Origin of the sequence: Shewanella sp. N2AIL (genome assembly GCF_022690845.1) — a bacterium.
In the GTDB taxonomy this organism is placed as follows: domain Bacteria; phylum Pseudomonadota; class Gammaproteobacteria; order Enterobacterales; family Shewanellaceae; genus Shewanella; species Shewanella baltica.
Genome location: NZ_JALBYT010000017.1, coordinates 1 through 57671, shown reverse-complemented (window position 1 = coordinate 57671; position 57671 = coordinate 1). Strand labels below are relative to the sequence as shown.

Here is a 57671-nt window from a genome sequence, read left to right as displayed (position 1 = left end):
TTGCAGCGTTTGTTTTTCTGACAATCCAAGAAAACGGTTAGCGAGCCAGAAGCCTGAGTCATTAACGTGCGAGAGCACAATCGAACCACCGCCAATGGCAATCGTAATCGCCGCCAATTGAGCACCATCTAAGTTCAATGGCTCAAGTATCGGGATGATAAGGCCGCAAGCCGTTAACATAGCCACGGTTGCCGACCCTTGGATCACGCGCACCGACGCCGACAAAATAAATGCCAGTATCACAATCGGTAATCCCGAACCTGCCAGCATATTCCCTAACGCATCGCCGACACCCGAATCAATCAGCACTTGCTTGAACACGCCGCCAGCACCGGTGACGAGAATAATAACCCCCGCAGGTTGGAGCGCACTGCTGCAGATTTCCATGATGCGGTCATTGGGAATATTACGTCTCACGCCCAGCACATAGAATGCGATTAAACAGGCCAGCAAAATGGCGGTGAAGGGATGACCTATCAAGGCGAGCCAATTATGCAGATCGGATTTTTCATCAATAAAGCGCGACACCACCGTCTTCAAACCGATAAGCAGCAGTGGAAAAATCACAATACTGATTGATAGCGCGAATGAGGGGATAGGTCCACCTTCTCGTTCACCTTTTTCTTGCTGCTCGTGGGCTGGTAGCTCAACATGGACTTTTTGCGAGATGAGACTGGCAAAGAGTGGACCGCCTAGAATCATCGCCGGAATCGATGCCAGCAGACCAAAGACTATCATGTAGCCAAAGTCGGCATTGAGCTGTGAAGCGACCAAAATAGGCCCAGGTGCAGGGATAAGAAACGCCTGACAGGTAGCAATACCCGCGAGCAGTGAAATACCAATTTTAACGACGCTGCCGCCCCCTTTACGAACTACGGCAAAGGCGATGCCAATCAGCAGTACCACAGCAACGTCGAAGAAGAGGGGGAGCGCACAGATAAAGCCAGTAAAGGTCATCGCCCAGTGGGCTTTGTCGTTACCAAATTTATTCAGCAGTGTATGGGCTATCTGATCTAGCGCACCAGTCTCTTCCATGACGCGACCAAACATCGCCCCCAAAGCGACCACCACCGCCACAAAGCCCAGTGTTCCCCCCATACCTTGTTGAATAGTATTAGTGATATCGGCTGGGTTCATGCCAGAGAAAAGACCGGCAATGATCGACACCAGTATCAGTGATACCACTGCATGTAATCTCACTTTCATCACTAAGAACAGTAGCAGGGCGATTGAACCCAGCGCTGTCAGAATCAATGACATATCAGACATAAGAGGACTTTTCCTTGTTAGTTAAGTTGTCCACATTTTTGTAGGTTACCGGTAACATGTTACTCGTAATATGATAGAGTGGGAAGTGACTAAATTCGAGAATTGGCATGAGGTTAACAAAGTGACTGAGAGAAAAAAAGGCAATAGCTATGTGTTCATGGGCGTCTCTAGTTGTGGCAAATCTTCGATAGGTGCCGCGGTTGCAAAGGCGTTAGAGACGAAATTTATTGATGGTGATGATCTGCATCCTAGAGCCAATATTATCAAGATGAAATCTGGCTCACCGCTCAATGACAGCGATCGGGCTCCTTGGCTTGAGCGCATCAATGATGCTGTGTATAGCATTGAACAAAAAGGTGAACAGGGGGTGATTGTTTGCTCTGCGCTACGTCGCCAGTATCGTGACTTGATCCGTCAGAACAACAGCAAGCTGGTGTTTATTCATCTATACGGAGATTTTGAATTAGTCAAAGAGCGCATGTTTGCCAGAAAAGCCCACTTCATGCCGATTGAACTACTCAAGAGTCAGTTCGACACGCTGGAGATGCCCGCGACCGATGAAGCTGACGTTATCCAAGTGAGCATAGATGGCTCTTTCGAAGAAGTCGTGCAGCGCTGTATTCAGGCGATAAATGGCGAAGCATAAGCATAAGTCGGTCATGGGATCTTAACGCGAGGCTTGGCTGCTTTATCATGATGTTGCAGATTAGCCTTTAAAGCGAAGGGGGAGCTGAACGACAGTCGTCGGCATTAATAAGTGACGCTGAAGGTCGAAGCAAATCTGGATCTAGCCGCTCGACATTGAAAAAAACCACTCCAGAAACTGACTTGGAGTGGCGTAGAGATAATGGTAAGCCTGCGGTACCATCCAATGAGTGTTACGGCGAGCGTTTGTAGACGAAACGTGCGCCGCACCTCAGCCTCAAATAGGCTCACGCATATGAGCGATGACGCGAGCTGCTTGTCCTGCAAAACATGGTTAATTCAACATGTGACTAAAACAGCCACTGAAGACTGTTACTTAAAATAGTCTCGCTATATATGACCAAGGAATGCCAAAGTTGAATGAGCGCTTTAGCCACCTTGGTTAATATCCCCTTGAGCCTTAAAAGAAGTAATTAATCCCGACTGCGAAGCTGTTGTCTTCCTGCGCTTCAAGCGCGGCATCATCCATATCACTGAAATCTAACTTCATTTCAGCAAACATCACAGTGTCGTTGCTATAGCGATAGTGCAGTCCCAGCATAGCAAATTGGCGGGTCCAATTACCTTGGATGGGCGTAGTTGCATCTGTGTCTAAATCTAAATAACTGAGTACGACCATAGGCACAAAACCGTTGTCGAATTGATAGGCCGTCATCAACTCGGCACCAGTGGCGTCGTAGAGATCACCATTGACCAGTTCATTACTCTTACTTTGGTGAGCGTTAAAACCCACATAAAGACCGCTGGCTTCGCGTCCTTCGGCATAGTGGTAGTAGTCACCATACATGGCACCAATGCCGATGATTTCATTGGTTTCGTCGACTTGAGTATTGCCTAAGTGGCCTTCAAAATCACCGCGGTTAAAGCCTGCAAGCAGCTTGAATTTTTCGGTTGCTGAATAGGTGATACTGGCACCGTAACTGCTGTCGAAACTCAGCTCAGAGTTACTCATTTCGCTGCCGTCATCATTTTTTAAGCTGACATCGCCATTGGTTTTGGCAGCATATTGCAGGGCAATTTGCACTGGGCCGACACTATTGCGGTAAATAAAGGCGGAGTCGGCACGGCCAGTGCCTGTGAGGCCGCCATCGCCAAAGGTGTAAGCGCCAACGCTGTAACCTGCGAAAACGTTGGGTAAATCTGTGGTGCCGGCGACATCATAATAGGCGCCCCATTGTTTACCAAAGCTCAAACTCCCCCAGACATCGTGGGACATGCCAACATAACCTAAGCGGTTATAGAGAAAATCATCGGTCTTTTCGGCGGCGAGCTTGCCCCCTTGCATCACTAAACCATCGTCGCTGGAGACCATATTGATCCCCCACTCCGTGGTAGCAAAGGCAGTCCAGCCATTTCTCTCACTGCGCTCGAAGCTAAATCTTAAGCGTGATGAATCGTCGATAACCGAGGTGTCGTGGCTGTCATTCAAGGCGGCAAACCCCAACCAACCGGTTAAATCTAATGTGTTTTTTTGATCTTTATAAAGCTCAACCGCCTGACTGCTGGTGGCTGTTAATAGCATAGGTAACACTAAAGCAAGACAAGTCTTATTCATAAATCCCCCGATAATGAGCAAGTATTCTCCAGGGGATCATAGGCTTAGCCTATGATCCCTGAGTAACCGTTCTTTTAGATGCTGTTGTTAATCGTTTTGATAGTGCGTTAGCCGGATTTAGGCTGGACGTGTATCGTTAACCGTTGCTTTGTTGGAAATCACACCGAAGATAGTCCAACCGAAGAAGGTGGCCATGGCGCCAAGCATTACTGCAGTTTCGCCTGAGCTATACAGGGCATAGAAGCTATATAAAGCACCGATCACGGCAATTACGTTAGCAATACGGGCCTTATGGGCAGGCACTTTAAGTTGTTTTTGCATTACCCCAAGGGCTGCCATCGACAGTATGTAAGGCACAATATTGGTGACAACGGCGAGGTTCACTAAGGCTTCGAATTGCTTACTTAGCGATGGACTAATAGTCATTAATGAAAGGACGGTTTGGATAGAAACAATAATGGTCATACCCCAAATTGGCGCATCGGCTTTACTGACTTTAGAGAAGATTTTAGGGAAGAATCCTTCATCGGCAGAGGCTTTAAACACTTGGGCAATAGTGAACTGCCAACCTAACAGCGAGCCAGTACAAGAGATAATGGCACAGGCCATCACTATTTTACCGACCACAGGATTAAACATTTGCGCGAAGGCTAAACCGAAGGGCGCATTCGACATGGCAAGTTCAGCGTTTGGTACGATACCTGCAATCACGTTAGTAGAGACGATATAAATCACCGCCGCACCTAAGGTACCGCCCATCACAGCGATAGGGACGTTTTTTTCTGGGTTATCGACGGCTTCTGAGTTAGCACAGGCCGATTCTAGACCGAGGAACGCCCACAAAGTCATGGCGATAGAACCGCCTAACGCTTTGAAGAATGGCATATCATGCGGGTTCCATGCGCCTTTGTAGAGGTCGATGTCGAACCAGAACCAACCAATTAACGACACGCCAATCACAGGCAGAATGATCCCCCATACAGTCACGCTACTCACACGGCCCGTGATGCGAGCACCGCCAAAGTTGGCAACGGTTGCTAGCCAAAGTACGCCAATGGTCGCAAGACAAATTGCCATAGGGCTTAAGTTGACTTCGAGCAATACGGCGGCATAACCCACAGCCGAGATCGCAATCGCGACGTTGGCGATGAGCAGCGAGACGGCATAGGTATAGTTGGCCATAAAGTTGCCTGAGCGGCCGAAAGCATATTCAGCATATCCGCCCATACCGCCGGATTTCTTACTGAACATACCGCACTTGGCAAAAGCAAACGCGAGGGCTGTAGAACCCGCCGCTGTGACTAGCCAAGATAAAATTGAAATGGTACCGACTTGAGCGAGTTGGGTTGGCAGCATAATAATGCCTGAGCCCATCATGTTGACTATGGTGATAATAGTTAATTGGACGACGCCAATTTTATTTGCTGATTTACTCATATTAATAACCTAATTTAGGTGACTTATTATAGGAGGTTTGAAATTGACTGCAGAGCGGGGTTAATTAACTCTGTAGTCAGTTTTCATTATTTATTTAATACATATCCCATAGCTTGAATTTTGCCGTCTGCGGTATTTTCAAGATAAACACCTTGCAGTTCTGGCGAGAATCCAGGTAATAAGTTGATACCTTCTTCGAGAGCTTGGAAATAACGTTGAACAGAGCCACCCCATATTTCACCTGGTACCATACATAGCACACCTGGTGGGTAAGGAAGTGCGCCTTCTGCGGCAATTCTTCCCTCAATTTGTGATAGCGGGACTAATTCGACTTTGCCACGAATAAATTCTAGGTTTGCTTCCTGTGGATCCATGACTTTGGTTGGGAAATGCGCTTTACGGAACATTTCTTTCTGCAGTTGTTTTACGTCATGGCTGACATAAAGATTGTGCATTTCTTGGCAAAGTTGGCGGATGGTATAGTCTTGATAACGTGCTTTATTCGCGTTATAGACGTTAGGTAAAACTTCAGATAATGGCGCATCTTCATCGACTAATTTTTCGAATCGAGATATTTGCGAGACCAGATGTTGCATCTTGGCCATATCTTCCGCAGGCGTCATCAGGAATAAAATCGAATTTAAGTCGCACTTCTCAGGAATAATATTATTTTCCCGTAAGAAGTTAGCCAGAATAGTCGCTGGAATACCAAAGTCGGTATATTTACCGGTTTCTACATCTATGCCTGGTGTTGTTAATAGGAACTTACAAGGGTCAACGAAGTATTGCCCTTTGTCATAACCTTCGAAGGAGTGCCATTTCTGACCGGGTTCGAATTCGAAGAAGCGTAAGTCATCGGCCATTTGCTCTGTTTCATAGTCTTGCCATAGGCGACCATCTATCATGGTTGGCACGAATGGCTTGATATATTTACACTTTTTCAGCAGTAGCTTACGTGCTTCGATGCCGGCTTTTACCGCTTCGCGCCACAGGTAACGACCGCTTGCGCCTTCATGCATTTTCGCGTTCACATCTAGCGCCGCAAATAGAGGATAGAAGGGGCTGGTAGAAGCATGCATCATAAAGGCGTTGTTGAAGCGTTTATGGTTGCAATATCTATCTTGGCCTTTGATATGTTTGTCTTTTTTATGGATTTGCGATGTTTGCGAGAAGCCCGCCTGCTGTTTATGCACCGACTGAGTCACGATAATGCCAGGATCTTCAGCGGTTAGTTCGAGCAAGAGTGGCGAGCAGTCATTCATCATAGGGATGAACTGTTCGTAACCGACCCAAGCCGAGTCAAACAAGACGTAATCACACAGATGACCAATTTTATCAATTACTTGGCGAGCATTGTAGATGGTGCCGTCATAGGTGCCGAGTTGGATTATTGCTAAACGGAAGGGACGTTTTTCATCGGCTCTTTCTGGGGCGACTTCGCGAATTTGATCTCTTAAATAGGACTCTTGGAAGCAATGAGCGTCGATACCACCAATAAATCCGAAGGGATTACGTGCGGTTTCTAAATAAACGGGTGTTGCACCAGCTTGAATTAACGCGCCATGGTGGTTTGATTTGTGGTTATTGCGGTCGAATAATACCAGGTCACCTTTAGCAAGCAGCGCATTGGTCGCCACTTTATTTGAAGATGAAGTCCCGTTAAGTACAAAGTAGGTTTTATCGGCATTAAAGACTTTGGCAGCATATTTCTGCGCTGCCAGTGGTGCGCCTTCATGGATCAATAAATCACCCAATTTGACGTCGGCATTACACATGTCGGCGCGGAAAATCGTTTCGCCAAAAAAGTCGAAGAACTGACGACCCACAGGATGCTTACGGAAGAATTGTCCGCCTTGGTGACCTGGACAAGCAAAGGTGGAATTACCCATCTCAACGTACTTTTTCAGTGTGCCGAAGAAAGGAGGTAATAGCGCTTGCTCATATTTATCGACCGCAGTTTCAACCTGTTTTCCGTAGAAGTCAGTGTTATCGCCGCAGAGTTCAAATACCCCAGTAATAGATGAGCAAACATCGTCTGGGAAAGTTTCTTCGCAGCAAACTGAAACGAAAATGGGTAGTTTCAATCCGGTATTTTTAATCTTTTCAACAATACCATTTCTAACATCATCAACAGAGACTACAGCCGCGCCCACATCGCAAAAATCTGTGGTTAATACATTGACGACTTCTCTGTCGATATCGAAACAAGATCTAACAGATAAGCTAGCGGCTACTTTTAATGATTTCATAGTTAATTTCCCTTTTACTTTTTAAAAAAATAGATACAAGTGTGCCTATACCTAATTAAAAACATTAATGGCATAAAAATTAGATATAGCTATTCCGTGCGCAGATTAGATGTGGTTATGCCAATGTCGCGAAATAAATAAAAGTTAAAATATATTTATTGGGCGTGCAAATAGCTTAGCCGCAGTAAAACTGCACTGATAAAAGAATGCTTTGATAGTGACGCAAGTTAATAAACCAAAAAAAGACAGTACATTAAGTGTTTGCAAAAATTAGAGCAATAGCACTTTAGACCTGTTCGTTGGCCTACTACCTGCGCTGAGATTAGCGGAGGAAGATAAAGGAGTGATCGAAATAGTCACGTTGACTAGGCATCATGATATGCCGCGTGCGCCGGATATGCGCCATGATTTTAGATTTCCTCTTCATATACGACTCCATTATGACTTAGAGAAAATAGTTAGGTTTTATTACGGAATGAAGTCTATATGTGAGTTATAAATAAAATCATGACCTATGTCTTACTTTTTAATAGTGAGCACTTAAATTTAACTTATTTAATCGATATTAAACTGAGTCAATCATACTTAAGTATCTTTATCTAAATTATGAAAGTAAATATTGTCAGTGTTATTTAAATAATGATTTTTGCATAAAACATCTTATTCTTTTTCTCTAATTTTAATTAAAAGGCTGTAGTAATAAGCTTCTTAATCTATACCGCACGATGCACCTGCATGGTTATGCATAAATTCTCTTTACAAAATCACTTGCATGCTGAAAAATTGCAAAAATGACAGTTTTTTTCTCACATTTGAGCATTTGGGGCAGAAAGTTGCCGTTTTAGGGCAGATGTTATCTTTTAGGTTGACGTAGATTAGTCAGGTCGAAACATCAATGGGAGATAGACATGAATAAATGGTGGTTAGGGGCGAGTTTAGTATTGGGCTTATTTGGACAGGCACATGCTATGACGTTAACGAGCAAAGATATGAGCGAGGGCAATAAACTCACATCGCAATTAGTATTTAATGGTTTCGGTTGCCAAGGTGAAAACATTTCGCCGCAACTGACTTGGACTGACATACCTGTGGGGACGAAAGCGTTTGCAGTGACGGCTTATGATCCTGATGCGCCAACGGGCAGCGGTTGGTGGCACTGGGCGGTATATAACTTACCCGCAGCGCAAACATCACTGGCGCAAGGCGCGGGCTCGCATGCCGATGCACTGCCCAAAGGCGCTATTGCTTTGAAGAACGACTTCGGCACCACTGATTTTGGTGGCGCTTGTCCGCCCGAAGGTCATGGCGTACACAGGTATGAATTCACTGTGTGGGCATTGCCCAGTGCATTAGATCTGCCAAAGGACGCTAGCCCTGCATTATTAGGCTTTATGCTCAGAGCACAAGCCTTAGGTAGCGCCAAGCTGACTGCGGTATATAACCGATAATCCATTGATAATTAGGCTGGTGTCATGATCCGTTTGTTTGAATATGATTCGAAGCAGGCACAATCTTTATCTCAAGTACCTGTGCACCAGCCGTCGATTATTCGGGTTATCCATGGGGAAAAGTCTTTACTCTGGCAAGATGAATCCGTTTTGGTGGGCCAAGGTCAGTTACTGTTAATTCCTGCGGGTTCGCATATCAGCTTTGTGAATCGGCCTTTCCTTGGGCGCTATCGGGCGGTGCAGTTATTGCTTCCCCACGATTTACCCCAAGGGATTTTATCGAGCACTGCCGATTGGCGTGACCCTATGCCAGTCCAAAACGTATCGCGCGCGGTGGACTTAGCTTGGAATGCGTTATTACAGAGTTTGAGCTTGTCTCTGGCTGATTCTGTTCAGCTGCATTATCTGGCTGCGTTACTGCTCAGTTTGCCTGATAAACGCAGTGTGAACTGGTTGTATGGCCACACGCAACGCAGCGTGACTCAAGCGGCCTTGGCTTTGATGAGCGTGAGTCCTTCGGCGCCATGGCAGCAGGAGGAGATTGCCGACAAGTTACACATGAGCACGGCCAGCCTTAGGCGTAAATTGGCGTTAGAAGACACCAGTTTTAGGCAGTTGTTAGTCGAAGTCCGGCTGAGCCATGGTTTGGCCATGCTGCAAAACTCGGGCGAGCCATTACTACAAGTGGCCTTAGCCTGTGGTTATCAATCGGCGGAAAAGTTTTCCTTACGTTTTAAGCAACAATTTGGCCTGACCCCTGCGGCTTATCGTCGTACACTGTGAGGAGGAATAGATTGATACTCAAACAATCTCAAGCTGCAGGAGCGATATAATGGCGGATGAGCAATTTACCGACAGCGGATTTTGGAACAAGGTTAAACTCTTTAGCCGTCAGGCGGGCAGGGAAGTGATCGAGCGTGCCCTGTGGCTTTATTATGCGGCGCAGCAGCCAAATACCCCTAAATGGGCCAAGTCTGTCATCTTCGGTGCCTTGGCGTATTTTATTTCCCCTTTAGATGCGATCCCCGATCTCACACCTTTAGTGGGTTTTACCGATGATCTAGGTGCCCTTGCCGCAGCTTTGACTATGGTGACCTTATATATCGATGACGAAGTGAAATCCCTCGCGGCGGATAAACTGGCGCTCTGGTTTGGCGATAAACCGACGGAAACTAAGGTTTAAGCCTAATGGGCGCGACAAGACCTAAGTGATGCTAAATTGCGCTAAAAATATGATTTTATTAGGAGTCGTTGATTTGGTTTTTACTTAGATTTTCTGGGGTAAAAATATTTTTTTGCAAACGTTTCACTATTGCTTGATTGCGCTATATGCTAGCGCTGTTTTGTAAACCCCTTGTGTTTGTTTAGGCAGATAAATGAAAAATATTATGGTAGTGATCCTATGGTTTTTAGGTGTCTCTGCCGCTACCCCCGCGTTTGCCGATAAGGCCTCTCCGGAACAACTCGCCCGTCTTTACCTCGATTTTATGGCGCAGAATAGTCGCCAGAGCGAAGCTTTGTGGCCGGGTTTTCGCCTCGAAGATAAAGTGCACCTCTTTAGTTATGGCGGCAACGTCTGGCTGCGTCAGCCCGGTGGCGAAATCATTCAAGATAATAGTGTCTTAGAGTCAGTCAACCTGCAGTCTGGTCTGTCGATTAATTTTGGTTTTCCGCAATATCAAGGTCAGCCAGGGGTATTAATCCAACTCGAAGCGCCGAACATCCAATTTACTACCGACACTAAGCCCACGGATTTAGCTTTTTTAATCTGGGCCAGTAATGGTCTGCATGAAGCTTTCCATTTTTATGCGCAATCCGAATGGCGAGTTTTAGAAGAGGGCAGGCGTTACGAGGGCGAAGTGTTTCCGCTCAGCCTCGATGCCCGTTATTACCGTTTACAGTTGTTTGATGCCTTAATGGCGGCGCTGGCACAACCTGATCAGCAGTCATTACACTTGAGCCATGCGGCCTATTGGTTGCAGCAATGGCGTCAAATTGCGCCAAACGAGGATAGAGTCGGTTACATCAACGACCTCGTCGAAGGCAGCGCTAAGTATGTGGAATTGGCCGCTGGCGCACGTATTTTAAGCCAAAATCAAACCTTACTCGGTTATCAGCAAATACTGACCCAATATGTGCACGACTATTATCAGCAGAGGAAAATGTTGGGTGGTTGGTCGGCTGAGGCGGAAAACATCGGCGCCTTGGCGGGCATATTGTTGGATAGCACTCAAGATCCTTATGTGTGGAAGGAGTCTGTCATGTCGGGCATGTTACCGCTAGATTTGCTATTAAATCGCGTGAAACCAGTGCCGCCGGTAGAAAGAAAAGACAGTAAACAGAAGAAATTGTTACAGGAAATGCTGGCGTATTATCCCGCCACTCAAGCGAAATTGTCGCAGCTATTATTGAATGCGCAGGACGTTAGAGTGCCGTTATTGGTGATGCCGAGCGTCAGTGATAGCAGTAGTTTTATTGATGTGGGTGATGTGCGTTCTGGTTTTTATGTTGTGCCGTACCAAGATGAAATGACACAAGCCTACCTAGGGATGAGCGCGCAATTTAGTAACTTGTCAGTGAGTGGCAGTCCATTACTCGATGTTCCTGTACAAAATTATTGTGAGGGCATTGAGGCTGCAACTCTGTTACCTTTGGCATTCCCCTTTCAGCGTGAGGGTCAGTATCTGGTATTCAATGAAGCAGAAGTCCATGGAACTATTAGGGTTTCTGCGAGTGTTGTTGATGGAAGAACCCTCTACTGTGCGATGAATTAATAATGAGAAAAAATCAGCTCGAATTTACCTACATGCGTGGTATTGCGATTATCTTTATCGTACTTGGCCACAGTATTTACAACTCTGGAGAAGGTTTCCCGCTGTTGCTGGAAAACCTATTGCGCGGTGGCACGGCTTTGTTTGTGTTTATCTCAGGGTACTTTTTCCATCGTATTTTTTATAAGGATTTCGACTATAGCAAGTTCATGAAGAACAAAGTACAGAACGTACTTTATCCTTTTTTAGTCGTCTCTCTGATCGGTTTATTCTGTTTGTGTTTACGCTGGATTTTTATGGAGCACCAGTCGCTCGATAAACTCTTGCTGAGTATTTTTTACACAATACGTAACGGTTATATCCTGTATCCGCATTGGTATATTCCATTCATCATGGCGGTGTTTTTATTTTCGCCAATATTTTTGTGGTTTATCCGTTGCTCACAGCAGATGCGTTGGACGCTATTTGTTCTGAGTTGTGTGGTGGCTATTCTGCTGCATAGACCCATAGGCAACGTCAATTTCATCCACTCAGTGGTGTATTTTATGCCTTTCTATTTGATTGGTATTTTATATTCGCAAGATGAACATATTGTGACGCGCTTTGGTTCTATCTTTACTGCCCTCGCGATGATTTTTTTAGTGGTGAGCTTAGTCGAGCAAACTTACATAGTGCAGCATATTGGTAACTACCATAAGGCTCCGTTTGAATATAACGGTATCGATTGGCAGTTTATTCAAAAACTCTGTTTATGTGTGTTAGTGCTGAATTTCTGCGAATGGTTGTCGGGGCGCAGTCGATTGCCTTGGTTAGTGGAAGTGGCTGAGATGAGTTTTGCGATTTTCTTTATTCATCCGCTGTTCGACATGATGTTTAACGCCACTGCGACCTTAATGCGTTACCGTTTACCGCCGGGATCTTGGGTCACTAGCGTGCTCTTCTCTGCGGGGATTTTTATCTTCCTGATGATGGGAAGTATTATTACGGCTCGCTTTATCAAGAAGCGTCTCGGTAATCGTTCGCGTACTTATATCGGCTGGTAATCACTTGGCTTATCGTCACTAACACTAGGGAAAATTCAGTTTGAATTTATTTCCTAGTGTTAGGGTGTTTTTCATCTAAAAAATGGAGAACATGATGAAGTCCAGAATTGCCCTACAGAGTCTCGCGCTCGCCAGTTTGTCTTCGATTACCTTACCATCCATAGCGGCTCAAGCTGAGCCCATATCCACTGAGACCCAGAATACTTTCTTTGCGCAAATTGCCGCCCATTGTGGCCAAGCTTTTGCGGGCAAAGTGGTTTCGGGTGACACTGCGGACTCGGCCTTTAGCGGTAAGTCTTTAATTATGCACGTGCGCGAATGCAGCGACACTGAGCTTAAGATCCCGTTCCATGTCGGTGATGACCATTCACGTACTTGGGTGCTGACTAAAACGCAGCAAGGACTTAAGTTGAAACACGACCATCGCCATCAAGATGGCAGTGAAGATGCTGTGACTATGTATGGCGGCGATACCATGAATGATGGGACAGTGTTGAAACAATCGTTCCCCATTGATAGGGAATCTATCGATAACTTCGTTAAGAATGGGCTAACCCAGTCGATCACGAATGTGTGGCACATGGAAATTACGCCAACAACGTTTAGCTATCAACTCACGCGCGAAAACCGCGATTTCAAAGTCGATTTTGATCTCACTCAACCTGTTGTATTACCGCCAAAACCTTGGGGGCATGAGTAATTGTCGCTGAACCCATACATTGACATAACGTACCCATAGCTTGACAAATTTAACTCATTTAATGACATAAAAATGGCTTTTGTAATTACAATACAGAAGCTATTTTATTTAATATCAGTATTTTGGCTTTCAAATAACCCATAGTTTGACAAATATTTGTATCCCAGTACAATAAATGTACATTATTTGTGCGAATTTAACTCATGTACATAAGAAGCTTACGCAAACCATCACCGAACAAAAACGTATTTAAATTCGCTAGCGCAAAAGTTAGCGAAACGATAATGTGTGAAAGTTCATTGGAGTTTGATGCGTGCTTTCATCATGAATACAATGATTGTATAGAGGTGTTTGGTAGCCAGCCTGAAGGGTTCTATTACGCTTTTGAGGGCAAAAGATTGCCCTATACTCCTGATGCGATAATTCAGTTTTTTGATGGGACAGTAAAGTTCCATGAATATAAACCTTATAGCAAAACATTCGATCCAATCTTTAGGGCTAGATTTCTAGCAAAGAAAGCGGCTGCTCAGTCTTTAGGTGCAGATCTTATCTTGGTCACTGAACGTCAAATCCGTGTAAACCCGATTCTAAATAATCTTAAAATTTTGCATCGATATTCGGGAGTTTACGGCTTGAGCGACATTCAAGTTGAACTGCTCAATCTTATAAAAAAAACAGGGAAAATTAGTGTTAACGATGTGGCTGCAAAGCAATCATTAGCATTAGGGGAAATCCGTTCACACTTGTATTCCCTTATGCATAAAGGATTGGTTAAGGCGAACTTAAGCCAGGATGATCTTGGTTGTAATCCAGCGGTATGGTGCATTGAATGATGGATTTTGAGGATGAATTTAGTGAGTCTGAATTAGTTAAAAAACCAGATACCCCCATTCAATATGTGAAGTTAGAAGATACAGCATTAGTCAAAAGAGACTTAGATACCTTCCCTGAATTTTTAAGAGACAATGCGTTAAACAAATATCAACTCATTGTCTTCATAGACAAAAAAATTTCTGGTGGATGGACTCAAAAAAATCTAGATCCAATTCTTGATGTTCTTTTTACTACGGCCATGGACAAGCGGCCTAACTGGCGAACGTTAGTCCGTTGGCGTAAAAGCTACATTGAAAGTGATGGTGACCTTGCATCATTAGTCGTTAAGCGACACAAAATGGGTAATAGAACGAGTCGAGTTAAGGGGGATGAAGCATTTTTTGAGCAAGCCCTAACTCGTTTTTTAGATGCTAAAAGGCCTAAAGTATCTACAGCATATCAGTACTATAAAGATGCCATCACAATTGAAAATGAAAACATTGTTGATGGACAAATTCCTATCATTTCTTATAAAAGCTTTAGCCAAAGAATAAAGTCATTACCTCCTTATCCTGTTGCAGTGGCGCGGCATGGTAAATTTAAAGCAGATCAATGGTTTGCTTATTGCTCTTCCCATATTCCCCCAACGCGAATATTAGAGCGGGTAGAAATCGATCACACTCCACTAGATCTAATTCTGATTGACGATGAATTATCTATCCCAATTGGCAGACCTTATTTAACTTTGATTGTTGATGTTTTCAGCGGTTGTGTTTTGGGGTTTCACTTAAGCTATCGGTCGCCTTCATATGTTTCAGCTGCCAAGGCAATCGTACATGCAATAAAACCTAAATCACTTGAAGGTCTTGATATAGAGCTTCAAAATGAGTGGCCTTGCTATGGTAAATTTGAAAACCTAGTTGTGGATAATGGAGCTGAATTTTGGTCGAAAAGTTTAGAGCATGCCTGTAAAGAGGCAGGAATAAACATTCAATATAACCCAGTTCGTAAACCTTGGTTAAAGCCTTTTGTAGAACGTTTTTTCGGGATGATTAACGAATGCTTTTTAGCCGAAATGCCAGGTAAAACCTTCTCGAATATCCTAGCAAAAGAAGACTATAAACCGGAAAAAGACGCTATTATGCGCTTTTCTACTTTTGTTGAAGAATTCCATCGCTGGGTTGTTGATATTTATCATCAAGATTCAGACTCACGTGAAACACAAATTCCTATAAAACAGTGGCAGCGTGGCTTTGATATTTACCCGCCACTAAAGATGAGTGCAGAGGACGAACAACGGTTTACTGTGCTGATGGGTATTTCAGATGAGCGAACATTAACCAGAAATGGTTTTAAATTTGAAGAGTTAATGTATGACTCTACTGCTTTGGCCGATTACAGAAAGCATTACCCACAAACCAAAGAAACCATCAAAAAAATCATTAAAGTCGACCCTGACGATCTATCGAGTATCCATGTTTACCTCGAAGAATTAGGCGGTTATCTTAAAGTCCCCTGTACTGATAATAGTGATTATACCCACGGTTTGAGCCTTCATGAGCATAAAATGATCAAGAAAATTAATCGTGAGATTATTCGGGAAGGGAAGGATGATTTGGGATTAGCTAAAGCGCGTATGGCTATTCATGCTCGAGTTAAACAAGAGCAAGAAGCATTTATAGCATCCAAAACCAAAGCAAAAATTACAGCGGTTAAGAAACAGGCTCAGTTGGCTGATGTGAGTAGCACAGGCCAAAATACGATAAAAATGAAAAGTGATGATCAGAGCTTACTTTTACCTAGTAAATCAGCAGCTAAACAAATCCATATTTTCGAAAACTGGGACGACGATTTAGAGGCTTTTGAATGAAGACATTAAGTCCTACTCAAATTGAACAACTGGGTAAATTTAGCGACTGTATTGTCATGCATCCTCAATTGATAACCATTTTCAATGATTTTGATGAACTAAGGTTTAATCGAACTTTTCAATCAGATCAGCAATGTATGCTCTTAACGGGAGATACCGGAGTAGGCAAAAGCCATCTAATTAACCACTATAAAAAACAAGTATTAGCTAGCCAGAAATACGGACGTGAATTTATACCAGTTCTAGTTAGCCGTATATCTAGTGGCAAAGGATTAGATGCAACACTAACTCAGATGTTGATGGATCTTGAACTGTTTGGAAGCCATCAAAGAAAGAAGCATGGCTATGCCACTGACTTGAGGAAAAAACTGGTCGATAACTTGGTTAAAGCCAAAGTTGAGCTGCTTATCATTAATGAGTTTCAAGAATTAATCGAGTTCAAAACAGTTCAAGAGAGACAGCTGATTGCAAATGCGTTCAAGTATATAAGTGAAGAAGCCAGAGTTCCTATTGTGTTAGTCGGTATGCCTTGGGCCGAACAAATTGCAGAAGAACCACAGTGGTCATCTCGCTTAGTGAGAAGAAGAAAACTTGAATATTTTAGTCTTCAAAAAGACAGCAAGTATTACCGCCAATATCTGATGGGTTTAGCTAAGTACATGCCCTTTGAGGAGCCTCCCAAGCTGGAAGACAAGCATGTGGCAATTCCCTTATTTGCAGCCTGTAGAGGTGAAAATAGGATTCTAAAACACTTTCTTTTAGAAGCATTGAAGAATGCGCTACTCGCAGGTGCTAACACGCTAGAAAATCAACATTTTGCGGACGCTTATACAACACTTTTCAATCGAACATCAGGGACTGTCTCAAATAATCCATTTACTCAACCAATAGAGGATATTCTGATTTCTGAAGTTTTTGAGCATTCTAGGTATAACTCAAATGCAATGTCAGCAGAAGAAATGCTGATTGCTAGAGTATTTTCTAAACCACAAACCTTAGCTCAGCTACTGAGTAAATAATTATCAAACATTCTGACGATTTGCTCTTTATATGAACCTAGCAATGCCAAATTGTAAGAGTTCTCTTCGTCAATGGCGGACTTATGTGAAGCGCTAGCATGTCCATTAGTATTGGATAATGAAAAACCTGACAGATCCACATGTAACTCATTACCTATATTCCCTTGAGTAGCTTCATTTGATGTTAATTGCGGTAACTCTATGTCTAAATCCTGTGAGCCAGTCTGCTCGATAACCACAGATTGCTCCGGTAAATCTTGGTCAATTCTATAAGCAAACTCTGTCAGGCTTGTTTCTGCTAACGTAAATAACCAAGCTTGTTGAGCCTCATTTGAATTAACCCTTAATATTCGACCTAGGACTTGTCGGTAATGCATTTCAGTTTTTATTCGGCTCAAATGACAACATACTTGCAGCCGAGGGATATCAGTACCTTCAGAAATCATCCCCACACTAACAATCCACTGGGTGTGACTTTGTCGAAATCCATCAATAATACAGGAAGGATTCTTTGAGCTAGATGTCACGATGCACGCACTTTGTTTAAGATCAGAGACAAGTATTTGGAGTAATCGTTTAGCATGTTTAATTGACGCCGCAACAACTAAACCGCCGGCATTCGGGTTACTGAGGCGTATTTCAGCTAATTTTTTAACGCTTTGATTCAACATATAATGCATTATTTGATGATGATTTATTAACGCTTGATAACTATATCTTGGGCCTAACAAGAGCTCAGCTATAGATGCAAATGTCTCAATCTCTTGATCAATTTCTAGTTTGATTTTGTTGTTATCAATTAAAACGATATTAGGCTGACGACAGACGTTATCCGCAATTGCCTGCTTTAATCCATAGCTAAAATCACAGTGGATTGTATTATCTGGTTCAGTGAATCGTGAAAGCACTATAGGGGCCTTATCTGAGCGCCAAGGTGTACCAGAAAGCGCTAACGTATATGCCGCATTATATTGAATATTTAGTAGTACCTCTTCTCCCCATGCATTGGCATTACTAAGAAGATTGCCCTTTAGATGATGAACTTCATCCATGATCACAAACACTTTATGCGTTCGTAATAGCTGCCAAAACGCCTCAGTTAAGGAGGGCATGAACTGATAGGTATAGACACTACCAATGGCACCCATTAGCCCGTCAAATCGCTTATTCAGACGCTTTGAAAAGGTTGAGCGAATGCTGTCATTCACCTCTGATGATGGAGAGAAGCACAGCACAAAATCAATTTTCCCCATAGCAATCAGTCTTGCAGCTAGTTCTGCAGCCATAATAGTTTTACCAGCACCTGGCGTGGCTAAACACATAAAGTGACTTTGAGTTTGATATCGTGCCAACGCCGCATCAACGCATTGGCTTTGCCATTGTCTTAACTTCACCGTCATAGTCCTTTGAGGTCGTTAAGGCATGACTCTACAGCTTTAATCTTCCCCATCAATGTTGAACTTTGATTACGAGCATTCATGTATCTGGGATAAAGCCTGGGTTTCGAATTGGGGATCTCTTCAATGAGACGTTTAAACTCTTCCGCTTCCCCAATGTATCCAAGTAAATCAACTTGATATTGGTTGAGTGTAGCCTTAAGGCGTGTTAGTTCTTGTGAGTTTGAAGACGTGATAGCTATTGCTTTGACTCGCGCGTTGCTGGGTACTAGCTGTGATTTATCGAACAGTGCTGTTTTATAATAAACGTGCTTATTCCCCTGGTTTCTTTTCTCCAAAAATCCAACATTGACCAGCTTTGCACAAGCACGACGCACCAGTTGATCTATATCTTTTGACGATACTGAAGAATTTGCCTCTATTATCAAGTTTTTTATCTGAGTAATAGTGAATTTTTCAAGCTCTACGGCAATGATAATACTAAACAAAATTTCATTGATACGAATTAATTTTATAGCCACGGTTTTTACCAATAGTTTTTAATTTCAATGCTTAACGAGCCACTCCATGACATTTTGTTACGCTTAAATCAACAGAGTCTTCATTGATAGGTAACTTGATATTACTTAGCTCAGATTAAATCTTGACAACAAGCCCTAAAAAGCTAAGGATTCCTTAGTATACCTCAAGTGAAAAAACTAAGACAATCTGAGCATCAAAGGACAAATCATGTTGAAGCTGTGGCAGATAAAATCATCAATCCATTACCTATTAGACTTAAACAAGCCCGCATTGCTAAGGGAATTAGTCAAAAACAACTGGGTATTCAGCTAGGTATGGAGGTTGGTAGCGCCAGTGCGCGTATGAATCAGTATGAGAAAGGCAAGCACACGCCTGACTACAAGACCTTAAAGGCCATGGCCCATGAGCTAGGTGTGCCTGTGGCGTATTTTTTTTGTGAGTCAGAAAGCACAGCAGAGTTACTGTGCTTGCTTGAAAAGATGACTGAGGAAGAAAAAGCTGCACTAGTGCATCAAATTAAAGGTGATTAATCACTAATGCCCTTTAGTATAAAATCCCTCTAATGTTCGTTCTCCTGATTCCCCACCTGCCGTATGTAGTGGTCAAGTAAAATTGGCCACGGTTTTAGAGTCATTCCAATATAAACGTTCTGACTCATTTGGCGTTAACCCACCATTATATTGATGGGGTCTGGTCTCACTGTAATATCCAGTGATGTAATTTGTGATCTCTTTATCTGCTTCTGTAAAATTCCCATAACCACTGGCGGGTATCCACTCAGATTTCAAACTTCTAAAGAAACGCTCCATTGGGGCGTTATCCCAACAATTCCCGCGGCGACTCATACTTTGCTCAATTTGAAGACGCCATATTAATTGTCTGAATTTCAAGCTTGTGTAATGCGAACCTTGATCGCTGTGATATATCACATTCTCAGGCTTACCCCTTAACTCAAATGCCATTTTCAAAGCTTTACAGGTCAGCTCACTATCTGGTGATAATGACAAGGCCCATCCAACAGGTTTGCGGGAAAATAAGTCAAGAACAACGGCTAGATAGGCCCAGCGATTACCGACCCAAACATACGTCACGTCGCCACACCACACTTGATCTGGTTGAGTTACTGCAAACTGTCGATTAAGCGTATTGGGGATTGCAACATGCTCTTGTGTCGCTTTCCGATAAGAATGCTTAGGCTGCTGACAGCTTAATAACCCAAGCTTTTTCATTAGATTACGGGCTCGATAACGACTGAGACCAATCCCTTTGTTAGTCACTAATTGCGCTATCGTTCGCGCACCGGCAGAGCCATGACTAATACGATGTGCGGCCTTCACTTCACTGCATAAAATAGTAAAGTCTGCATCAATATGTTCTTTTCTTTTTAGCCAATACTTATAGCTACTTCGATGTACTTTGAATGCATTACAAATTGTGAGAATAGAGTGGCTCTGCTTGAGTGCGCTGATTAGCGTAAATTGTTCATCGAGTCTGACATCAAGAGAGCGGTAGCCTTTTTTAGGATAAGATTGTGCTCCTCAAGACGAGCTATTTGCTTCTTCAGCTCACGGATTTCAATTTGTTCAGGGGTAATCGGAGATGCTTTTGGTGTGCCACCCTGGCGTTCTAGTTTTAACTGTCTCACCCATTTATCCATAGTGGACTTACCTACGTTCATCGCCTTTGCAGCTTCGATGATGCTATGGTTTTTATCGAGGACTAATTGGGCTGCTTCAAGTTTGAATTCAGCACTAAATGTTTTTCTGGTTGTCGATCTCATGTGTTCACCTAAGGTCATCTATGAGGCAATAATATCACCTCTATTTAGGTGGCCAAAATTAGTGTGCCACTACAAACATATCTTCAAACTACTATGGTGCTTATGAAACGAACTACTCTATCAGTCATAACGAGCCGGAATTTCTGTGGTTTTAATACCCTTTAGAATGTTAAAACCTTCTGGCTTGACGCGATTGTAGAGATTAAACTTCGCAAGAAATCACCTTTAATAGAGCTAATACAAACTAAGCACTCTTACTCTCTTCCACCACAGCATTAGCATTCACTTTTCGTATCACCCCAAACAGCTTGACTACTTTGCCTTCATCAAAAAAGCCGTAGGCGCTTTCGCCGTGGTAGTCAGTAAAAGGCGGCTCGAATATATGCGCCATATCTAGCACACCATTATCAACAAGATAATCAATAACTTGGTTTACAAAGTTAATTTGTTCGGCGTTATATATCCCTTCATCTAAAAAGCTGCTGAAGGCTTCCTTAGCGGCATTCAAGTCCATGCCCACCAATTGCCGAATAAAGGTGCCTAATGGCTTTTCTTGTAGTATTTGGTGGCGATAGGCTTCTATGTCACTCATGCCACTGGCATCCAACAGTAAACCGTCAAGAACATCTAAGTCTGCTTGGGTGATCGGCTTATTGCGCTTGAGCTTTTGAATGGTCAGTTGATCTTGATGATCCTGGATATACAGTTCAATTTTTTTGCGGTATTGGGCTAAATCCATCGTAGGATTTTGATACACGGCTGTTACGTCATGTACACCTTGTACTTCATCCACAAATTGGGTGTATACCACCTCTTTTTTATCTTTATCCAATGCAAACATTAGGTTACGCAAGCGCTTACGAATATCTTCTAATGTCGTTACATGAATATCTTGCCAAAACTCATGCATTTGAATGTCTTGAATTAACTGTAACTGCGCTTGTACTGCGGGAATGGTGGACTTGGCCTCAAGTTGCTGGGCGATTTCCATTACTCGTTGCCGACTCAGTTCTGGCAGTATGCCTTTTTCAAGTAAGGCTAACTGCATGGTTAACATCAGATTGTCAAAACGATTGGATAAATTATTAACCTGCTCATCCTGATTAAAAGCGTCGGCTTCTGTGGGGAGCGCCGAGACATGGCTTTCAAGCTCAGTAAATTTTGCATCATCAATATGATCCCAAAAACCGCGTTCCAAAAACGGTTCAACCTTCTGGCGTTTGGGCCTCACAATAAAGTTATCAAGGTTCATGCCCGTTACTTGATGATGCAGCATATCCAGTTGATAGTTGTTCAAGTCGCGCAGTAGCTCGCAATCTTCGGGGTATTTATCGCGGTAGGTTTCATCTAGCAAGCGAGCATTGAGCAAGGTACTTAATTGCACACGTTTTTCAAACACTTGCTGCATAACTGGTTTTGTAATGCCTACGGGTAAACCTTCAGGTTTGGCGTCAAAAAACTCAAAGTTTTGGCAATAATCGAATATTTTAAAAGTGGTTTTGTCATCACCTGGGCCAAATAAATTGGGGCATAAACGAGTGCCTCGGCCAACCATCTGGGTAAATTTGACCTTAGAGCGAACCACTTTAAAAAACACCAAATTGACCACTTCAGGCACATCAATACCTGTATCAAGCATATCCACCGATATCGCAATTCGGCAGGTGGGATTTTTCGGGTCAAAGTCTTTGCGCTCGTTTTCATCGCCGCCAAATTCATCGATCAAACTTTGGGCATAGGTTTCTTTAAAGGTGATCACCCGCGCCAGCTTTCCTGCCCATTTGGGGTAGTTTTTATTAAACATTTTTTCAAGGAATACCGCATGATCATTGTTGGCCGCAAAGATGATAGTTTTACCTATCACATCGCCACCTTCCACATGAATGCCCCCAAGCGGCTCTTTACTCATCAGCTGGGCAAACATCTTCTCAGCGGTATCTTCATTGAACAGGAATTTATTTAATTCAGACGGCAAAACCTCATCGCGGCCCTCAAGCTCGGGTTTACTTTCCCACTCCTGTTTTTCCTCATCCGATAATGCTTGATACTTCACCCCATCGCGCAAAAACTGCGTCGCGACCGAAATCTTAGTCGGTGGCACTAAGTATTTTTCGGCATAGGCGCTGCCGTCTTCATAGGCATAGGTGGGCATGCCTTTTTGTAAGTCAAAAATGCCGTAGGTATCTTTTTCAACCTCATCTTTCGGGGTGGCGGTTAAGCCTACTAACAGGCCGTCAAAATACTCAAAAATTTGCCGATACTTGGCATATACCGAGCGATGCGCTTCATCGACAATGATTAAATCAAAATGCCCTACACCAAAGGGGCGCTCATTCGCGCCACGGTCGAGCAGGTTTTTCATGGTGGGATAAGTGGCAAAATACAAGCGGCTGTCGATGCTGTCTTTACTCTGGCCTGAACTTAATATGGCGCAACTGACACGGGGTAAGAGTTTAACAAAGTTCTTTTTTGCTTGAGATAACAACGCATTGCGATCGGCCAAAAACAACACGTTTTTCACCCAGTTATTTTTAACCAACAAATCGACCAGACTGATCACAGTACGGGTTTTACCCGTGCCCGTTGCCATTACCAGCAGCGCCTTGCGTTGATGTTCAAGCTCAAAGTGCTGCAAAATATGGGTAATCGCCGCTTTTTGATAATGACGGTTGGTAATATCCTCATTGATCTGGGTAGTCAGTTTTTTGCCTTTACCCTTATCGTCATTAAAAAACGCCACCCTGTCACTGCGGCGCTTAATCATTAGCGCTAATTCATCTTTGGTATAAAAACCTTGTACTTTGCGCGGCGGGTAAAAGGCATCATCCCACAAATACGTTTCGTAACCGTTGCTGTAAAAAATAATCGGCCGCACACCGCATTGACGCGCTAAACAATCGGCATACAGCTTGGCTTGCTGTTGGCCGTCTTCTGGGCGGCGACTGGTGCGCTTAGCTTCGACGACTGCCAGCGCAGTGCCATCATCGCCCCAGAGCACATAGTCGACAGCACCATTGCCCAGTGGATTAACATCTGATATTGGCATGGTGGTTACGGGATATTCACGGTCGCGCTTATCTTTAAGCGGCCAGCCAGCCTCATTTAGCAGCGCATCGATGAGATAATCACGGGTTTCGACTTCGTTATAGTTGTGGCAGTCCTGCGTGCTATCGGCCGTTTGCTTGGCCTTGGCAATTTGCGCAAGCAAAGCTTCGTTTTGCGCCTTTAGCGCGGCATTTTCACTCAGCTGTTGCTGATACTCATCACGCTTAATGCTGTCACTTTCGGCGAGCTGTTTTTCAAGCTCTTGCACCCGCTTAATACTGCTGATGGCTTTAGTGACCAGGCCCGCATCAATGGCGAGCTTTTGTGGTACTAGGGCTTCATTAAAGGGCGCGATGGTAAAGTGGGTTTTATCGAGCGTTGGCGTATAAGTGCGCATAAACCAATAGAGCACATGGTGCAGCTCTTTGACCGCTTGCAACGCATCCCGTTGTGGCGGGGTACTTTTGCCGTGCACCGCCTCGTTACCGATTTTGATGATGAGTTTAAGCTTGGGGAATAAGTTACTGGCAAGGTTATCTTTAAAGCCTTGGTCATGGATCAGCGACATTAGGGTCGCATCATGGCGAGGCCGTTTTAGCCAGTTGTCGATGTCAAACACGGTTTCAACCATCAGCTCCAGCGCATTGCGAGCATAAAAGCCTGCAATACGTGGGTCGCTTTTAATATTGGCCTCGGCGCTTTGGGCGCGGGCCAGTATTTCGGCGCAGTGTCGGCTAAAGAGATTGGCCTCCTTGCCTACCTTGGCATTCGCGGTATTAGCACTAGCATTGGCGGCGCTAAGCAGCTCAGCCATAAACGCAAAGTTGCTAACACCCAGCGCGACACTGGCGGGGTTTAGCGTACTGGCGGAAGGAGTGACCGTCTCTGACATGTAATTTCCTTTTACATCTTATTAAGTTTTCGCATTAGCAAGATTAAGTTCACCGCTAAAGGCTTTTTGCATAAGGGCATCAAAATTATTACCATAGGACAATTTTAATTCACTTAAAATATCTAACTGCTGCCATATATTGCTGACAGTAGATGTGTATTTTGAAATCATATCCATAGATGGAATCAGTACATCTAAGTCATTTAATCTTGATTTTGATATATTAGGCATAGAGCCAGCGGCTCCTGAAGCTAAATTTTTTATCTGTAGCCGAAAGTTTTTGTTGTTTAATAATCCCCAAAAATAAATTTTTAGGTCAGATGGCATGTCGAATCGAAATATTAAGTCTGGGAGCATTAATCTTTTGGTGGAATCACGCACATAGGCACAAGCACCAACTAATTCGTAAGTATTTTTTCTTGTGAAAAGTAAATCGCCAGCATGAACCTCGATATTTGGATCCGGGTTTGTCCCTTCAAGAATAGCTTTGTTTTCACTAGGCTTATAAAAACCTCCAGTCACAGAGCTCAGCTTTAAAACACCCCACTCCCCATTATTTGCTGGGCGGCTATCGCATTTTGGACTTTGACCGCTTTGAATTTCACGAACAATTGAAGATAACTTCGGGCAAGCCCATCCCTTCGGGTTGGTTACGGGATCACCGAACATATCAATAAAGACTGACTGGGCGAGGCTATTTAGCTCTTGCTCCAACAGCTGGCAGTCGTTACGCAGTTGATCGGCTTTTTTTAATACCGCCGCAATGTGCTTTTGGGTTTCGAGTGGTGGCAGTGGGATTTTTAAAGCTGAAAACTTTGATTTATTAACTATGGCTACCGTTGTTTTTGGTGCCATGTCATTGAGTGTATTTTTTAAGGTCTTACAAAAATAATAAACATAAAGAGGTAATGCTACCTCTTCATTAATAACTAAGCTGTTAATTTGTTGATTTGTAACAACTGGTCTTGATGATATTCCTACTTTCCCTAAAGAACCAATACAACACACCATCACAGAGTTTGAAGGAATGAGGCGAGAAACTTTGGCGCCTTTCTCTGTTAAAGTTTGCTTAGCATTATCTACAAATCCTAAATCTAGCTCTCCAGGAGTGACAAAAGGAATATCACCACCAAAAAAACTGTCATCAGCTTTGCTTGGTGTATTGCCAGTTACAATTTCGGCAATTGAAGCTAAAGTAACTAAAGGCCAACTCACAGCAATTTCTCCAACTCTTGCACACCCTTTGTCATTTTTTCTTGTAGGGTTTTAATCCGCGCTAAGATCACTTTGGGCGAGTCATATTGCACTGCTTCATAGACCACTTGCTTGTATTTATTCAGGCTTAAATCGCAGTCATTGGCGGTAATGCGTGCCACTGGCACCATAAAGCTTTGATCTGTGGTGCTGCATTTATACTCAGGGCTTGCAAAGTTCGGCGTGCCATCGGGATTCGTTAAGCTAGTAAAACGGGCAATAATGTCGGCAATGTTGCTTTGCTCGTGGGTCGGCTGCCCTTTACTACCATCTGGGCCGTCTTTTACCAGCGGCGTACGTTTATCATCCAGCGAGTAACCATCGGCCTGCATATCGTAAAACCACACCTTGTCGGTGCCACCGGAGTTGGTTTTGGTGAAGATTAAAATCGCGGTGCTCACCCCTGCATAGGGCTTAAACACCCCAGATGGTAAGGAAATTACCGCCTCAAGCTTTTGCTCGTTAACCAGTTTTTCGCGAATGCTTTTGTGGGACTTGGTTGAGCCAAATAATACCCCGTCTGGCACAATCACCGCGGCGCGGCCACCGACTTTAAGCATGCGTAAAATCAGCGCTAAAAACAGCAGTTCGGATTTTTCGGTTGGGCCCTTGGCTTTCACTTCAACTTGGGTTTCAACCCCGTCTGCATCAATTTCGGTTTTGTATTTTGGCGCGACTTTTTTGGCGGCAGGGTTTTTACCCAGCGCGCGCAGTAAATCCGGCGCAATAATGTCAAAATCGACCGAGCCCTTAAATGGCGGGTTGGCCAAAATCAAGCTATAGGCTTCGCGAATATTAGCATCGCCTTGATCTTGTAAACTATCGCGATACAGCACAGTTGGGTTTTCAATGCCGTGCAGCAGCATGTTCATCGCCCCGATGCGCAGCATACTTTTATCAAAGTCAAAGCCGGTGAACATGGCATTATTAAAGTGCTGGCGATTGGCAGGCTTATTAACCTCTTGCTTGTAGCGGTGTTCAACGTATTCGAGCGCCGCCATTAAAAAGCCACAGGTGCCAGAGGCCGGGTCGCAAATGGTGTCGCCCAGTTTTGGCTGCATCAGCTCGACCATCATTTGAATAATGTGGCGCGGGGTGCGGAACTGGCCGTTAACGCCCGATTGTTGCAATTTGCTTAATAGATATTCGTATAAGTCGCCCTTGGTGTCTTTGTCGTCCATGTTGATGGCATTGAGCAAATCGACCACTTGCGATAGCAGCTTAGCGGAGGGGATCATAAAGATGGCATCTTTCATGTGCTCAGCAAAGCTGCCTTCATCGTGAAGATTTTTGATTTTAGGAAACACCTGATTTTGGACTATGTCCATCATCACATCAGGATCTTTATCTTTAAAATGACTCCAGCGCAGTGCTTGTTCATCAGGGCCAAAAATGGGGTTAGCCACAGCAATGCCCGTGGCCTGCGCGCGCCGCTCTGCGGTGCGCTGAAGCTCGTCTAAACGGCGGATAAATAACAGATAAGAGATTTGCTCAATCACAGAGATAGGGTTGGCGACACCGCCAGTCCAGAACATAGTCCACACTTGGTCGATTTGATTACGTATTTTGCCTGTTAACATTTAATCTCTCTGTATTCAATATCACGAATCAAGCGGGGTATGGGCCACTTGATATGAGCCGCTTGGATATAGGCAGGAGCCTTAGCATTTGGCGGCTAAAAAATTGGCCTCATCATAGCAGCAAATTTGCGTTATGTTATGGTAATAGGTCAAATTTTTGAGCCAGTTATCTGCATGAGTTAAAGGTTATGGAAGGTAAAATTTGGAGGATTAACTTGCTATTTTTTCGGCATAACCTTATCGTCAAACTAAGAATTACTTAGTTTTTGGTGGGTGATGGCATTTTTATTTTCCCCTAGAGCGCGTGCATTCATTGATGAGTCGCTTGAAAGTTATTTGCTTCGAATCGTTTCAGAGAACTTTTTTGATTCTTATCAGCAGCTCAGTTTGGCGATCAGAGAAGAGCTACATGAGCTCGATTTTGAGGCACATGGGGCTTTTCCTATCGAGCTAAAACGCCTCAATATTTATCATGCCAAGCACAATAGCCACTTTAGGATGAGGGCACTGAGTTTGCTTGAGTCCCTTCTTGGTTTACCTCCTCATGAACTGGAGAAAATAGCCCTATTTAGATCTAACAGAGTCTTTATGGGGTCTAGCGTTGCAGTGCATCGTAATGGTATCGATATTCCTTTGAGCTTTATCCGTTATGCCAATGAGGATGATGTCGAGAGTGTGCCCGTTTGCCCTGAGTGCTTAAAGGATGAGCCTTATATTCGGCAAGTTTGGCATTTAAAACCATATACTGCCTGTGCCAAGCATGAGTGCGCGTTGATCCATCATTGCCCAGAATGCAAAGCAAAGCTCAACTACATCGAGAAAGAATCGATTAGCTATTGTTCATGTGGATTTGAGCTTTCAAAAGCAGCAGTTATTAGCGCCAAACAATCAGATCTCATGTTAGCGCGAAGCCTTATCAATGGTGATGTTACCTCTACAAATCCACTTATTAATGAAACATCTGCGACTCACCGACTTGCGGCTCTACTTTGGTACCAAAAGCGTCATGGTGGAAGTAATGACAATTCTTTTAGCGATGCAATTGAGTATTTTGATAACTGGCCTGACAACTTTTTTCAAGAACTGGATAAAGTGACTCAAGGTGCTGAACTAAGGCTGATAGAGCTATTTAATCGTACTGCTTTTCGGTTTATTTTTGGTGAGTTGATTTTGCATTCACGATGTCTTTATCCAGAGGATAAAGAGCCACATTTTATCTATGTTGCTTTAATGCGTTATTTGCAAAGATTAGTTGAGTTACATCCAAAATCGAAAAAACCTAACGTGGCTGATACGCTAGTGACAGTTGCAGAAACGGCGGTTTTACTATCAACAACCCAAGAGCAGGTTTATCGGCTTCATCAAGATGGGATATTAACGTCGGCGTTTAGACAAAAAATGAAGCAGCGGATTGACCCTCACACAGCTGTATTTTATTTAAGGCAAGTGATCGAATATAAAAGTAGCTTTGGTAGTGATAGACAGGGGATGTACTTATCGGCATGGTAAAGAATTTACATTTGCGAGAACTGCTAGATATTGAAGATGTTCAAGCACGTTCGGCAGCGTTGAGGCGTGCATTTGCTGCTTATACAGAACCGTTAGATGTGACTGGCGAGGAAAGCTCTGCCCTAATTATTTTGCTTAATCTTACCTATCCGAAAAAGTTGGTGGATGACTTACTCGATAAAAGGTTAGCTAGAACAACGGTTAACAACCAAACCCATATTGATGTTTGCATTGACGAAGTACAATGGCTGCATACCCATAATCTCAAGTACCCAGATATTCGGGTCAGTAAACAAAGGCTCGTTGCCCCCAGTCCTCAATTACATCCCAATATACTGAGTAGCGCTAATTGCCAGCGTACTTTAGGGTGGTCTCATGACAGTGCTAAAGTCAATTTTGCCAAGCTGTTTGGCTGCCAGTTTATTTGGCAAGGTAAAGTAACTTGCCTTGCAACGTTAATGTGTGAAGCACCAAAACACTGGAAAGAGGCTTTTCAAGAACTTGGCATGCCTGTTAAAGATTTTATGAATGTTTGCGGCAGGGTGAAGCGTTTTTTACCTGAGGAGTTAAGCCCAGATAGAGTCGATAAATACTCCGTACAGGTTCGAATGCCATTCCGTGATGGATATATAGCGATTACCCCCGTTGTAAGCCATGCACTTCAGTCTGAACTCCAACAAGCAGCAATCAAAAAACAGGGCCGATATACCAGTCTTGAGTTTATTCGTCCCGCGGCAGTCAGTGAGCTAGCCGCATCTCTTGGCGGTAATGTTAAAGCTCTGAATTATCCGCCTCGTATTAATAAAAAAACTTACGGATTAAGCGACAATTTACTGGCTAGGGTTTTATCTGGTCAGGATGTATTGAATCTAAATGTATTGTCACAGCGCAGGTTTATCAAGGCATTGGATGAGCTGTTATCGAGCTCCTCAGCATTGGCGTTAAAGCAACGCAGGCAGCAAAAAGTCTCCTGTCTTAAACAGATAAGAGAGATATTATCTGAGTGGCTTGCGCCAATGTTGGAATGGCGATTTGAGGTCCAAGAAGGACCGAGAAATTTTAGTGAGCTTGAGCCTATTAATGGCTCATTAGAGTATCAGTTTTTAACCTTTGAGAATGAGCTATTACCTGAATTGCTGATGCCTCTGTTCGGTAGATTAAATTCGGTGATGTCGCATTCTGCAACGATAAGTCAGTATGCCTTTCACCAGAGATTGATGCCCTATCTTCGAAATAGCTTGAAATGGTTGTTAACTCATTTGGCTTATAAAGAACCTTTGCTACAAAAAGATGCTGAGGATGAGCATTTCCAGCGATATTTACATTTGAAAGGTATTCGGGTGTTTGATGCCCAAGCTTTATCTAATCCCTATTGTGTTGGTATTCCTTCTCTCACAGCTGTTTGGGGAATGATGCATAACTACCAGCGGCGATTAAATGAAGGCTTGGGTACTCAGCTTAGATTAACCTCATTTTCGTGGTTTATTCGTCAGTACTCATCTGTCTCGGGCAAAAAACTGCCTGAGTACAGTATGCAAGGATCGAAAGATAATCAATTTAGACGAGCTGGAATAATTGATAATAGACATTGTGATTTAGTGTTTGATCTTGTCATTCATATTGATGGTTATGAAGACGATTTAGCTATCTTAGATAATCAAACTGAAATGTTGAAAGCAAGTTTTCCGGCGAACTTTGCCGGTGGAGTAATGCATCCTCCCGAGCTAGATGCTGTTGATGCGTGGTGCCAGCTTTATCAATCCGAAGCTGAACTTTTTTCAATATTGAAAAGACTGCCTATGTCAGGAAAATGGATTATGCCGACTAGATATTCAATGGGTAATATTAGTGATCTTCTGTTTCTGCTGGATAAAAATTCTTCGCTGTGCCCCACTATGTTTGGCTATTTACCATTGACTGAACCCGTTAACCGAGTCGGTAGTTTAGAGTCTTTGCATTGCTATGCTGAGCCAGCACTTGGCGTAGTTGAGTGTGCATCGGCAATTGAGATAAGGTTACAGGGGCAGATAAACTATTTTAAGAGAGCGTTTTGGATGTTAGAGGCAAAAGAGCATTCAATGCTGATGAAACGGATTTAAGGAAGGTTTATGGAGCTATGCAATGTTTTAAAGTATGACCGATCCCTCTACCCAAGTAAGGCGGTATTTTTTTATAAAACGGCCGATTCTGATTTTGTTCCTCTAGAAGCTGAAATCACTCGTATACGTGGTCAAAAAGCTGGATTCACTGAAGCATTTACTCCCCAATTTAAATCGAAAAACTTAGCACCCCAGGACCTTACACACTGTAATCCTCTAACTATTGAAGAATGTTATGTTCCGCCAAATGTAGGGCACATCTATTGCCGTTTCTCGCTAAGAGTACAAGCTAACTCGCTCAAACCCTCTGGCTGCAGCGATCCTGAAGTTTTTACTTTGCTTGAAAAGTTGTCGGCAGCATTTAAGGAGTGCGACGGTTACCAAGAGCTGGCGACCCGTTTTTGTAAAAATCTGCTGTTAGGAACTTGGCTCTGGCGTAATCAAAACTCTGGTAACACTCAAATAGATATTAAAACCAGTACGGGAAAGTGTTATCAAATAAGTAATACGAGGCAGTTAGCTTGGAATATTTGGTCTGATGAAGCTCGGACTGTTCTTGATGAATTAAGTAAAGAGATGCACTTAGCTTTGACTGATCCGAATGTATTTTGGAACGCTGATATTACGGCAAAAATTGAGACTGTCTTTTGCCAAGAGATCTACCCAAGCCAAACCTTTGGTGAAAAGTCTGCAGAAGGTGAAACTTCAAAACAGTTTACTAAGGTTAAATGTACTGATGGTCGTTATGCGGTGAGTTTTAATTCGGTCAAGATAGGTGCGGCTATTCAATCAATTGATAGTTGGTGGGATCAGGACGATGTTAAACGGTTACGAGTACATGAGTACGGTGCGGACAAAGAGCTGGGTATTGCACGACGTTCACCTGAATCTGCACTGAGTTTTTATACTTTATTTGTAAATACTGAGCTGTATTTAGCTGAACTCAATCAACAGGCAGCAGAGTCAGGGCATTCAATTCATCCTAATATTTACTATCTTTTTGCTGTCCTGATAAAGGGTGGTATGTTCCAGAAGAAAGCCGAAACGAAGAAGGCATAATATGCAGCGCTACTATTTTATGGTGCGTTTCTTACCAAAAGAAGCAAACTTGGCCCTGCTAATGGGGCGCTGTATCTCAGTAATGCATGGGTACATCTGCAAACATGAAATTAAAGGTCTTGGGGTGACGTTTCCTGCTTGGTCGGACGCCTCTATCGGTAATGTCATTGCTTTTGTTCATTCTGATAAAACTGTTTTGAGTGAGCTAAAGCAGCAATCCTATTTTCAAGATATGAAAGAATGTGGTTTTTTTAGCCTTGGTAATGTTGAAATGGTGCCTGATGATTGTGCTGAAGTGATGTTCAAACGTAATCAGGCAATTGCAAAGATTTTTGTTGGTGAGGCCCGCAGACGCTTAAAACGTTTGGAAAAACGAGCATTAGCTCGAGGTGAGACGTTTAATCCTATAAAAAATACTCAGCCAAGAGAGTTTAACATTTTCCATCGTATAGCAATGAGCAGCGGTAGTAATAAGCAAGATTACCTTCTTCATATACAGAAAATGGTAGCAAAGAAGCAAACTGAACCATTGTTTAGTAGCTATGGGTTTGCTAGCAATTTACAACTAAATGGAACAGTACCGGAGCTATCTCGTCTTGTAGATAAGATCTGACCTTTTGGTTTGGTGGTTGCTGTAACGTTTTAATTTTAAAGCCAATTATCTGTTTGAGAAATTATATGGTTATTTCCTTGATTTTGGCTCTAGTAATTGATTTTATATAGGTTTATTTTATAAGTGTATAGTGACCTGCCGTATAGGCAGCTGAAAATTGTAGAGAATAAATACAGAAATTGGATTTGGAGTGACCTGCCGTATAGGCAGCTGAAAATCGCGAAAATCGTCATTTACAAGTTGACTTTGAGATACCCGCCGAAAAGGCAGCAAAACCTCTTTCCATTATTATGGGAAGAGGTTTTTTATTTTCAATAAACAAAGTCCCTAGCTCAGTTTTGCCCCATTATTGGTTTCGTCTAACAAATTTGCGATTTCAATCAGTCGCAATTTACCCAAATATAACTCATGTGACGTTAATAATAGTTATGCGGTGAGAGTGAAATTTTAATTGGATTGGTAAGTCGCTTCGGGGGAGTAGCTAACTGGATTTCGAGCCATCGTCATCTAGGGTGAACATCAACATACTTGGCCACACGCCATGGTGTTCATAGCAAATCATCGATTTGCCCAGCAAGACCTGAGCACAATGACTGCACCTAGGGGTGGACAGTTTATTGTGCTTATGTCTTAACCACCCCTAAAGGATCACACTTGGAAGCCCTACTTGCCTCAACCTTTACGGTTGCCATCGCCGAAATTGGTGATAAAACTCAATTACTTGCACTGATTCTCGCCGCAAGATTTAAAAACAAAACTGCCATTATTCTTGGTATTTTTCTATCGACGTTATTCAACCATTTTGCCGCCGCTTGGATTGGCCAGTGGGCGATTAACTGGGTCAGCCCAGATCTTACTCGTTATTTAGTTGCCGCGTCGTTCTTCGCAATTGCCCTTTGGGTGTTAATCCCAGATAAAGTCGATGCAGAAGAGAGCCGTTTCTATAAAATGGGCCCCTTTTTAGCCACCTTTATCCTATTTTTTATCGCCGAAATGGGCGATAAAACGCAAATAGCAACGGTAGTGTTAGCCGCAAAATACGATTCATTAACTATGGTGGTTGCAGGCACGACCTTAGGCATGTTGCTTGCTAATGTACCGGTAGTGATTGCGGGGCATTTCAGCGCCGATAAATTACCCATGCAATGGATACACCGTGGCTGCGCGGTACTATTTGCCTTATTGGGAGTGGCAACCTTGTTTGTCTAAGAACAGCATAATGCGATTAAATGGAGATAAAACCTCTGCATTTAATTTTATGCTTTCAGACCTAACCGTTTCGCGAGTCGATGCAAATTACCCGTATCGACTTGCAATATTCTGGCGCACACCGCCCAATTTTGTTGATTCGCTGCTAAAACTTGGCGGATAAGTTGACGCTGATAGGCCTCTGTTGAGGCCCTAAGCCCTAGTATTGTGGTATCTAATAATGACGATTCGCGAAGTTCGGCCGCTATTACAGACGGGGCTTCAATGGTTTTTACCACAGGCTCGACTCGCGCCGTTGGCTCATTGCTCACATTGGCTTGGGGTTGAATGACCACAGGATCAAACTGGAAATGTTTATCACTTAAGCTGATATACGCCGTTTTTAGTTCGGCTTTTGCTAACACCGCCGCCCTGTGTATTGCATGTTCTAATTCGCGCACATTACCCGGCCACGCATATTGTTCTAATAACTGCTGCGCTGATGGCGTGATGCTAATATGCGTAAGCCCTAGCTTTGCCCTACAGCGCTCCAGAAAAAAACCGGTTAATAACACGATATCTCGGCCACGCTCCCTCAATGGGGGAACATTAATCGGGAACACACTTAAACGATGATAGAGATCGAAACGAAAGCGGCCCTCTGTTGCCTCTTGATGTAAAATACGGTTAGTCGCCGCAATAATCCGAGTATTTACTTTTAGACTCTTATCACTCCCCACCCGTTGTAATTCACCAAATTGTAAAACTCTCAATAGTTTAGCTTGTAAGCTTAGGGGTAATTCGCCAATTTCATCTAAAAATAAAGTGCCATTATTGGCTAATTCAAACTTGCCTTGTCTGTGGCTAATGGCGCCAGTAAACGCGCCTTTGACATGACCGAAGAGTTCACTTTCGGCAACGGACTCAGGCAGTGCTGCACAGTTTAAGTAAATAAGGGGCTTATCGGCTCGCGTCGATTGATTATGTATCGCCGCTGCGACTAGCTCTTTACCTACTCCAGTTTCACCTGTGATTAAAACCGATAAATCAGTATTGGCTACCGCGCTAATCTGTTGTTTTAACGATTGGATCTCAGTCGATTGCCCAATAATCTCCTGCTGACTAGCAAGACGATTTAACACTTCAGTGCCGCTTGATACCTCCACGACTTGGGATTCTAGCTTTTGCATTAACAAAGCCGTATTTAAGCTGGCCGCGGCAAGTGCACTGATCACTCGCAGTTCGCTATCACTAAAACTATCAAACTGCTGTGGATTAAAACCGTCGATAGTTAATGCACCAATCAAGCGATCATGGGCGATTAACGGTAAGCCAATACACGCATGCACCTGTAAGTTATCGCTATGATTAGGGATTAATCCATCATATGGGTCAGGTAGTTGGCTATCAGAAGGGAAACGTACAACATCACCCGCACGAGCAATGGCCTCTAATCTTGGGTGTTCACTAATCTTAAACCGCCGCCCTAACACCTCAGTAAATAGGCCATCAATCGCCAACGGAATAAATTGCTGATCCTTAAAAACCAGTAAGGCTGCTGCGTCACAATTAACCCGGCGCCTTACAACAGCGAGCAAGCGCTCGAATCTATCCTCGGCTGAAAGACCAATCGTTAAATCTAATGCTAATTGGGTGAGATCGGCTTGAACATACATATTAAAGACTCGCGGTATCATAATGACAATAAATACTGTCATTATGATACCGCGATCAATGGTCATAATGACACTGACATTTGCATTTAAATATATAATGGATATATTTCAATTAGTTACGGATTTGGCATAAGAAGTGCAATCTTAAGGGAAGCAGAGAGTTAAGCCGCGGCTATAACATACTGATCCTCTAACGTATCTTTCTTATCTAATAGGTGTATTTATGACAATTCATGTAAAAAACAATATCCACTGGGTTGGTCAACGCGATTGGGAAGTTCAAGATTTTCATGGTACTGAATATAAAATCACCAAAGGCACGAGCTATAACAGTTATCTGATCCGCGAAGAAAAAACCGTGCTAATTGATACGGTTGATCATCGCTTTAGTCAGCAATTCTTACAAAACCTTGAAGCTGAAATTGATTTAAACGATATCGATTATATTGTGATGAATCATGCCGAAGAAGATCACTCCGGCGCGCTAACGGCTCTCATGGCCAAAATCCCTAATACACCGATTTATTGCACTGAAAATGCTGTCGACTCTATCGTAGGTCACCATCACCATCCAGAATGGAATTTCATTACTGTTAAAACTGGCGACAGTCTCGATGTTGGTAATGGTAAGCAACTGATTTTTATTGAAGCGCCAATGCTGCATTGGCCTGATAGCATGATGACGTATCTGACTGAGGATGCGGTTTTGTTTAGTAATGATGCCTTTGGTCAACATTATTGTGATGAGCGTCTTTTCAACGATGAAGTCGACCAAAATGAATTGATGGAACAATGTCTACGTTACTATGCCAATATTTTAACGCCATTTAGCAGCCTAGTAACCGCTAAAATTCACGAAGTATTAAGCTTTAATTTACCAGTAGATATGATTGCGACAGCCCACGGTATTGTGTGGCGCGACAATCCTGCGCAAATTATTCATCAGTATTTGGCTTGGGCTGATGCTTATCAAGAAGACCGCATCACTATTTTCTACGATTCTATGTCAAACAACACCCGCATGATGGCAGATGGCATTGCCCAAGGTATTCATGATGTTGACCCAAATGTTGCAGTAAAAGTATATAACGTTGCCCGCCATGACAAAAATGAAATCCTAGCACAAGCATTTAGATCTAAAGGTATTTTGGTGGGCTCATCCACTATGAATAACGTGATGATGCCTAAAATTGCCGCTATGTTAGAAGAAATCACTGGCTTACGCTTTCGTAATAAAAAAGCCGCAGCTTTCGGTAGTTATGGCTGGAATGGTGGCGCTGTCGATAGAATTCATACCCGTTTAATGGATGCTGGATTTGAAACCTCTGTCGGCTTAAAAGTTAAATGGCGCCCTGATCGTGACGCGATGCAAGAATGCCGTCAACACGGACAACGTATTGCCAAAGAATGGGCATTGCGCCCACTCGACAGCGCAAATAGTCGTTCGATTATCAATCAGGTTATGTCTAAACCTAGTCAAGCCGTTAATCAAAACGCAGCACCTGCCATTACGCCAGCGCCAGCAAAAAATGCAAGCCTTGTAGTGGATGATGCACAATCTATGATTTGTACTGTTTGCCAATGGGTTTACGATCCTAAAGACGGTGAGCCCAATCAAGATGTCGCGGCTGGTACACCTTGGGCACAAGTGGCTGATGACTTCCTCTGCCCTGAATGTGGCCTTGGTAAAAGCGTCTTTGCGGTAAAGAAAAGTGAGGTGAACCATGCCTAGACCTATCGTCATTATTGGTAGTGGTTTTGCGGCGTATCAATTAGTGAAAACGCTACGCCGATTAAACACTGAGCAGGCTATTACCTTAATTACCGCTGACTCAGGTGATGAATACCATAAACCAGATTTAAGCCATGTATTTAGTCGCCAGCAAATGGCGGCAGATCTGATTAAATTAACAGCCGCAGAGTTTGCTAAAGAACAACAAATTGATTTGCTCAATCACAGTGAGGTCACTCACATAGACAAAGATCGCAAAGTGGTCTTTTGCACTCAGGGCCGCGAAGTCGCCTATGAGAAGTTAGTGCTCGCTACAGGCGCACGGCCTTTTATTCCTAAAATGAGTGGCGATGCCATTAATGCTATTCATACATTTAACAGCTTAAGCGAGTATCAAGCCTGCCAAGCCAATATACGTAGTGCAGCAAAAGTACTCGTTATCGGCGCGGGGTTAGTCGGAGTTGAGTTAGCAATGGATCTAGCGACTGCGGGTAAACAGGTCTTTTTAGTCGACCCGCAGGCAAGCCTAATGGCAAACTTATTGCCTGAAATGCTAAGCCAAAAACTTGCTGCGGTGTTAGCCAAGCAAGGGGTAACCGTGCAATTACAAACTCGGGTAAGTCAACTGCAACACCAAGATAGCAGTATTGCTGTAAGTCTCGATAACGACCTGCACTTTACTTGTGATGCGGTGATCTGCGCAGCTGGCCTAATACCTAACAGCCAACTTGCGCAAAATGCGGGTCTTGAGGTCAATAAAGGCATCATAGTTAATGAGTACTTACAAACAAGTGATAGCGATATTTATGCACTAGGAGACTGTGCTCACATCAATGGTCAAAGCATGGCCTATTTGCAACCAGCATTACTGAGTGCCAACGCACTGGCAAGCACCTTGTTAAATCAAGCCACTGCGGTGAATTTCCCTGCGATGCTCGTTAAAGTTAAAACCCCCTTATTACCGATGCAATTAGGCGGTATTACGGTTAGTAACGTTCACCGCTGGCGAGTCGATATTGATGCCCAAGGCACCTGTATTAAAGCATTAGATGCAGATGAAATATTACTCGGATTTATCGTAACAGAAGATAAAATGAAACAAGCTTTTGGATTATTAAAGCAACTCAATAGCCCTAATACTGTGCTCGCTGCAGCTTAATGATGGCGTTGGCATTACCTAATTTGACATTGATTTAGACGTTACTTGCCTATTAATCATTGAATGAACGCTATTTAAAGGTAAAAAACCGAGAGTGATTATCACCTCGGTTTTTTCATTTAAGCCATTATATAAGTATGACTAATACTCTATAAACCTAACGCTTGCTTTATACGTTGGCCGTAATCAGCATCGGCTTGGGTGAAATGCCCTACCATGCGTTGCTGCACATCTAAACTCGCCTGACACAGTGAACCTGAAATAGTCGCTACTAAACGTGCTTTCTCATCTTCACTAAAGATGCGATACAAATTACCCGCCTGAGTATAATCGTCTTGGTTATAACGACTATAACGCGCAGCCTCACCTTCTAATCGAAGTGGTGGCTCAGTAAAGTTAACCGGTTCCACTAAGGCCGATGGGCTGCTGTTTGGGCCATAGTTGGGACTAGCATCACCACCGGTTTGACTGTGGCTAAACGGGCATTGTGTACCTGCCATAGCACCGCCACGTTGATGATGATTTGCCTTAGCTGCGTGTGGGCAGTTTACGGGGTCTGACGCTCAGTGGAACGAAAACTCACGTTAAGCAACGTTTTCTACCTCTGACGCCTCTTTTAATGGTCTCAGATGTCCTTTGGTCACCAGTTCAGCCAGCGTGAAGGAATAATGGCCGAGCATATTGATATGTCCGTGGCAAAGCGGGGAGAGGCGTGCGATATCTTCATCATTCAGTGTTTCACCTTGCGCCCGGAGATGATCCAGGGCTGCCTGCATATACATAGTGTTCCATAACACGACGGCGTTAGTGACCAGCCCCAGTGCGCCCAGTTGATCTTCCTGACCGTCGGTATATCGTTTTCTTATCTCACCTTTTTGACCGTGACAGATGGCTCTGGCAACGGCATGGCGGCTTTCTCCCCGATTAAGCTGGGTCAGAATGCGCCGGCGGTAATCTTCATCATCAATATAATTAAGCAGATACAGCGTTTTGTTGATGCGCCCCACTTCAATGATTGCCTGAGTCAGTCCGGAAGGACGTTCACTTTTCAGCAATGAACGGACCAGCACTGAAGCCTGTACTTTGCCCAGTTTCAGGGAGCCAGCGGTCCGGATCATTTCGTCCCACTGAAGGACTATTTTTCGGGGATCTGATTGCCCTCTGGCAATATCATTCAGCACGCCATAGTTGGCATCATGGTCCATTCGCCAGAAAACCGAAGCACCGGCATCAGCCAGGCGTGGAGAAAACTGGTATCCCAGCAGCCAGAAAAGGCCAAAGACAAGTTCGCTGGTACCTGCTGTATCGGTCATAATTTCGGTTGGATTCAGCCCGGTCTCCTGTTCCAGAAGGCCTTCCAGCACAAAGATAGAGTCCCTCAGCGTCCCCGGTATAACGATGCCATGAAAGCCGGAATACTGATCGGACACAAAGTTGTACCAGGTGATCCCTCTGTTATTACCAAAGTATTTGCGGTTCGGTCCGGCATTGATTGTTCTGACTGGCGTAACAAAGCGCATTCCATCTGCAGATGCCACTTCTCCGCCACCCCATATCTGTGCCAGTGGCAGCGTTGCCTGAAAATCAACCAGTCTGGCATTAGCGCTGGTGATAGTTTCAGCCCGCAGATAGTTCGCTTTTGTCCAGTTCAGCCGGTGTCGGGTCAGTGCAGGAACATTTGATCTGATCAGTGGTTCCAGACCGATATTGCAGGCTTCAGCCATCAGCACGGCGCTGATGCTGACGGGCAGATCATCAACTCTGGCACTGGCTTCACTAGCATGGAAAAACTCATCAGCAAATCCGGTATGGGCGTTAATTTCGAGCAGCAACTCCGTTAAATCCACCGGAGGGAGCAGATCACTGATCATTTTGCTCAGTCGTTTCAGACTGTCCGGCTCATCAAGACTGGCGAGGGGAGAAATTGTCAACCGGGGCTTCGGGCCAGAAACATCGAGTTCGACAGCCTCATTTTCGCCAAGACGTGCAGCAACCTGTCTGTAACGACTATCAAGCTGATGACCCAGAGATTTTATTGCTTCCTGCGGGTCTGTCGGGTGTCCCAGAGAACGATAAACCTTAATCCGGTTTGCCTGCCAGTCAGCACCCTGTAGTAATCTTGCTCGGGGATCTCCCCACTGGTTACTGCCGGTAACGTAGACATCCCTCCGCCTCAGACTATCCTGCAGTTTACTGAGAAAGCAGAGCGTGTATCCCCTGCGGGTGATATGTTTTTCCTTGTTAATCACCAGCCGTTTCCATGACCGACTGATAATTTCCGTTGGTGCGTCGTCAAAAAACTGCCGCCGTGAGCTGAACTCCCGGCTGAGGTAGTCACAGGCATTCAGAGTGGTAACCCCGGCAGGTGCGGATGAAAATTTAACGGTATTCAGCAGATGGGGCAGGAAACGACGAACGCGCCCGTACTGCTCCACCATTTCTTCATGAAAATTATCGTCTGAGGGCCGGGCAATTTCACGGACAAGCGTGATGATTTCAGCCAGCTTTTGCCTGGGGATGTAGCTGAACACCTCAGCACGAATCGATTCGTCCGGTGTTTCTTCTTTCAGCTGTGCGTTTATATAATAGTTTGATAATTCTTAATAATGTTTGATCATTTATATAATAGTTTGATATTTTTTGGCTCTTTTGGTGAATGTGCGGATTAAGAGTTAGCACATTTTTGCCCCATTATTGGTTTCGCCAAAAAAACCACGCTATCGATTGAGTGAATTTTGACCAAATATAACTAATCTGACACCCAAAACTCACAAAGTACGAAAAATGGGGGGCATTGTGCTATTCTTGCCCCAAATGAACACGCTGATTTTTGCATTATAAATCGCTCTGAAATCGTTATAAACTTTTAAGACAGTATGGAATTGTATCGCTTGATTAAGCGTCTAAAATCTTAGCTAAAAGCGTTTGACGTGCTTTAAGGGCTGTTTCTGATAGGAAACCCACAGATTTTACATAATAGGAATAATCGACACCTAACAATCTGTAGCTACAGATTGTTAGGTGTTGTACATCATTTAGTGGAGAATGATTAGGTTTCGGATTAGAAATCGATATGTTCATACAACAAAGCTGTAGTGCTGCATAAATTAACGAGGTCGTATTAAATGTTTGGATTAAAACGAATCAAATCAGAAAATGAGCTGCTAAAGCAAGAATTAGCAGACCTCAAACAGAAGTACCAAACTGACGTTGCCGCTCTGGAAAATCAGCTCCAAGAGGTTCAGCAGCTTGTTCGCTCCGCTCAACAGGAACACCACTATAGTGATGAGTTGTTGTCGAACAGTTTGAAAGGTGGAGATATGCTCCAAACCATTCGAACAGAGATGGTGGAGAATGCGCAATCTATGGCGCATGAAAACCAAGAGCTGCAACAACTAGATGAAATGTTTAAGCAGACTCATCAAGCTCTTGCTCGTCTTGATAACCGAGCCGTGAAGATCAGTACGGAAGCCTCACAAAGCATTGAATCTGTTAAAATATTAGATAAAACTGCCATTTCTATTTCCCTTCTTGTATCGACTATTCAAGAGATTTCTGATCAAACGAATTTGTTGGCATTAAATGCAGCGATTGAAGCAGCACGAGCTGGTGAAGCAGGCCGCGGATTTGCCGTGGTGGCAGATGAGGTAAGAAACCTTGCAGGCAAAGCCAGCGAAGCCAGTGAGCAGATTGATTCTTTGGTAAACCAAGTACTAACGCAAGTGAACGCGATTAAAACCTCGATTGATAAAAACCAAACTTGTGCTGAGGAAGTGTCTGCCTCTTCTGCGCAGATTGGTTCTATTGTCAACGAAGTGGTCGTGAAATCGGAACACATGCAACAGGTAATCCATGTTGCTTCCACACGCGCTTTCTTGGATACGGTCAAACTCGACCACGCCATTTGGAAGAACAATATCTATCGTCTCCTACAAAAAGGCTTGTTCGGTGAAACCGTTAATAGCCACTCTGAGTGTCGCTTGGGGCAGTGGTACTACCGCGGCGATGGCAAGGCTTACAGCCACTTAAGAAGCTATGCATTGCTTGAAGAACCACACAAAGGCGTGCATGACGGTGGACGTGAAGCAATGAGTCAAGCCAAATCTGACAACATGGCAGGCATGGTGACTGCAATTAACGCCATGGAAGACGCCAGCGAACAAGTAGTGGAACAAATTGACAATTTAATGAATGAGATTATTGGTGATTTAACGTAACGGCACTTAGTGCGCACCTAACCTAACCCAATACTTTTGCTAGCGCGATGCTACTCACCGCACTAGCACTTCACAAGTAAATTTGCCATACCTGTAGTTATTGATGGTTTTCTAATTTAGAAAAGGCACTGGCAAGGTTTTGTCCAAAAGTGAGTTTGAAAATGATCAAACTTAATTATGAGAAACTGAAATTCGTCCTCAGATAAATTATCAAACAATAGCGGTATTACCGTTCATGACACCCATAATTTTTATCAAACTTTATTATGGTCGTACAGAACGTTGCTTAAATTGGCATTCAGGAGCTTAACTCAAAGAAAGAACAACGCTTTGGATTGATGAACCTCTAATGTGCTACAGAAGTATCTACTCGGCACATCCCCAAACGATATGCATAAGCCCAAGCGTTATCTACCAGTTCACTATCTAAATCAGTATGCTGTTCTCTATTGAATAATTCATAAATTGAAGCATTACTAATTTCGTCGATTTTCAGGGATGGACAAAATCCACGAACAGAGAATACTTTATCCAACTCGGCTAATGTCTGCTTACTAAAGGTTTGGTGCATTTTTTTTAGAATTGATTTAGCTAGTAATGAGATTCGAATTTCATATCTAATATGTTTTTCAATTTGACATGCCACTGTTGGATCGATAAAAAATGGCATTAAAAAAACATCCATTTCAACTCCTAAATATTAACTAAATCAACTTGATTGCAGAATGTTGATTTAGTTAAACATGGAGAGAAAAATCAGGGCCGACGCATGATCATTCTTTGCGCTAGTTGATCAAGTATCGATCAGTTGAGCGGCGCCAAGTACGATTTTAATTGTACCTTGCGTTGCCAAGCTGTAAATAGTCGAGATCTTAACTAACTGTTTATTTTTATGGCCTAGAAGTCTTTGCTCGACTACCTTGAATCAATTCCAGACCCACGCAATCAGGCCAAGTGCTCGCATATCTTGTCAGAGGTTGTTTTCATGGCCATCTGCGCCATGATGTGCGGTTTTGATACTTGGAGCGAGATTACCTTGTTTGCTCAAGAGCGAGAGCCATGGTTCCGGCGCTGGTTGAGCTTGCCTGGCGGCATTCCATCACACGACACATTCAACCGCATTTTTGCCACTCTGCCTCCCGCCAGTCTGAAATCCATTTTTCAAGCGTGGATCGGCGACATCATGGGCGATGATAAGCTGGTTGGCCAACTAGCGGTTGATGGTAAAGCTCTTCGTGCTACCGCTAAAGGGCGAGGTGCCAACGCTGTTCATATGGTCAATGTCTGGTCAACTGAGCTGGGGATGTGTGTTGGCCAGCAAAAAGTCGCTGACAAATCTAACGAGATCACGGCAATACCTGAGCTACTCCAACTTCTTGAATTAAAAGGGTGTTTAGTCAGTATTGATGCGATGGGTACACAGGTAAAAATCGCCGACACCATCCTCAAAAAGTCGGGTGATTACCTGCTTGCAGTGAAAGACAACCAACCTAGCCTCAATACTGAAGTAAAAGAACAGTTCCAAGCGTATTGGGATAAGAATGAAACCGATGTTTCGGGGCACGGCTTTACTGAACAATTTGACTCAGAACATGGGCGAAAAGAGCATCGACGTTGTTGGGTTCTGATGGTTGATGAAAGCATGCCAGTTTGCCAGCAGTGGAAAGCGAAGACGATCATAGCCGTGCAGGCTGAGCGAATTGAAAATGGCAAAGGCTATGATTTCGTGAGATTTTATATAAGTAGCCGAGCGTTGGATGCCACCTCAGCGCTGAAGGCAACCCGAGCGCACTGGTCGGTAGAAAATCTGCTGCACTGGACTTTAGATATTGCGTTCGGAGAGGATCAACTTCAGGCCAGAGCGGACTTCGCTGGGGAAAACTTAGCGGTCATCAGGCAGTGGATACTGAACATGCTGAAGCAAAACAAATCACGTAATCTAAGCATGGCCAACAAGCGCAGGCTCTGCTGTCTGAATGAACAATATTTGTTCGAATGTATGGGGTTGTTCAAAGTATAAACACTGATGCGTCAGCCCTGTGACTTAACTCGACTTTGATTTGAACCATTAGCTCCAGAGCATCATCAAAATGATAACTTGATACTGCTTCAGACAGAGCGTAGCTCAGTTCCGGATTAAGCTTTTCAAAACAGGACTTATACTTGGAATAATAAAATTCAGACTCTAAGTCGCACTCTTCTAGCAATGCTGTCAGGTGGCTCACTTTAGACTCAAACTCCTCGACTGATTTGATATCACACTCGTGTTGAAGATGAGTGGTATCAACGAACGCAGATTCTGGAAGCTCTTTGTACTTAGGAATTACTGATACTCCGGAGTGGTCAATATCGAGTTGGATGGTAAACCAGAAATTGCTCCCTTTATCTAGCTCACTGTCGACACCAACATGACCGCCCATTAACTCTGTAATGCGCTTAGAAATCGCAAGGCCAAGGCCAGTACCTCCGTATTTTCGGGTCGTTGAGACGTCTGCCTGCTGATAGCTGTCAAATACGACGGTCTGGTCGTGTTCAGACAAACCAATCCCCGTATCCATGACACTAAATAGCAGGTGAATATGTTTTTCGCTTCTTTGCACGACACTGACTGCGATGGTTACATCTCCTCCTCTAGAAAACTTGATGGCGTTACTCACATAGTTCAGGAGGATTTGCTTAATACGAAGTTGATCGCCAACGACCTGAGGAATGGACTGATCAACTTCAGTCATAAGATGAACATCGTTTTTTCTGGAACTGTTCTCAAAAATGTCGTACACATCCTGAATTGTCGCTCGAATATCGAATGGTGCCTTCTCAATATCAACCTTATTTGCTTCAAGTTTAGAAAGGTCCAGAATGTTGTTAATCAGTGTCAGCAAATGCTTGCCTGATCTATCGATTTTCAACAGGTTATTTTTCTGCTCAGACGTGAGGTCTGAATTTAACAGTATGTAAGATAACCCGAGAATCGAATTCATCGGCGTACGTATTTCATGGCTGACAATTGAAATAAACTTGCTCTTGGTTAGGTTAGCATGTTCAGCCGATAATTTTGCCTCAGTCAGTTCGGAGGTAAGCTTATCCAACTTGCCACCCATGTTGATGATCGCGTTTGCTGTTTCGTTGAGCTCTTTTAAACGGAAGCCTTCATGAGCTAAGTTAAAATCACCCAGCCCGACTCGATTGACCATGCTCTGGATCTGAGTTAATGGCTTAGCAATAAATTCACTCGTCTTCTTGGACGAACGCCAGATGAGGATAAAGAACACGGTGTAGAATACCACTAAACAGAAGATCAGAATGTAACCAATTTTTTGGTATTTTTGTTCTAGCGCATAAGAAGCCGCATACATTTCCTTCTCACCAACAATCATCAGTAAGCGCCACTGAGTTTCTGGTATGGTCGACCATGATAGCAGTTTATTTTCACCATTCAGTTTGAGCTGCATAACCCCATTGGTGTTCTTGAGTAAACGCATGCTCAAGTCAGCGGTGTCATCACGTTTATACAGGTTAAATGCCTCAGGCTTAAAAATCTCTTTGGTGATTGCTTGCTGGTAGCTGTGCTCAGTGAGTTCTTTCAAGCCAAAATCGTGTTCTCCTTGTGGTGGCAAAGCCATAATTGTGCCGTTACTACTCGCTAAAACAGCGTAGCCGCCCCAAGGAATGGCTAGATTTTGAATGCTTTCTATAATGTCACTGACTTTGATATCAAGCCCGACAACACCCTCGAGAAAACCTTGGTTGTAGACCGGCGCGATAGCCGATGCCATCCAACCGTGGCCCGCAGGATCAATGTAAACATCTGTCCAAATTGTCTTCTGGTCAGGATTGTTTTCAGCGTTTGCCAGGTAGTAAAAGTTGTACTCCGGAATGTCCATTTTGGGAGGGTACTGAGCGACGGTGTAGAACCACGGGTAGATTCGGTTGTATGAATCCCAGGTATTAAAGTAAATCGACGCAACGAAATCGCTATTATTTATGATTTGTTTCATCAGTGGGTCAAGGTGAGCGAGTTTATACACCTTCTCCCAATCTTTTTCGGCGGTAAGACCAGAGTAGAAAGAAGCCGAGCCCCCTAAATCTTGTTTAGAATACAAGACGCCATCTTCGCTCACGGCAAGGTTATCTTTTTCAGATCGGTCAATGGTGTGTTCTTCTGATAAAACACGTTCTGTTTCGTTTTGGTATACGGCCGTTAAGCTTTCTATTGAGAGCAGCTTCTCTCTAATGATTGCTGCTTCTCTCTCCGATGAGATCTTCAACTCTTCATTTACTTGTGTGTAAATGTATTCCATGTTGTCGGTACTGATAAAATGGTTACTTATTAGGTAAGCGGCAATAAGAACCGATTCCACCAGAATGAGGGGAATGATTCCGGTTTTGACCATTGAACGCCACATCCACGATTGCGTGGTGATTTTCTTGTCTTTCATGTTTGTTCCAGAAACGGCTATAAGTACTTGTCTTATCTAGTTAGTGTATTCTTGAGCAATGGCATCGAGTTCATCTGTAATTTCAGCGAAGGCATCGATGATAGTAGGGTCAAATTGAGTGCCTTTGCCTGACACAATGATATTTACTGCGTCTGAATGTGAAAACGCAGGTTTATAAACTCGCTTGCTGATGAGCGCATCATAGACGTCTGCTATAGCCATGAGTCGGGCGGACAACGGAATTTGCTCTCCAGCAAGACCTAATGGGTATCCTTCACCATCCCAGCGTTCGTGATGTGAGTAGGCGATCTCTTTTGCGACAGTCAAGAACTTCATAGGCTGGCCGCATACTTTCTCAGCATTTTTAATCGCTTCATAACCGATGGTGGTATGAGTTTTCATCACTCGAAATTCATCGTCGGTCAGGGAGCCTTCTTTCTGCAAGATGTTGTCTGGAATGCCTATTTTCCCGATATCGTGCAGAGGCGCTGATTTATATAACAGGGCAATAAAGTCATCGGTCAGTTCTGAAACATAACGCGAGTTTTGGCGTAATTGCTCTGCTAAACGTTTTATGTAAGCTTGGGTACGTTTAATGTGGTTACCCGTTTCGTTATCGCGGGTTTCGGCTAACGAAATCATGGCATAAATGGAAACATCTTGAATTGCGTGAAGCTCTTCTTTTTGCCGCAAAGCTTCGTTGGTTCGTCTTTCGACCTCTTGCTCTAGCACTTGATTCTTGTCTTTTAAGATATCGGAAGCCACTTTGAGAGATACATGTGTTTTAACACGTGCCTTCACGACCTCTGGGTTAATTGGTTTGGTTATGTAGTCAACGGCACCCAATTTTAGCCCTTTATGTTCATCGACTATTTCAGCTTTAGCTGTGAGGAATATTATCGGGATATCACTGGTTGCTGGGTTTGATTTAAGCTGCTGGCATACTTGATAACCATCTATTTCCGGCATCATGATATCGAGCAAGATCAAATCTGGATTAGCAGTTTCGGCAAGTGTAAGCCCGCGCTCACCGCCGTTTGCCCCTTTTACCTTATAATCATCTTTAAGTAGCTGATACATCAGCGTGAGGTTTTCTGGAATATCGTCGATAACCAATACAGTTGGCTTCGATGAAGAAAAATCGAACATTCTTCCTCCTTTTGGCAGCAATACGGCAAATTGCGATTTAGTGCATAATATTTATGTCAATAATCACTTAATGATCTTGAACTCTTTACTAAAATAAAGATGAAATAGGCTAGAATCGGTATCATCATGAACGTCGCGCAATAAAGTATCGAAATAGCCACAAATACAAACCTGATTACCCATGACCCTCAGCCAGCTTCAAGAGCCGATATGGCATCGGAGGACTTGCCACGACTGCATGCCCCAATTCAACCAACATGCTCTTGAGGTCAAAACGATGATTAAACCGGAAGCAGTATTCCGCAAGATGCCTTGGTAAATGCTTCGCTCCGAGCGTATGGCAACTGCCCCGCAGCGAGTTTTTCACATTTCCTATCATCGTGTTTACCCAGTTGAATGCCGGATGATCCAGCCAGTCCAGGTTGCCCCCGGTGACAACACCCAGGTGCTCACAATTGGCCTCCTTGACCGCTTTGAAACAGGCCAATCCATCGGATATCACCGCGCTACCACTGGCAATATGCCGTTTTGCCCAATCAGCAACGGACTTGGTTTTGAAACCATCGACCACCGTCATCCGCATCTTGATTGGATGTCCTTCCTTGTTCAGGGCCACTGCTGCCACAAACGGCGTCTTGCCTGCCGCGCCCCGACCCCGTTTGCCACCACGGCGCTCGCCACCCCAGTAGACATCATCGAGCTGAATGATGCCGCTGATGGGCTGCTTGTCATCGGACTCTTTCATGGCTTGCAGCAGCTTGTGCTTGAGCATCCAGGCGGTGTCATATTTGACGCCCAACTGGCGCTTTAGCTCCATCGCTGACAAGCCTGTTTTGGTTTGTGACAACAGGTGCATTGCCAGAAACCACTTGGTCAGTGGGAGCTTGGTGTTTGCGAAAATCGTGTTTCCAGTCAATGACATCTGGTGACGGCAGTGATTGCATTGCCACACACGTGGCCGCCTTCTCAGGCGACAACAGGTCTTGTTGGCACATTCAGGGCAGACAAAGCCGTTAGGAAAACGCCAAGTGAACAGCGCGTTTTCGCACTGAGCCTCAGTGCCATAGTCCTTGAGAAACTCAAACAGGCTGTAGCCTTTCTGGAATTGGATTTTGCTTTTGGCCATGATCTCGCACCTCGATAACTGTACGTAAGATCAGTATAGTTCGTGGTAACTGACTGCTAATCATGGGTAATCAGGAATACAAATAACTTAAACCGATCTTCCAGCAAACAACCATTCCACAACCTTTTGATTGATTCTATCATCGAACTTGTCAATGGCCATTAAAATTGATCCACTTTTGGCCAATAAAATTGATCCACCTGCGATCAGGTTTTGCTAACTTTCTCCTTCAGTCGATAGCTATGGCTATCATTCTCGCGTAGCGAGGATTGTTCATAGATCTGTCGGTACTCGCCCCCCAGGCAGGATAGCTCAGTAGCCATTTTTTCTAGGTTGCACCACTGGTCGTGGTGCATGTGATCCAGTTCTGTATCTACAATGGTAATCCCCCCATTTTTAGGGGCATTCAAAAGTAGAGGTCATGCAGCCTTTGTCAGATGCTGCTTTGGGGTATAACCATCCAGCGCCATATTGGGCCGCTCATGGTTATAAACCCATAGCCATTGTGTTGCAAACTCTTGGAGCTCCTCCAGTGTGCCAAACAGATGATGAGCCAACCAATCGTAACGTACCGTTCTGTTAAACCGCTCAATGTACGCGTTCTGCTGAGGATTGCCTGGTTGGATATACCCCAAGGTGATCTCCTGTTTCGCCGCCCACGCCTTGAGCACTTCGCTGATATATTCTGGTCCATTATCGCACCGGATCATCGCCGGTTTGCCACGCCACTCAATCACCTGCTCCAGTGCGCGCTTGACCCGTGAAGCGGGCAATGAAAAATCGACCTCAATGCACAGCGCCTCGCGGTTAAAATCATCGATCACATTAAACAGTCGCACTGACCGACCATCGCTCAGTTGATCGTGCATAAAATCCATCGACCAGCAGTGGTTAGGCTGGGCAGGTACGGCCAGAGCCTGCGGCTTTTCACGTACCAGTCGCTTCTTGGGCTTGATGCGCAAGTTCAGTTCAAGCTCCCGATAGATCCGGTAGACCCGCTTGTGGTTCCAAGCAAACCCTTTGACGTTACGCAGGTAGAGGAAGCAGAGGCCAAAGCCCCAGTTCCGCTGGCTGTTGGTGATACGCAGCAACCAATCCGCAATAAGCTGGTTTTCATCGGCGAGCATGGGTTGATAGCGATAACAGCCTTCGCTGACCTTGAAGATGTTGCAGGCTAGGGAAGGTGCGAACAAGTCCCTGATATGAGATCATGTTTGTCATCTGGAGCCATGGAACAGGGTTCATCATGAGTCATCAACTTACCTTCGCCGACAGTGAATTCAGCAGTAAGCGCCGTCAGACCAGAAAAGAGATTTTCTTGTCCCGCATGGAGCAGATTCTGCCATGGCAAAACATGGTGGAAGTCATCGAGCCGTTTTACCCCAAGGCTGGTAATGGCCGGCGACCTTATCCGCTGGAAACCATGCTACGCATTCACTGCATGCAGCATTGGTACAACCTGAGCGATGGCGCGATGGAAGATGCTCTGTACGAAATCGCCTCCATGCGTCTGTTTGCCCGGTTATCCCTGGATAGCGCCTTGCCGGACCGCACCACCATCATGAATTTCCGCCACCTGCTGGAGCAGCATCAACTGGCCCGCCAATTGTTCAAGACCATCAATCGCTGGCTGGCCGAAGCAGGCGTCATGATGACTCAAGGCACCTTGGTCGATGCCACCATCATTGAGGCTCCCAGCTCGACCAAGAACAAAGAGCAGCAACGCGATCCGGAGATGCATCAGACCAAGAAAGGCAATCAGTGGCACTTTGGCATGAAGGCCCACATTGGTGTCGATGCCAAGAGTGGCCTGACCCACAGTCTAGTCACCACCGCGGCCAACGAGCATGACCTCAATCAGCTGGGTAATCTGCTGCATGGAGAGGAGCAATTTGTCTCAGCCGATGCCGGCTACCAAGGGGCGCCACAGCGCGAGGAGCTGGCCGAGGTGGATGTGGACTGGCTGATCGCCGAGCGCCCCGGCAAGGTAAGAACCTTGAAACAGCATCCACGCAAGAACAAAACGGCCATCAACATCGAATACATGAAAGCCAGCATCCGGGCCAAGGTGGAGCACCCATTTCGCATCATCAAGCGACAGTTCGGCTTCGTGAAAGCCAGATACAAGGGGTTGCTGAAAAACGATAACCAACTGGCGATGTTATTCACGCTGGCCAACCTGTTTCGGGCGGACCAAATGATACGTCAGTGGGAGAGATCTCACTAAAAACTGGGAATAACGCCTTAAATGGCGAAGAAACGGTCTAAATAGGCTGATTCAAGGCATTTACGGGAGAAAAAATCGGCTCAAACTGAAAAAATGAAATGACTGAGTCAGCCGAGAAGAATTTCCCCGCTTATTCGCACCTTCCTTAATTGTCCGTGACCAACAACGCAGTGAATTGCCACAATCTATGTGGTTGACATTTCATTAATTTTCTATATAAAAGTACGATAAGTCTCATAGCAATTACCTGAGACAATTACGCGGCTTTTATTGCGGCAAAAAATGCGTAAGCTATTGAAATTGAAGGTTATATTTGTGCTGTAATGTACGAGAATGAGGGTTCGACTCCCTCTCTCACCGCCAAATTCAAGTTTGAAGACGTCCTAGGGCGTCTTTTTTCTTATCTGTATTTTATAAAAATCAATAGCTTACCATCCTATATTGTTTAATACCATCCTACTGCATCCGAAATCTTTAGTAATGCCAAAAGTAATGCCAAGGAAATTTGGCAAATTTATGCATTACTTTTCACTTCAAAAAATACCCATTTTTTATGTCGTTTTTTTACTTGATTTTCTCGATTTTATAGCCCAGATTTAAATTGGCAATATCCTGATTTATCTGAATTTATTCAGTGATAAGTAATGCTTGATTTTAGAGTGCGAAATAATGCCAAAATCAAGCATTACTTTGGGGCTTAATTTGAGGGAGGAGAACGGTATGGGAAGAAGTACAAATAAGCTGACTGCAAAAGCGGTGCTCAATGCTAAAGCGGAAGCAAAGCCCTATAGATTGTCAGATGGTGGCAATCTCTATCTCTATGTGCGCACAGCAGGGAAAACATGGGAATTTCGATACATACGCCCCTCCACCAGCAAACCCACCTATTTTGGTTTAGGCTCATACCCTGACGTATCCTTAGCTGAGGCGAGAGATAAAGCACTAGAAGCGCGAAAACATTTGGCCGAAGGCATCGACCCCCAATTACTTAAAGTTGAAAACAAATTAAAAGCGGCAACAGAGAACGCTCAAACTCTCAAGCATATTGCACAAATGTGGATGGACTCAAAACAGGGAAGTATTAAGGCTAAAACCATTGAAGGTAATTGGCGCAAGCTTGAGCTGTATGCCTTCCCTAAGCTGGGGAGTATTGCGATTAGCAGACTCACGGCTCCTATAGCCATTGCCGCGCTCAAGCCCCTAGAGCAAAAGGGGCATCTTGAAACGGTTAAGCGTACCGCTCAGTTGCTGAATGAAATCATCAACTTTTCAGTTAACTCTGGTTACATTCACGCCAATCCTTTGTCAGGTATTCGAGACGTTTTTAGAAAGAGCAAAGTCGAACATCTAAAAGCATTAAAACCAGCGGAGCTAGCTGAGTTGCTACAGACCGTTGCAAACGCCAATTTATTGTTAACGACCCGGTGTTTGATTGAATGGCAATTGCACACAATGACCAGGCCAAATGAAGCGGCTGGAGCCCGTTGGGAAGAAATCGATTTTGATGCCAAACTTTGGACTATTCCTGAATCACGCATGAAAATGAATCGTGAGCATATTATCCCGCTTACAGAGCATACTCTCGCGATACTTTAAACTGTTAAGCCGATTAGTGAACAGAGCCAATTTGTTTTCCCGTCATCTAAAGATCCTAAAAAGCACACAGATCCTGAAACCATAAACAAAGCATTAGGGCGAATGGGATTAAAGGGAAGAACAACGGGTCATGGTTTACGCTCGCTGGCGAGCACTACCTTAAACGAACAGGGTTTTGATGGTGATGTCATTGAGGCAGCGTTAGCCCACGTTGATAAAAACCAAATCCGCAGTGCCTACAATCGCACGACCTACCTAGAGCGACGGACCAAGTTAATGGAGTGGTGGAGCAACCATATTGCCACTGCAGCAGTTGGCTCTTTGTCAGTAACAGCTACTTCAAGAAAATTAGGGGCATGACCTGTTAAGGCCGAATAGATATTATCTCCTGAGTTAAAAGGTTAGGGGACGTGACAAACGAATCTAACCTGTTAAGTCAGACTCAGGGTTGTTACTCTTACTTCATGACTAACCTAAAGCCAAGCCAATGACTATTGACCAGAACCAGCATTTGCACCAACTAAACGCTTTAGCTGCAAGCCATTCTGAGGTGGCGGTATTATGGCTTTATGGTTCGCAGGCGAAAGGAAATGCTAGCGAGCATAGCGATTGGGATTTAGCCGTCGCATTCGACCCGGTAAAGGCGGACAGTGTGCTTGATACTCGTATTAGAGCCGAACTGCTCGCTATGGATTGGCAAAGGGTATTGGGGCTAGCCGAAGGGAAGCTTTCCGTTGTCGATATCAATCTAGCACCTATCCCTCTGGCTTTCGGAATTATTAATGCCAACAAACTTATCTTTAGTCGAGATGAAGGTCGAAGAATGCAAGAAAAGTCTCGCATAATGTCGCAAATGGAGCTCGATTATTCAGCCCAAAGCCACTTTATTATTTTGAATAATGCCTATATCAAGTCATTGCGTTTAAGCCTTAGTGTTACTGAACACTGAGAACGGCAAGCATAACATTTTAACTTGCCATTGCTTAACTGATAAGGTGATTGATCAGGGCGTCCGCATGAGTGTTTGTTTTTGGAACGCACAAAGGTTGTCTCGTTGTAATTGCTGCTTGACTTGAACAATAAACAACCAATTTGATTGGCGTTGGTAAGTGTTTTTAGCTCACTTCGAGCTCGACTCACAGAGCTGTTTAGCTCAAAAATCGTTCATGCGTTCGCCCTGAGAGAAAAATGCGCTACTGAGTAAAAAAAGTGGTATAGCAGACTAAACTCGTCTGCTATGTGAAGTTGACAAAAGCTGTCGAGGAAGATTGATAAAGTGATAATTGATAAACATAACAACGAACTGCTCATTGCTTCGATTGAAGTAACTCAACCGTGATAGATTTTGCCGAGTAGGAATCGAATACCTGACCATCTTCTGCAACATCGACAAACAAGACGTGCTTGATTAACGATGGTCTTTGAATATGAACAGCAACAGACTTTCCGCGATAGCTGGCAGCAAGAGAAGCAAGGACACGATCAGCAGACGTTAAAGTTTTATCATTGCCAAACGATTTAATGATAAAGCTAGGGCCTGTTGACGTTTCGTCACAAGCTATTGAATTATATGCGCAAACCCGTATCTTTGAAGATCTCACCCAACATCGATACGAGTTTGCTATGCCCCGACTGATGCTCAGTGATGAACACTGGTCGAAGCTGAAAGTAATTCTGCTTCACAATGCCATCTATAACAAGCGCGACTTGCGAATGACCGTAGAAGGCATGCTATATCGCATGCGGACAGGGTGCCCTTGGAGAGACTTACCCAAGGCGTTTGGCAACTGGAGCAGTATTTACAAACGTTTTAATGCGTGGTCAGCATCAGGGAAATGGCTTCAGATTTTTAAAGGATTAGTCATTGACCCTGACATGGAGTGGGCTTTTATTGATGGCAGTTTTGCGAAAGCTCACCAGCATAGCGCAGGCGCAGCAAGCGGCACTGATGAAGCGATAGGAAAAAGTCGGGGTGGCAATACCAGCAAGATTCACATGGTGGTCGATGCACACGGCTTGCCTGTTGAGTTTGAAATTACTGGAGGCCAAATCAACGATTGCACACAGGCCGCTTCCTTGATTGCAAAGCTATCGACTGCAGGAGTCGTGGTAGCAGACAAAGGCTAAGACAGTGAAGCAATACGAACACAAATTGTGCAACAGGGTGGTCAGGCTATAATCCCCAGAAAACGTAACTCAGTGAAAGGCAATGCTGATATGGACTGGGGGCTTTATCGTTACCGACACTTAGTGGAGAACATCTTCGCTCGGCTAAAGCATTACCGGGCAGTGGCTTCACGCTATGACAAACTCAAGCGAAATTATGAAAGTGTGGTAGCCATGGCATGTGCATTCCTTTGGCTACCCATGTGAAACGTCAACAGGCCCTAACAATTTAGGCTTCAGTACTAATGAAAGAGATGGATTATTTCACACTATTGGAGTAAATACTTACGATCTATGGCCTGATTTCTGTGTCTATATAAACAAAATCGATGATTCAGACTTCGAAGACTTTCTTGATTCAAATGACGAGATCCTAACAAACTCACAGCTTTTCCAATTGATGGAGGCTTGTATTCATCCTTCAAGAAAAGTGCTTATCAAATCAGCAATTACAAAACTCGCAATAAACAATATTGATAAGAGCTCTTTGGATGTTTTAGAAAAAACATTTGTATCAGCATACCGTGCTTCTGATTTTGATCTTGCTCTGACCGTTCTTAATCAAGCTAGTCATGAACTGAATGAAGGTAGGTTCAAAGATCATCATCATCACCTCTTTGCTGAAAAACGCCAATTGATAAAGTGTTATCAATATAAATTAGACGTTACATTATTGGCTATTAACCAAGACGAATACGACCCTGATTTTCAATCACATATTAACGATATCCCTATTCCCTTTACCTATAAAGAGAAAAATAATTACAACGAATGTGAATATTTTAGACGCTACTATCTAGCATATTATCTAATCGAACATGATACCAAAAAGAGCATTCTTATTTTGGAAAGACTGGTCGAAGATACTAGTAACCCAGAACATATTGTAATGCTGTTACATGCGTATATTGCTAACCATCATGAAGCTTCAAATATAACTTTGATTCGAAATGCTTTGTCAAAAGTAGAACAGTCGGCAAAAGCGCAATGGTCCGTTATCTCAAGTTATCCATTACTGTGGATATCTGGAATACTGCATGCTTACTCAACGATTGATGACATCAGTTCAATGAGGGAAACATGGGAACTATTGAGCTCAGCTCAGAAATTTCTTCCTCAGTTACTTACACCTTACTGTGAATTACTGCTCAAGCATAAATTGGTAAAAGAAGCAGATATAGCATTTTCATCTTATATTAGATTCCTAGGTCAATATGAAGCACTGCCAGATGAATTAGACAAAATAAACGACACTATAATGAATGCTTTAGCGAAGGAATCATCTGCTACGCAATATATCGACCGTTTTGCAGAAAGGAATCAAAGAAGTCCTGAGCAACTAGCAAATAGCTTTAAACTTATCAACGGTAGTGATGTCGAAACATATGTGAAGATAACAAATAATAGCTCTGTTGAAGAGTATTTAGTTGATACAGTTTCTTCAGTCTCTAAAGAATTGCTTAGCCGCAGTAAAAATATTTACATACCTGTCAAATATGAGGAAATCTCATCTAGATATTCTAGTAAGCCAGCAAACGAAGATCGAATAAATCAATGGTTTTGTAGTCTTTTTAATATGAGAGAAAAAAGCTCTCCACTTCATATTTCGGATCAAAGTCAAATAGGTAGTTCATCTTCAGGTAAAAGCTATGGTGAGGTGGATGGTGTCATAGTAGATAACAATCAAAGTAGACGTATTGCGTTATTTGAAGCGTTTCGCCTTCTTAAATGGGGTATTACCGATATCAATGAGCATATGGATAAGTTGGCGGGGTATGCTCAAGAGGGCTTTAATACGATATTTGTTGTCGTATATGCATTCGATAATGATTTTGTCACCCTATTAAATAAGTATAAGAACCACATAAAACAACGTCAGCACAAAGGTTTTACCAAAGCAAATGGTTATGCTCTTGAAACTGTAAATGGTGAAGATTCAGATACCTTTTGGATGGGAAAAGAAGAACTTCAGCGTGGTAACGTTGATGTTTCTATTTACCATGTAGTGATTAACTTTTATTGCGATAAAAAGATATTGAACCATAAACATTGATCAATGCGGTTGGAATTTTTGCATACATTTTCTCATGCAAACTGGATTTGTGTTGTTTCTATTCGTAACACGAAATTGTCCATTTTCGATTTATAAGGCCTATCAGCGACTCCACTTACAACGTGTCAGTTGATCAAATTTTACTAATACGACAAAGTATCTAAAGGTACTAGCACTTTACCCAAGACGGTGTTTTTCAAGATAGTTGTCACTCTTTGTTTAAATATTAAGCTGCATTTATTACGCCTTCTTCTGGTGCCTTATCTGGGTTGAGTGTTACAGCGCCAACCGCTTCACAATTTCTGATCTCTGTA

The 57671-nt window shown here is 43.7% G+C and carries 38 protein-coding genes and 5 pseudogenes (1 of these 43 running past the window's edge); 25 read left to right on the top strand and 18 right to left on the bottom strand.

All coding sequences use genetic code 11. From position 1 onward, the window contains the following. Nucleotides 1–1269: the 5' portion of a gluconate transporter gene (gene gntU, locus MO387_RS11715; RefSeq protein ID WP_006083518.1), read on the bottom strand. The gene continues 75 nt to the left of window position 1, outside the view; only the first 1269 of its 1344 coding nucleotides appear in the window; its start codon is at nt 1267–1269; its stop codon lies off the left edge, out of view. Between the two features lie 85 nt (nt 1270–1354). Between gntU and MO387_RS11710 the strand changes: the two genes are divergently transcribed. Further along, the gene (locus MO387_RS11710) at nt 1355–1915 is read left to right on the top strand and encodes a gluconokinase (RefSeq protein ID WP_107950104.1); all 561 of its coding nucleotides are present in this window, start codon (nt 1355–1357) and stop codon (nt 1913–1915) included. Between the two features lie 459 nt (nt 1916–2374). On the opposite strand, the gene MO387_RS11705 is transcribed toward MO387_RS11710, so the two are convergent. From MO387_RS11705 to speF, 3 genes are all read right to left on the bottom strand, one after another. Continuing rightward, nucleotides 2375–3529, bottom strand: coding sequence for a porin (locus MO387_RS11705; protein ID WP_107946280.1), 1155 nt, complete (start codon nt 3527–3529; stop codon nt 2375–2377). A 117-nt stretch (nt 3530–3646) separates the two neighbouring features. Continuing rightward, nucleotides 3647–4966: a putrescine-ornithine antiporter gene (potE, locus tag MO387_RS11700; protein WP_107946281.1), complete on the bottom strand. Its 1320-nt coding sequence runs from the start codon at nt 4964–4966 to the stop codon at nt 3647–3649. 86 nt (nt 4967–5052) lie between these two features. Beyond that, a complete protein-coding gene (gene speF / locus MO387_RS11695) occupies nt 5053–7215 on the bottom strand; it encodes an ornithine decarboxylase SpeF (protein WP_063884636.1) in 2163 nt (720 codons plus the stop codon). A gap of 908 nt (nt 7216–8123) precedes the next feature. Here speF and MO387_RS11690 point away from each other — a divergent pair. From MO387_RS11690 to MO387_RS11650, 9 genes are all read left to right on the top strand, one after another. Next, nucleotides 8124–8663 (top strand): YbhB/YbcL family Raf kinase inhibitor-like protein, encoded by a 540-nt coding sequence (locus tag MO387_RS11690; RefSeq protein WP_006083511.1) that lies wholly within the window; start codon nt 8124–8126, stop codon nt 8661–8663. Between the two features lie 24 nt (nt 8664–8687). Further along, nucleotides 8688–9446 (top strand): AraC family transcriptional regulator, encoded by a 759-nt coding sequence (locus MO387_RS11685; protein ID WP_006083510.1) that lies wholly within the window; start codon nt 8688–8690, stop codon nt 9444–9446. Nucleotides 9447–9495: 49 nt separating this feature from the next. Continuing rightward, nucleotides 9496–9846, top strand: a complete 351-nt coding sequence (locus MO387_RS11680; protein ID WP_071940643.1) for a YkvA family protein — start codon at nt 9496–9498, stop codon at nt 9844–9846. A gap of 193 nt (nt 9847–10039) precedes the next feature. Next, entirely contained in the window at nt 10040–11437 is a 1398-nt protein-coding gene (locus MO387_RS11675) for a hypothetical protein (RefSeq protein WP_107946282.1), read from the top strand. A 2-nt stretch (nt 11438–11439) separates the two neighbouring features. Next, complete coding sequence (locus tag MO387_RS11670; protein ID WP_006083507.1) at nt 11440–12477, top strand: acyltransferase; 1038 nt, start codon at nt 11440–11442, stop codon at nt 12475–12477. Nucleotides 12478–12571: 94 nt separating this feature from the next. Beyond that, on the top strand, nt 12572–13177 hold the full coding sequence (locus MO387_RS11665; RefSeq protein ID WP_012197745.1) for a hypothetical protein: 606 nt from the start codon (nt 12572–12574) through the stop codon (nt 13175–13177). A gap of 284 nt (nt 13178–13461) precedes the next feature. After that, nucleotides 13462–14010, top strand: a complete 549-nt coding sequence (locus tag MO387_RS11660) for a TnsA endonuclease N-terminal domain-containing protein (RefSeq protein ID WP_226060240.1) — start codon at nt 13462–13464, stop codon at nt 14008–14010. Further along, entirely contained in the window at nt 14007–15860 is a 1854-nt protein-coding gene (locus tag MO387_RS11655; RefSeq protein WP_226060239.1) for a Mu transposase C-terminal domain-containing protein, read from the top strand. Before MO387_RS11660 ends, MO387_RS11655 begins: the two co-directional genes overlap by 4 nt. Next, nucleotides 15857–16879, top strand: a complete 1023-nt coding sequence (locus tag MO387_RS11650) for a TniB family NTP-binding protein (RefSeq protein ID WP_226060238.1) — start codon at nt 15857–15859, stop codon at nt 16877–16879. Before MO387_RS11655 ends, MO387_RS11650 begins: the two co-directional genes overlap by 4 nt. Here the strand turns inward: MO387_RS11650 and MO387_RS11645 are convergent. Beyond that, nucleotides 16861–18273 carry a DEAD/DEAH box helicase family protein gene (locus MO387_RS11645; RefSeq protein WP_226060236.1) on the bottom strand — a complete coding sequence of 471 codons (1413 nt, stop codon included), beginning with the start codon at nt 18271–18273 and terminating at the stop codon, nt 16861–16863. The two genes, MO387_RS11650 and MO387_RS11645, sit on opposite strands and share 19 nt — an antisense overlap. A gap of 2 nt (nt 18274–18275) precedes the next feature. Next, entirely contained in the window at nt 18276–18797 is a 522-nt protein-coding gene (locus tag MO387_RS11640; protein WP_012588894.1) for a hypothetical protein, read from the bottom strand. Between the two features lie 231 nt (nt 18798–19028). Here MO387_RS11640 and MO387_RS11635 point away from each other — a divergent pair, with 231 nt between their 5' ends. After that, nucleotides 19029–19328 (top strand): helix-turn-helix transcriptional regulator, encoded by a 300-nt coding sequence (locus MO387_RS11635; protein WP_226060272.1) that lies wholly within the window; start codon nt 19029–19031, stop codon nt 19326–19328. 72 nt (nt 19329–19400) lie between these two features. On the opposite strand, the gene MO387_RS11630 is transcribed toward MO387_RS11635, so the two are convergent. The 4 genes from MO387_RS11630 to MO387_RS11615 form a co-directional block, all read right to left on the bottom strand. Then, a protein-coding gene (locus tag MO387_RS11630) for an IS3-like element ISSba5 family transposase (protein ID WP_086010626.1) occupies nt 19401–20578 on the bottom strand; the annotation gives its coding sequence in 2 pieces (ribosomal slippage) (nt 19401–20320 and nt 20320–20578; 1179 coding nt in all). Between the two features lie 244 nt (nt 20579–20822). After that, complete coding sequence (locus tag MO387_RS11625; RefSeq protein WP_226060108.1) at nt 20823–24515, bottom strand: DEAD/DEAH box helicase family protein; 3693 nt, start codon at nt 24513–24515, stop codon at nt 20823–20825. Nucleotides 24516–24536: 21 nt separating this feature from the next. Beyond that, nucleotides 24537–25730, bottom strand: coding sequence for a restriction endonuclease subunit S (locus MO387_RS11620; protein WP_226060107.1), 1194 nt, complete (start codon nt 25728–25730; stop codon nt 24537–24539). Next, nucleotides 25727–27349, bottom strand: a complete 1623-nt coding sequence (locus MO387_RS11615; RefSeq protein WP_226060106.1) for a class I SAM-dependent DNA methyltransferase — start codon at nt 27347–27349, stop codon at nt 25727–25729. Before MO387_RS11615 ends, MO387_RS11620 begins: the two co-directional genes overlap by 4 nt. Before the next feature lie 276 nt (nt 27350–27625). Between MO387_RS11615 and MO387_RS11610 the strand changes: the two genes are divergently transcribed. The 5 genes from MO387_RS11610 (at nt 27626) to MO387_RS11590 (ending at nt 33838) form a co-directional block, all read left to right on the top strand. After that, nucleotides 27626–28858: a TniQ family protein gene (locus tag MO387_RS11610; protein ID WP_226060105.1), complete on the top strand. Its 1233-nt coding sequence runs from the start codon at nt 27626–27628 to the stop codon at nt 28856–28858. Beyond that, on the top strand, nt 28852–30957 hold the full coding sequence (locus tag MO387_RS11605; RefSeq protein WP_226060104.1) for a type I-F CRISPR-associated protein Csy2: 2106 nt from the start codon (nt 28852–28854) through the stop codon (nt 30955–30957). The genes MO387_RS11610 and MO387_RS11605 overlap by 7 nt, the downstream gene beginning before the upstream one ends. A 9-nt stretch (nt 30958–30966) precedes the next feature. Beyond that, a complete protein-coding gene (gene csy3, locus MO387_RS11600; protein WP_226060103.1) occupies nt 30967–32016 on the top strand; it encodes a type I-F CRISPR-associated protein Csy3 in 1050 nt (349 codons plus the stop codon). Between the two features lies 1 nt (nt 32017). Beyond that, complete coding sequence (cas6f, locus tag MO387_RS11595) at nt 32018–32629, top strand: type I-F CRISPR-associated endoribonuclease Cas6/Csy4 (RefSeq protein ID WP_226060102.1); 612 nt, start codon at nt 32018–32020, stop codon at nt 32627–32629. A gap of 654 nt (nt 32630–33283) precedes the next feature. Continuing rightward, nucleotides 33284–33838 (top strand): TMEM165/GDT1 family protein, encoded by a 555-nt coding sequence (locus MO387_RS11590; protein WP_226060101.1) that lies wholly within the window; start codon nt 33284–33286, stop codon nt 33836–33838. Between the two features lie 47 nt (nt 33839–33885). Here the strand turns inward: MO387_RS11590 and norR are convergent, their stop codons facing one another. Continuing rightward, nucleotides 33886–35535: a nitric oxide reductase transcriptional regulator NorR gene (norR, locus tag MO387_RS11585; protein ID WP_226060100.1), complete on the bottom strand. Its 1650-nt coding sequence runs from the start codon at nt 35533–35535 to the stop codon at nt 33886–33888. Nucleotides 35536–35716: 181 nt separating this feature from the next. Between norR and norV the strand changes: the two genes are divergently transcribed. Both norV and norW read left to right on the top strand, forming a co-directional pair. Next, the gene (norV, locus tag MO387_RS11580) at nt 35717–37225 is read left to right on the top strand and encodes an anaerobic nitric oxide reductase flavorubredoxin (RefSeq protein ID WP_115406196.1); all 1509 of its coding nucleotides are present in this window, start codon (nt 35717–35719) and stop codon (nt 37223–37225) included. Then, nucleotides 37218–38384, top strand: a complete 1167-nt coding sequence (norW, locus tag MO387_RS11575; protein ID WP_226060099.1) for an NADH:flavorubredoxin reductase NorW — start codon at nt 37218–37220, stop codon at nt 38382–38384. The genes norV and norW overlap by 8 nt, the downstream gene beginning before the upstream one ends. 149 nt (nt 38385–38533) lie before the next feature. Here norW and katB read toward each other — a convergent pair. Together katB and MO387_RS11565 are read right to left on the bottom strand one after the other, a co-directional pair. After that, nucleotides 38534–38938, bottom strand: a pseudogene (katB, locus tag MO387_RS11570) (catalase KatB); the annotation flags it as partial. A 30-nt stretch (nt 38939–38968) separates the two neighbouring features. After that, nucleotides 38969–40954, bottom strand: a pseudogene (locus MO387_RS11565) (Tn3-like element Tn3 family transposase); the annotation flags it as partial. A 555-nt stretch (nt 40955–41509) separates the two neighbouring features. On the opposite strand from MO387_RS11565, the gene MO387_RS11560 reads away from it, so the two are divergent. After that, a complete protein-coding gene (locus tag MO387_RS11560) occupies nt 41510–42601 on the top strand; it encodes a methyl-accepting chemotaxis protein (protein ID WP_031858080.1) in 1092 nt (363 codons plus the stop codon). Nucleotides 42602–42947: 346 nt separating this feature from the next. On the opposite strand, the gene MO387_RS11555 is transcribed toward MO387_RS11560, so the two are convergent. Further along, nucleotides 42948–43286, bottom strand: coding sequence for a hypothetical protein (locus MO387_RS11555; RefSeq protein ID WP_242326304.1), 339 nt, complete (start codon nt 43284–43286; stop codon nt 42948–42950). Between the two features lie 222 nt (nt 43287–43508). On the opposite strand from MO387_RS11555, the gene MO387_RS11550 reads away from it, so the two are divergent. Next, on the top strand, nt 43509–44621 hold the full coding sequence (locus tag MO387_RS11550; RefSeq protein ID WP_242326303.1) for an ISAs1-like element ISKpn9 family transposase: 1113 nt from the start codon (nt 43509–43511) through the stop codon (nt 44619–44621). On the opposite strand, the gene MO387_RS11545 is transcribed toward MO387_RS11550, so the two are convergent. From MO387_RS11545 to MO387_RS11530, 4 genes and pseudogenes are all read right to left on the bottom strand, one after another. Continuing rightward, nucleotides 44611–47040, bottom strand: coding sequence for an ATP-binding protein (locus MO387_RS11545; protein ID WP_242326302.1), 2430 nt, complete (start codon nt 47038–47040; stop codon nt 44611–44613). The two genes, MO387_RS11550 and MO387_RS11545, sit on opposite strands and share 11 nt — an antisense overlap. Before the next feature lie 36 nt (nt 47041–47076). Continuing rightward, nucleotides 47077–48189 (bottom strand): two-component system response regulator, encoded by a 1113-nt coding sequence (locus MO387_RS11540; RefSeq protein ID WP_242326301.1) that lies wholly within the window; start codon nt 48187–48189, stop codon nt 47077–47079. Between the two features lie 175 nt (nt 48190–48364). Then, complete coding sequence (locus MO387_RS11535; protein WP_005342491.1) at nt 48365–49315, bottom strand: IS1595-like element ISKpn3 family transposase; 951 nt, start codon at nt 49313–49315, stop codon at nt 48365–48367. A gap of 419 nt (nt 49316–49734) precedes the next feature. After that, nucleotides 49735–50493: pseudogene (locus MO387_RS11530) on the bottom strand (IS3 family transposase); the annotation flags it as partial. A gap of 68 nt (nt 50494–50561) precedes the next feature. On the opposite strand from MO387_RS11530, the gene MO387_RS11525 reads away from it, so the two are divergent. From MO387_RS11525 to MO387_RS11505, 5 genes and pseudogenes are all read left to right on the top strand, one after another. Further along, complete coding sequence (locus tag MO387_RS11525; RefSeq protein WP_000019402.1) at nt 50562–51542, top strand: IS5-like element IS5 family transposase; 981 nt, start codon at nt 50562–50564, stop codon at nt 51540–51542. Between the two features lie 720 nt (nt 51543–52262). Next, nucleotides 52263–53498: pseudogene (locus MO387_RS11520) on the top strand (tyrosine-type recombinase/integrase). Nucleotides 53499–53625: 127 nt separating this feature from the next. Further along, nucleotides 53626–54087, top strand: coding sequence for a nucleotidyltransferase domain-containing protein (locus MO387_RS11515; protein ID WP_242326300.1), 462 nt, complete (start codon nt 53626–53628; stop codon nt 54085–54087). Between the two features lie 674 nt (nt 54088–54761). Further along, nucleotides 54762–55511 (top strand): annotated as a pseudogene (locus tag MO387_RS11510) (IS5 family transposase). Further along, on the top strand, nt 55486–57357 hold the full coding sequence (locus tag MO387_RS11505; RefSeq protein WP_242326299.1) for a hypothetical protein: 1872 nt from the start codon (nt 55486–55488) through the stop codon (nt 57355–57357). Before MO387_RS11510 ends, MO387_RS11505 begins: the two are co-directional and overlap by 26 nt. Nucleotides 57358–57671: the final 314 nt, after the last annotated feature.

Coding starts and splice junctions, on each gene's coding strand:
- MO387_RS11515 (WP_242326300.1), top strand. CDS start 53,626: ATGACTATTGACCAGAACCAGCATTTGCACCAACTAAACGCTTTAGCT.
- MO387_RS11665 (WP_012197745.1), top strand. CDS start 12,572: ATGAAGTCCAGAATTGCCCTACAGAGTCTCGCGCTCGCCAGTTTGTCT.
- cas6f (WP_226060102.1), top strand. CDS start 32,018: ATGCAGCGCTACTATTTTATGGTGCGTTTCTTACCAAAAGAAGCAAAC.
- MO387_RS11525 (WP_000019402.1), top strand. CDS start 50,562: ATGAGTCATCAACTTACCTTCGCCGACAGTGAATTCAGCAGTAAGCGC.
- csy3 (WP_226060103.1), top strand. CDS start 30,967: ATGGAGCTATGCAATGTTTTAAAGTATGACCGATCCCTCTACCCAAGT.
- MO387_RS11675 (WP_107946282.1), top strand. CDS start 10,040: ATGAAAAATATTATGGTAGTGATCCTATGGTTTTTAGGTGTCTCTGCC.
- norW (WP_226060099.1), top strand. CDS start 37,218: ATGCCTAGACCTATCGTCATTATTGGTAGTGGTTTTGCGGCGTATCAA.
- MO387_RS11705 (WP_107946280.1), bottom strand. CDS start 3,529: ATGAATAAGACTTGTCTTGCTTTAGTGTTACCTATGCTATTAACAGCC.
- MO387_RS11650 (WP_226060238.1), top strand. CDS start 15,857: ATGAAGACATTAAGTCCTACTCAAATTGAACAACTGGGTAAATTTAGC.
- MO387_RS11555 (WP_242326304.1), bottom strand. CDS start 43,286: ATGGATGTTTTTTTAATGCCATTTTTTATCGATCCAACAGTGGCATGT.
- norV (WP_115406196.1), top strand. CDS start 35,717: ATGACAATTCATGTAAAAAACAATATCCACTGGGTTGGTCAACGCGAT.
- MO387_RS11660 (WP_226060240.1), top strand. CDS start 13,462: ATGTGTGAAAGTTCATTGGAGTTTGATGCGTGCTTTCATCATGAATAC.
- norR (WP_226060100.1), bottom strand. CDS start 35,535: ATGACAGTATTTATTGTCATTATGATACCGCGAGTCTTTAATATGTAT.
- MO387_RS11625 (WP_226060108.1), bottom strand. CDS start 24,515: ATGTCAGAGACGGTCACTCCTTCCGCCAGTACGCTAAACCCCGCCAGT.
- MO387_RS11615 (WP_226060106.1), bottom strand. CDS start 27,349: ATGTTAACAGGCAAAATACGTAATCAAATCGACCAAGTGTGGACTATG.
- potE (WP_107946281.1), bottom strand. CDS start 4,966: ATGAGTAAATCAGCAAATAAAATTGGCGTCGTCCAATTAACTATTATC.
- MO387_RS11680 (WP_071940643.1), top strand. CDS start 9,496: ATGGCGGATGAGCAATTTACCGACAGCGGATTTTGGAACAAGGTTAAA.
- MO387_RS11535 (WP_005342491.1), bottom strand. CDS start 49,315: ATGGCCAAAAGCAAAATCCAATTCCAGAAAGGCTACAGCCTGTTTGAG.
- MO387_RS11560 (WP_031858080.1), top strand. CDS start 41,510: ATGTTTGGATTAAAACGAATCAAATCAGAAAATGAGCTGCTAAAGCAA.
- MO387_RS11690 (WP_006083511.1), top strand. CDS start 8,124: ATGAATAAATGGTGGTTAGGGGCGAGTTTAGTATTGGGCTTATTTGGA.
- MO387_RS11610 (WP_226060105.1), top strand. CDS start 27,626: ATGGCATTTTTATTTTCCCCTAGAGCGCGTGCATTCATTGATGAGTCG.
- MO387_RS11605 (WP_226060104.1), top strand. CDS start 28,852: ATGGTAAAGAATTTACATTTGCGAGAACTGCTAGATATTGAAGATGTT.
- MO387_RS11655 (WP_226060239.1), top strand. CDS start 14,007: ATGATGGATTTTGAGGATGAATTTAGTGAGTCTGAATTAGTTAAAAAA.
- MO387_RS11685 (WP_006083510.1), top strand. CDS start 8,688: ATGATCCGTTTGTTTGAATATGATTCGAAGCAGGCACAATCTTTATCT.
- speF (WP_063884636.1), bottom strand. CDS start 7,215: ATGAAATCATTAAAAGTAGCCGCTAGCTTATCTGTTAGATCTTGTTTC.
- MO387_RS11545 (WP_242326302.1), bottom strand. CDS start 47,040: ATGAAAGACAAGAAAATCACCACGCAATCGTGGATGTGGCGTTCAATG.
- MO387_RS11670 (WP_006083507.1), top strand. CDS start 11,440: ATGAGAAAAAATCAGCTCGAATTTACCTACATGCGTGGTATTGCGATT.
- MO387_RS11540 (WP_242326301.1), bottom strand. CDS start 48,189: ATGTTCGATTTTTCTTCATCGAAGCCAACTGTATTGGTTATCGACGAT.